Source organism: Kurthia populi (genome assembly GCF_042686175.1).
GTDB lineage: Bacteria > Bacillota > Bacilli > Bacillales_A > Planococcaceae > Kurthia > Kurthia populi.
On sequence record NZ_JBHUOR010000023.1, the window covers coordinates 115,343 to 157,586 of the forward strand.

Here is a 42,244-nt window from a genome sequence, read left to right on the forward strand (position 1 = left end):
TGGCACCATCTTTTATTGAGGCACAAAAGGATACCGGCATTAACGCGCAGTTTATGTTTGCGCATGCCATTTTAGAAACAGGCTGGGGAAGCTCGGTCATTGCACAATATAAAAATAACTTCTTTGGCTACCAGGCGTATGATTCATGCCCGGTGACGTGTGCGATGTATTTTCCAAGTGGCACAAAGGGCTTAGATTACTACGCCTATAAAATCCATACGAATTATTTAGCGGAAAATGGCCTTTATTATAACGGTCCGTCTGCGCTCGCGATGAATGTACGCTATGCTTCAGACCGCGCCTGGGCTCAAAAAATCGCCAATCTTATGGAGCAAATGAAACCGTATAATGCTACTGAATATAAAAAGAAAAAAGCGGTGGCGATGACCCTTGCAGCGCCGAAGAACTATGCGCATATTATACCTGAGAAAAAGGAGCAGCCTGTGCATTTTAAAGCGATGCCAACGAATATGACCGCGACAACGAAGGAAATGACAACTGTCTATGCGCTGCCATACACGTACGCGCGCACACTTGGCACGTATGCGGCGAAAAAGAAAATCAAGCTCACAGCCTATCATAGTGATGTGCGCGATGTGGCGATTAGCACGACGAAAATGGCGCGCTGGTACCGCATTGACTATGACGGGACACAGGGCTGGGTGCGCAGTGATCATCTCACAACCAAAACACTTGGCTTTATTACCGAGACGACGACCGCGCATTCAAATGCTGGCTCAAACTATTCGACCGTCTCGAATGCACTCGCCTATTCACCGATTCAATTTGTGCTAAAGGACAATAAAAAGGTCACTAAAAGCGATAGTGCCAAGGCGAAATGGTATAAAGTGTACTTAACTTCAGCACCGAAAAAAGCGGTGTGGGTGAAATCAAACTATATTAAAACGTATTAATGCGGAGACAAAAAACGTGCGACTAGCACGTTTTTTTGTGCAAAATCGCCCCTCAGAGACCGAAAAACGACCCGAAATTGCGTTTTTTAGGAGGGCTTGCGATTCGTTTCATCGTATATATCATGCATTTTTAGTAATAAGTGACAGCTTTTATCATAGAGTTGTTACATGGCGCATATTATCAAATAAGCGCTGTGTCCAAACCCCACTTTTGGCGTTTTCGTTTTGTAGCGCAAAACGAAAATGTGTAAACAATTCCAATGATTTAACTAATATTGGTACACAAATAAATCATTTAGCATGGTATAGTGAAAGTAGATAAGTAAATGGAAGGTGGAAGTTTGATGAGAAATTATTTAAAACCGGCTGCGGCAACCTGTCTTGCGGCAACACTGATGACAGGTCCGCTAACATCGCCTTTACTGGCACAGGCAGCGACAGAGCAGGCTACAACGACAAAGGTGAGCTTTATCGCGCAGGCAAAATCTGCGAAGACACCAATCTATGACAAGGCTGGTGACAAAAAGGTAAAGACGCTTGCAGGGACAGCCTATACGAATGAAATGTTTTATGTGCGCACAAAAACGGTTGTAGCGGGCACGACGTATTATCAAATTACCCGTAGTGCATCGGATGCGGCGACAGCGATTGGCTGGGTGAAGGAGAAGAGTCTGAAGCTAGCTGCATTTAGCTATATGAAAAATGATGCCACCGCAAAAACATTAAATGGCACAGGCATCGCCTATACGCGACCAGGTGGCCAGGCACGTAATATGATGTTCAAAAATTTAAGTGCCTATAAAAATAAAACCTTTACGCCACAGTCTACCGCAAAAGTGGGCAATGAAATATGGTATTTAGGTAAGGTCGATACATATACAGTATGGATTAAAGCAGCGAGTGTGGGGACTGTCGAAGCATCGAAGCCAGAGGACAAGCCGGCTGTGAAGGCAGAGGCAGTGAGCTATGTGGCCAATGCGAAATCAGCGAAGACACCGATTTATAAAGAAGCGGGCGACAAAAAATCTTTGATGCTTGCGGGTACGACCTATACGAATGAAACGTTTTACGTGTATCAAAAAAAGGTCATCAATGATATGGCCTATTTTGAAATTACACGTAAAAAAGACGGCGAGGCAATTGGCTGGGTGAAGGAAAAGAGCCTGAAGCTACAAACGCTTAAAATCATGCCAAATAGTACGAAAACCTTCTATATAAAGGGTACAGGTAAGGGCTATACACGACCAGCCGGCGCCTCGCGTAATGTGCTGTACAAATCACTAGCAGCTTATAAAGACACATCATTTAAGCCAACCTCAAAGGTGAAAGTTGGTACGAAAAACTGGTATACAGCAAAAATTGGCGGCAATACAGTTTGGCTGAAGTCGAGTGATATCACAACGAAAAAGCCTGTGCCACCTACACCGGAGGAGCCGGATACGGTCGTTATTGTGGAGGAAGCCATTGAGGCAGTCGCAAGCATTACGAAAAGTACCGCAAAGGCCATCCCTTCATTAAAGCAGCCAACGAAAACCGTCGCCATTGATGCGGAAGATATCAATGTGACGCAGTTTATCGACAAAAAGGCGACGATTGATGATGCGGTGTACTATGAATTTGCGGATATTGGCTTTGTGGCAGAAGCGGATGTTAAAGTCGCAAGCTACACGAATGAGCAGAACCTAAACGATACACGCACATTCAAGGGGACAGGGCGTGGCTATTCAGTACCAGGTGCGAGCCGAGCAGGTGAAGCGGTGCTATCCACACTTTCGGCACTTGCCAATACAGACTTTAAAGTTGAGCGTTCGGCACTCGTAGATGGCAAGCTGTGGTATTACGGCAGTACCGTCAATGACGTAGACATCTGGACAGCTGCGACAAATACGACCGAAAAAAAAGCGCCAGAGCCCGTGAAGCCAACGTATACGAATGTAAATTTACAGGCGAGTATCGTTAGTGGCACCGTACCGATTTATGCGGATGTTGAAAATCTTGCGAGCGTACGCAATTTATCAGCCGCAGAAAAGGCACAGCGCTATGCGGCACTACGCAAGGCAGTGACAGCGGACGGGGCCGTATATTATGAACTGAGCTATAATGGCGAGGTGAGCGGCTGGGTTTCGGACAAGTATTTAACACTTGAGGAGGAGCCGACTGCCGAGGTAGCCTCGCTCTTTCTAACAGGACAGGGGAAGGCTTATAGTGAAGCGGATAATAAGGGCACGGTCATCTATAGCTCGCTTGATGCGTACCGTACAGAGGGGTTTATTCCAAAAACGTCCCGCACGATAAATAATGTCATCTATTATAACGGTACACTGGGCGGCAAGGCGGTATGGATTTCTTCTGCTCATTTAGCCAATCCCTTTTACGTCGAAAATCTACGGAAAACATCTACGATTACAAAGGCTGAAATGGAAGCCTATTTAGTAAAGAAAAAAGGGACAGCTATTCAATCGAATGCACTGTATAAAGCCATTCCGACGTTTTTAGCGGTGCAGGAGAAATACGGCATCAATGCGCAGTTTATGCTGGCGCATGCGATTTGGGAGACGGGCTGGGGTAGCTCGGAAATTCTGTATTATAAAAATAATGCCTTTGGCTACCAAGCCTATGACTCATGCGCAAAGACATGCGCCATTTACTTCCCGACGATGAATGACGGCGTCGAATACTATGCCGATCAAATCTATCATAAATATTTAAAAGACGGCGCCATTTACAATAATGGCACAACGCCAGCTGGCATGAACGTCAAATACGCGACCGATAAAAACTGGGGTGGCAGCATCGCGCGCTTAATGAATGAAATGAAGGCCTATGACCGCACGTATTACGACAAAAAGGCCGCGTCAACGAATGAACCGGCGCGCATTACTGCACAGTATGATCATATTATTCCGGCGAGTCAGCCACAGCCCGCATCATTCCGTACGATTACCGGCACAGCAACTGTGACGACAGCAACGAAGCTGTATAATATGCCATATGTCAATTCCACACGTGAAATGGCGACCGCTAAAGTAGGGGATACGCTGAATATCGTCGCGTATCACGAGGATGTGCGTGATACGAATGCATCGCGCTGGTTCCGCATTGATTATAACGGCATGCAGGCGTGGGTGCAGTCAGCAAATCTATCCATTCCGAGCATTGCATCGGCGGTGAAGGACAATACCGTTATTTGGAGCGAAGCGGGTACGCCAGCAGCACTGTCAATTGGTATATTAAGTAAAAATACACATATCAATATCATTTTAGATGAAAATGGCAAGGTGATTAAATCAAAAGATACATCTGGTGCGAGTTATATCAGTGTACAAGTGCCTAATTCTACAAAAGTTGGCTGGATTAAAGAAACAGAGCTACGCCTTTTCTAAAAAAACGCTTAAAAGAGATGTACGAGCAATCGTACATCTCTTTTTTTATTCCTATATCATAAGACTTAAAAAACGAGAATATATAAACTTAAAAGTAAAATTAAGTATAGATATACACTGTATTAGTAAATACCTAAAAATGGTAAAACTCGCTGTAAAGGTCTAAAGATATGCAATGAAGGCGAAGTAAAATAGTTCCTAAGACCTTTTATATTGTCCAATATATGTGATGTCGGGTAGAGCTAAAGTATATATTGATATCAAAAACGGTTCTAATCATCTATGAAACGTAGGACTAAATTAAGTATCAAAATGATATATTAAAACGCAGAGAGAAAAAATAAAGGTGGTAAAGAGAAGATGAAAAAATCTTGGAAGATAGTAGCGGCCATGGGGATGGCTACAACAATCATGACAGCACCAATGACAATAAACGGAACGAAAGACGTGCAGGTGGCGCAGGCAGCGACAAAAACGACAGCGATTACCTACATGGGACAAATTGATAATCCAAAAACGGCTATTTATGACGCGCCTGCCGGCAATAAATTCGATACAGTCGATACATTGTATTCAAAAAACAGCTTTTATGTGCATAAAAAGGCTGTCGTCAATGGCGTGACGTACTACCGTATTTCACGAAATGAGAACCCAACATTCGGTGCCATCGGCTGGGTGAAGGCCTCAACAATTAACGTAAAAAAAATGACGGAGCAAAAAAATGTCGTTAAAGCACACCCAATGAACGGGAAAGGCAATGCCTATTCCCGTCCAGATGGTGGCGAACGGAATAGTTGGCATTCATTAAAAGACTATAAAAATCGTCAATTTTATCCGCAGCGTACAGTAAAAGTAAGCACAGCGATATGGTATTACGGAAAAGTAGGCGCGCGTAATGTATGGATTTCAGCGGATAGCCTATCAGAAAAGGTCGATACAGCTGGTGCCACAACAGAGGCGACGAATGTCAGCTATATGGGGATGCTGCATAGCACAGCAAATGTGATCTACAAAACAGCTGGCGGCGCAAAGCTACAAACGGCCGGTACTCTGTATACAGAAAATAATTTCTACGTACATCAAAAGAAAATCGTCAATGGTGTGACGTATTACCGCATCTCACGTAATGAGCGCGCGAGCAGTGAAGCAGTTGGCTGGGTGAAATCCGCTGCGATTGAGCTTGCTTCATTAAAGGCACATGCGAATGTGACGGAAAACTTCAAGCTAACAGGGAAAGGCAATGCCTATTCACGCCCAGCAGGTGGCGAGCGCAACATCTGGCATTCACTAAAAACTTATAAAAATACAAACTTCCGTGCGAAAGAAACCGTCGAAGTAAACGGTGAGCTTTGGTACTACGGTACAGTTGGCGTACGCAATGTCTGGGTATCTGCAGCTAGTGTGACCGATTCAATCACGCAAACGGGCAATACAGCGACTACTAAAACAACCGCTGTTAGCTATGTAGGACAAGCGAAATCGGCGAAGACACCTATCTTCCGCGTTGCCGGGAAATCAAGTACCAAATTTTTAGCAGGTAAAAGCTATACAAATGAAACGTTCTATATATATAAGAAGAATGTCGTAAAAAATACGACCTATTACGAAATTCGCCGCAGCCAATCAGGTGATATCATTGGCTGGGTAAAAGATAAGAGCCTAACCAAGCAAACGCTGAAGTTCACGATCAATACGAAGGACAGCTTTACAATTGACGGGACAGGGAAGGGCTATACACGACCAAACGGGAAATCACGCAATATCCTGTACACAACGATGAAGCCCTTCGCAGGTGATACGTTCAAGCCAACATCAACAGCCATTATTGGCAACGACACATGGTATGTTGGACAGCTTGGCACAAAAACAGGCTGGGTAAAAGCCTCACAAGTAACAAAAACAAAGTAAGCGATTTAAAAGCATCTCCCTGTGTAAATAGGGGGATGCTTTTTTGTGATTTTAGGTAGCAAGAAAGTCCCTGAATGCGATTTACTAGGTAAATCGCCTGATTCGACAAAATCCGATAGATGCGAATATTCTTATAAATAATGGAATAGGTAGTTGATTAGAATGTAATAATTAGAACATTACACTAGTAATAAATGTTAAAATATGTAAAAGAATGTTGATATTAACCAAAAGAAATTCACTATATAATAGGAAGAAATGCCATATCGATTGGTGGTCATTTATAGATCGATTGTTACAAAATCATAGAAATCACTTAAAATAGACAATTCTGTGACATGAAAGGACTTAAAAACAATACTTTGGAATTAAACAATCATATTTAATATCACTTTTATGATGAAAATAATAAGTATCTATTCTATACAAGGTTTATAAGAGTAAGAATTTGATTTTGTTATTAATATAGTGATATCTTCCTTGTTAAGTAGAATTATTTGGTAGAAAAAAAGGTGGAAATTCTCCTACGATTGGACGATAATTAGGCTAAGCATGATTAGTTGATACACTTTTCGCAGGAAGCGAGATGACTAATCATATCTAATTAAGGGAGGATTTTCATTCATGGGAAAACACAAAATCATTAAATCTGCAGCAGCAGTAGCACTTACTGCATCTGTAGTAGCAACAGCAGCACCAGGCGCATCAGCTGCTTCATACAAAACAAACGCTAAGGATCAACTAGTACACACTTCTACAGGTAAACTAGTGAAAGGCTGGAAAGTATTCGGCGGAAAACTTTACAAAAACGGTAAATTAGCTCCAGCTAAAAAATACAAAATCATCGGTACTGGCGCAGCTCAAAAATTATTCTACGGCCCAACACTGAAAAAAGGCTACAAAACGGCTAGCAGCAAAACTTTACTATTCAAAGATGGTAAATTAGCAGATGGTTGGAAACAAGCTGGTAAAGGCGAACGTCTATACAAAAACGGTAAACTTGATAAAGGTTACACAGTTTACACGAACGTTGAAGGCGACAAATTCCTTTACCAAAACGGTAAACTTAAAAAAGGCCAAAAAACTGCTAACCGCGGTGGCGAAACATTATTATTCGTTGATGGTAAACTTGCAAAAGGCTACGTATTACACGAAGCTTCTAAAACATTATTCAACAACGGTAAAGTTGCTGAAGGTTTAGTAAAATACCCAGAAACAGACGGTAAATTCTACAACGACGGTAAACTTGCAAACGGTGAAATCAACGGTGCTGAGTACAAAGACGGCGTACTTGTAGCGAAAGACATCGCTTCAGTAAAAGCTATTAACGGTACAACTGTTGAAGTAACATTCAAAGAAGCTCAAAAAGCTGACGATGTTAAAGCTGCAGATTACAAAATCGAAGGCTTAGAAGTTAAAAACGCAGCAGTTAAACAAACTGACTCTAAAGTTGTAGTATTAACTACTTCAGCTCAAGAAGCTGCTAAAGAATACACATTAGTGTACAAAGAAGCGGATACAAAAACATTCACTGGCGTATCTGCAGTAATCCCAACAGGTATCGCTCTTACTAAAGCATCTCAACAAGGTGTAATTGGTAAAGAAGTAACTGTAGAAGCACAAGTTAAAGTTGCAGAAGGTCAATCTAAAGCAGGTATCCCTGTAACAATCGTAGTTGATAGCAACAAAGATTCAAACGGTGGTTCTTCTGAGAACAACATCGCAAAAGATTACAAAGTAGAAGTTTACACTGATGAAAACGGTGTAGCTAAATACTCTTACACTCAATACGCTTCAAACTCAGAAGATACTGTTTACGCTTACCCAACTGGTGACGCTTCAGTTAAATCTGTAGCTGGTAAAGTATACTGGGGTCAAGAAGCTCGTTTATCATTAGAACAAGTAACAACTGGTTCTACATTTGCTAACGATTCTAAAGTAGTATATAAAGTTAAAACTACTGAAGATGTTTCTGCTGTATACGTAGCATACAAAGAAAACGTTGATGTAACTCCTGAAAAAGTTGTAAGTGGCGTACAAGTAGTAGATACAAACGTAACAAGCGACTCTTCAAAATATCCTTCACAATTAACAACAGGTGCTGTTAAATTCGTAAAAGTTCTTGTTAACGCTAAAGGTGAAGCAACATTCACTTTACAAGGTACTGAAGCATCAGTTACTCCTATCGTATTCGTAGATGGTACTGACGGCAACCTTAAAGATGGATTAAAGAAATTAGGTGCTACTGAATTACAAGCTACAACTTCAGCTATCACATTCACAAAATCATTCTCTAACCAATTTGCAGTAGTTGGTGAAAAATCTGCAAATGCAGCAACAATCAAAGCTGGTACAGTAGTAGAAAATAAAACTGCTGGTACTGACTTCGGTGGTCGTGACTTCACAGTTACAGTAACTGATAAAGATGGTAATCTTGCTAAAGCTGGTACAGTAGTAAACGTTGGCTTCAAAGATGGTGATTTCTCTACAGAAGCTGGTAAAGCAATCTACGCTCAAAATATTAAAGGCGAATTTGTAAAAGTTACAAAAGCAAATGCTCAAACAGCAGGTACATTCCAAGCAACTGTTGGTAAAGACGGTAAAGCAACATTCCGCATTATCGGTGAAAAAGATGCATTCGCTAAACCAACTGTATTCTTCGACAATGGTCAAGGTAATGCAACTAAAGCTGGTCAATTAGATGATACAGATTTACAAACTACTGTAGCTGAATACACTTACTTCGGTACAGCAGAAGTGACTAATGCGTCATTAAAAACTAATGCAGCAGTAAACGGCAAAGTATCTACAGATGCTACAGCGAAATTCACTTACCAAGCATTAGATCAAAATGATAAACCATACACTACAAATCCTGCACAATACACGGCTACATTCCAAGTAACTGCAACAGATACAGATGTGACAGTTGTAGGTAAAGGTGAAGTAAAAGCTGGTCAAACTCGTTCATTCCAAGTAACAGCTACTACAGCCAGTGAAGCAGTATTAGAAATCACTTCTGTTAAAGCTGGTACAGTAGAAGTTCAAGCTTCAGCATCTCAATCTTCATTACCAAACCAAACAGCTAAAGTAGAGTTCACAAAAGCATTAACTGCTCAGGAACAAGCTGTAGCAACAATCAATGCCCTAAACGGTCAAGCAACTCTTGCTGTATATAATGCTGCAGGTATTATCGGTGTAACATCAACTAACCTTGCAAATGTTCAAGGTGCCGTTCAATTAGCAAAAGCACAAAAAGGTACAGATTTACTTGCTAAAGAAATCCAAGCAGCAGTAACTGCAGCTGTTCCTACTGATGTAAAAGCAGCAGAAGTAGAGACTGCATTAAAAGATGCACAAAAATTAGTAGATGCAATTCCAACATATGTTGCTAACCCATCAAACTTAGAAGCAGTAGAAAAAGCAATTGCAGATGCAGAAGCAGCAATCGCTGATGTAAAAGCACTTGACAATGCTGTAACAGAAGCACCTAGTGCTACAGCATTAAATGTTAAAGCAATCGGTACACAAAAATTAGTTACAGCAAAAACTGCAATCGCAGGAGTTAAAGCAGCGACTGCATTAACAGATGCACAAGCAGCAGTAGATGCAATTCCAGCATTAGCAGGCGATAAATCAAACTTAGCAGCAGTAAAAACAGCAGTAGCAAAAGCAGAAAAAGCAATTGCAGATGCTAAAGCACTTGATAATGCTGTAACAGAAGCACCTGGTGCTACAGCATTAAATGTTAAAGCAATCGGTACACAAAAATTAGCTACAGCAAAAACTGCAATCGCTGATGCAGAAGCAATTGCATTCTTAGAAAACGCAGATGTAAAAGCAGCAGGTTTAATTGCAGTAACATCAGTAATTCCACGTGATGAAGCTACTCAAGCGCTATTAGATAAAGCATTCGCAGAATATAAAAAATTATCTACTGAAGCTAAAGCATCAACTGAAACAGCTACTTGGGATTTAGCAACAGCAACTCCAACAACAGCTCCAACAGTTGCACAAGTATTTGCACACTTAAAAGATTTAAATGATGCTTTAAAATAATCCAACCCATACCTCTCTTATGGATGGAACGGAAATAAAATGACGTAGTCTTTTTCCCCTAATTCTCGTAGTTAGGGGTTTTTCTTTTGTCTTAAACTCGATTTCAAACATATATTATTACTTTGAATACAATCGTAGCCTATTCCTTAACGGGAATGGGCTTTTTACATTGGAAGAGATAGTGTGAGTGTCGTTTAAAGATTGCAGAAGGTGTTGTGTGAGCGTTTGGAAATCTGTGTTACGCAGGAGGAAATCGCAATTGAGAGTGTTCAACTCTACGCTGACGAGATGGATGAAAGACTTGTGCCACCTGAAATGTTGAAAGGAGTGACAGAGCCGATTCAGGCAGAACTGGCGAGTTACAGAAATGAACATGGTGTCGAGTACCTATTCATTCGACTTGAAATCGGCAAGGAAGCACCGTTAGAAATTTTGATGATTGATGATGAAATATTGGACGGAAATATAACATTAATAAATGAAAACTCACCTAAAAAGTAATGGTTTAAAAATTAGTTGAAGTACTTTTGATGGAAGACATCGGAATGTGCTAAAAGGCTAGCGTGACAATATTTAAATAAAGCAACGAACGGAGGAAAAAGTGATGAATAAGAAATTTCACAGAATCATTGTTGATGGTGAGACATATTACAGAGAAATAGATTCACTGAAGTTGTTAGACTGATAATATATGCCATATATTTTACATTGATTTTTTTATTTACATGCTAAAAAACTTCCAAAGTCAATCTCTTTGGAAGTTTTTCTTTTCCTGCTATTACAAATTCATCAAGTCAAAAAAGCTTGATAAGTTCATATCATTCGAAATTTTATCGAAGAAGATGGAGTAGTAGATGACTACGTACACAAGGGTTGTGATAATCGTGATAAGGAAGCTGATGAAGGCGTCTTTTGTTGGATGCTTCATAAAGTAATGGCTTGCTAGGAAAAGTGGTACGAGGTAAACGAATACAAGAGCGATTAGGGCGTAAAGCAAGAATGCGAATGCCACGCTGTTCAGTAGTAATAAAACGAGTGTTACGAGGAATGCGACGTTTAATACATTGTTGAATGCGCCTAATTGTGCAATTCCTTGTTTCATGTTTTCCATTGTACCGAGCTTGCGGCTTAGTAATAAAATAATGGCGATTAATAGGACGTAGAAGATGCCGAGGTATAGGAAAACGCGAATGAATGTACCGATGCCTAATAGGCCAGAGCCGCTAACTGCGCCGTTTGAGAATGCGTTCGCGAAGCCGTAAAGACTGTTAATCATTTTATTCGCAAAGATGACTGGAATAAGTGCGTAAAGAATAAGTGAAATGATGGTTGAGATAAGTCCGAAATTGAAATAACGGATATCGCCCATTTTGCTTGGGTGCTTCAAGGTTTCGACGAAGTAGTGCCAGTAGTTCCCTGAGTGCTGCTTCAAGGATTCCATTGTGATGTTCGGTTTCTTGGATTGCTTTGGCTGTGCGTGATGTACGTTTTCTGTAGTAGGTGGTGGTGTCACCGGCTGTGCTTCAGGCTGCACAGGTTCTTTTTTTACTTCCTTAGCTTGTGCGAGTGGTGCACCACAGCCACCGCAAAAGTTACTGGCGGGTTGTTCTAGCCCGCATTTCGTACAGGTAATCATTACATACACTCCTTAGATTCGCGAAGTCATCATGAGCGATGACTTCGCTGTTTTTTTATGTGCGTGTCATGTGATAGAGAACGATTTACACACACACTACTCTAACTATAAGCTAAAATTTATCCTTTATGTCTATTTTTAACAAAAAAAGAAGAATTTTAATTATAAAAGGTAGGTAATTATTAAATTTTGCTTTTTTATTGAGAAGATGACTTTTCATTATTTAACCTGTTTTTAACCTTTTTGACCTATATTTAATATAAAAAGTGAATCGGAGGATTTATATGAAAAAAAGGTTAATTGCATCTTTGGTAATGTCTATTAGCTTGGGTGGATTAGGTATCGCAAATAATGCTTCTGCTAAGACGCTTGATAAGGATGGGCTGTTAAAGACGAATAAGGGCAAGGTTGTGATGGGGTATCACGTATTTGAGGGCAAGCTTTATAAAAATGGCCGCCTGAGTAAGGGCTATGCGGTAATTGGGAAGGGTGCGAAGGCGAAGCTCTATTATAATGGCTCACTGAAAAAGGGCTATAAGACAGCTCAGAAAAAGACGCTGTTATTTAAAGATGGTGTGCTTGTAAAGGGCTATAAGCAAGCGGGTAAAGGAGCTCGACTGTATAAAAATGGTCGATTAGCTACTGGCTATCGTGTGCATAAGGCAGCAGATGGAACGACGTATTTGTATCAACATGGTGTGTTGAAAAAAGGGTATAAAAAAGCAACTCGAAATGATGAAGTGACTTTATTTTTAGATGGACATGTGGCACAAGGATTCGCTGAATTTCAAAAACGTCTTTATGAGAATGGAAAATTGAATTCAGGGATGAAGGAATATAAGAATATTTTATATAAAGACAGTGAACCTTTTACAGGAATATATAGTTATTTGAAGTACAACAATGGAGAATTAACAACGAATGATGCGCAGGCTATTACATTATCTAAATTATTGGAGCAGGTTGATGTGACATATAACAAGTATAATCAATCGCTCGGTACGATTAGTAGTTATTATACGTTCAATCAACTTTTAAATGAAAAATATAAACCGTATTTACTCCAGGCAAAATTAGACGATGTAAAAATACCAAGAGTGGCTAGTGATGATTATTATGGAGCGTTAAATAAATTCCAAAAGCTTCTTGAAGATAATTTTACGCAGCAGGAATTTAATGTGGCACTCATTGATTATGTGAGTCATTTAGAGGCATTAACTCAACAAGAATTATCGTTATTCAGCCAATTAACAACTGAAGGAGCAACACTTGTAAAAAGCGCTGCATCATCAAAAAATACACTTTCACTAGAGAGTCTCGCAATGGTCTATAAAACAACACAGTCACTAGAGGAAGCTAAAAATGAATATTTAAATCATATTCAAGTTGCTATTTTGAACGATAGTGTGAATTTACCTCAATATACTTTTGAGCCTAAGAAAAAAGGCGCAAAAGCATTGACGCATTTTTTTACAGAAGTAAATCCTATAAATGGTAATAGTTCTATGATAGTTGTAGCAGGAAAAGTTCCTTCTGATCCGAATAATAATTCAGTAACGGGGTCTTATGTATATCCATCTAGTGTACTAATGACAACGAATCAAGACACGACGAATTCAGGCAATAAATTAATACCGGAAAATCAATTATCAAATATAATGTCGCATTTGTCTTCACCAATGCTTACGAATTTAAATATGAGTGAGAGTGGGAATCAAGCAGTTCTCCAAAATTTTGGTATTACTTTTTTAAATAAACAGCAAGCTCTACTACCTGCGCTTTCGGAAAAGATACAGATCCCGATTTCAATTAATGAAGTAAAGACGCATGCTCTTATTGATGCGATACCATCTCTTTTTTATGTGGATAGTGAAGAAAAAGCGATTGAAAAAATCGAAATGGCTTTAAAATCCAATATATTATTTAATGGAGTAAATATTTCTGTTGTAAAGCAAAAAGATGGTGAATATAAGGTATTCGTCTTCCAAAGAACACCGATTTTATTTGTTTTTGAAAAAACTGTAGTGGTACAAGTGGATAAAAAGATGGAGGCGTTAGAAGAGATTGTGAATGCATTACCTACTGCATTTCCAGATTCTAATCCACAAAAAATAGAAGATTCCCTCAAAAAAATGCTTCAGGGAACGCAAGTAGAAGTAAATATAACGGAAATTTTAGACAATAGATTTGCATATCAAGGTCGTTATTCACTAGATGGCAAAGTCACCTACCGAACTTTATCAATACCTCCAAAAGTACCTTTAGCTTTTATTGCAAGTGTAATGAGTCAGAATATGCATGTAGATGTTGAGAATAAGGAGAATTTGGTATCGAAAATTAAAGAAGAACTAACAAATCGACTTAAACCATTTTCTGGCGATTCGTCAGTGGAATATGAAATAATTCAACAAGATGAACATCAGTATAAAATGATTGTATCAAGAGGAGAAGAAAAAGAAGAAAGATTACTCTCTGTCACGTATTCTATTGGTTCAAATGATGGTTCTTCTATAGTGATTGGTGAGAATTCTTTTACTGTCCCTATTCCCAAACTAACTCCAGAACAAATGGAAAAGCTAAGCCGTTTAATGAGAGCAGAAGCTATAAAGGATGCTCTTAATAATATTCCTCATAAGGTGGTTTTAAAAAATAAGGATGGAAAAGAGCAACAGTTAAGAGAAATATTGCAGCCGTATTTGAGAGATTTAGCTTTTTCTATCAATGAAATCAATGAAAATTCATTTAGGATTTCCATAATAGATGACTTACAGATTCACAGAAGAGATGTCGGTGTTGAGTATAATTTGGCATTAGGAATTTTAGAAGAAGCTTCAACTAAAATTAGCGGTCGATATGAAGTTCTAGAAAACACTGATGCAAACTTGATCGTGAAAGATATGATTGAACGAGAAATCCAAAATGAAAAAATAGCAATATCAGTCAATGGACAGTTTGTCACGATTTCTTTAGATGGAGAGCAGATTCAAAAAGAAATTAATATCACAGTTAAGCCAGATGTAGATAAAGTGGCGCTTGAGGCTGCACTTAGTAAGGTGAAGGGGAGCTATTCCTTTGCATATGACACAAGCTCACTAACTGCAGCTGTGAAAAATGCGATTGAGCAGGCGATTTCAGATGCGACAATTAGTGTTTCTGTGGCGAGTGATTACACAGTGACATTAACTCGAAATGGCAAGGCCGTAACAAAAACTGTTTCTGTGACACGTGAGGATAAGCCATATGTGCCAGAAACTGTAACAGCTGGTACGGTTCAGCAGGCGGCATCGCAAATTCAGCTACCAGCAGAAATGGTGCTACCGGCAAATGCTTATACACAAGCACAGCAGCGCGCGTTACTACTTGCGGAGGCGAAAAAGAAATTAGGCAGTAACTATAGTGTTACCATCAAGTCATTTAAATTTGTACAGCCTGTAAGTGCATTAAGTAAGGTAAAGGCGAAGGTGGCAGAAAGCGAAGAGCCACAATATCTGACAGTAGCTGTGACGTTTGATGTTTCGCGTAGTGGCTATACAGCAACAACAAGTGAGCTTCAGACGAAATTTTTAGTGACAGATGAAATGAAGGAAGCGGCATTTGCGGCTATTCAACAAGCCATGAAGCAACCACATACTGACTTTACAAAGGTGCACCCAGGTCTTCAAATGATGCTCGATGTAGCAGGGATTTTTGAGCTAGATTTAGATAGCTATGAGGAAATTCAGTACCCAACTTATATCGGAGAGTTTCGTTTGAATGATTTTATTGGAGCTGGAATTGAAGGATTTACATCACGCTTTAATGAGTTTGCGGTGACTCAAAAGAGTAATGAGGATGCTTTAGTGGAAGGAGTACAGTCTATAGTGGATGGAACGAGTAGCTACTCATTGTATGAAGTGTATGGCTGGTTTGCGAATAATTTTAGCTATTCATTAATGGATGAGAATGCTGATGAACCATTTGCTTTAAGTAATGAAGAAGTAAGTGCCTTAATTATGAAAAAGATTGGACAGAAGGATATCACAATACCGGTGTTAATTGAAGCTTATTTAGCTGCACAGCCAGGCGCTGAGGAAGCATCAGCGTTTATTAAAGAAAAAGAGGCGGCATTCAAGACGCTCACTGATAAATCGCAGCTTATTGATTTCTATAAGCAAATTAATGAATTGTCTTTAGATGCAAAATGGTTACTAAAGGATGAAGCTTTAGATTTACGTTATGATCAAACATTAGCGAATAGCTGGGTACAGATTTGGTTGCATGAATTTTTCTTAAATGATTTAAATGATGTTGAATATGAAGAGGCACTTTTAGACCTTGCGGATGAGAATGGCGGAACAAAGCTACCGGGCCAATATCCGAAGCACATCAATAAGGATATCTATGTACCATTATTACGAGATGCTGTAGCAGCTTTAACACCAGATGAACGTGACATGCTCGAGGTAGAGCTACAACGCACAGGCTATGGCAGTATTGAGTATTATTTAGCATTGTTTGCAGATATTCAGTAATAAAAAGAATCGCTTCGGCGGTTCTTTTTTTATTTCCCCAAAACTACCAATATCTCCCGCATTTCATCCGATATACCTTATAGAAAGAGGTGTTTGTAAATGAATTACAAAGGGATGATGGGGCTTGCTGGAATGCTTATGCTAGCTCCGATTATGGCGAGTGTACCGGCGGAGGCGAAGGTTGTATCAAAGGCGGATGTCGTGACGTCGAAGGCTACGCTCATTGAGGCAATGCGGGCGAAGCTGTTAGCGGGTGAGACGGATTTTACGATTGATTTCCAGCTGACGTTACCGGACGGAGAAATAGAAGCGTTGTTTGACGATATTCTCGCGCAGGATGAATATTTGCATTATGCGGTAGTGAATGAGGCCATTACGGTCGGGGAGCATTCGCTGCATGTAACGCTACAGTTTATTCATTCGATGGAGGACGAGGCGAAGCTTACAGAAGCGGTGCCAGTGCTCGCTAGCCAGATTTTTAGACCGGGGATGTACGATATTGAAAAGCTACAGGCGCTGCAAAATTATATGGCGGCGAATTATACATATGGGGAAAATGCACAGTCACCTTATGCGCTTATAAAGGACAAAAAGGCGGATGATTTGGCGCATGCGCTGCTTGTAAATCGACTGCTTGCAGAGACTGGGATTGAATCAGAGCTACGCCGCGGCTATACGGGCTTTGGCGAGCGACATATTTGGAATGTCGTCCATGTCGGTGGTGCTTGGTATAACCTTGATGTGCTGTACCGCGATGTGGATTACAACTTGAATCAGCGCCAAACGGGTTGGTTCCTTGTGTCAGATGAGACGCTTGAGAAATCGGGTACACGTTCACTTGATGAGGAGCAGCGACCGAGTGCGGCAACGGATTTATATGCGGGGCTACACGCACTGTCCTATACGACGGTGCATGAGTTAGCGGATTTACGGACGGAGCGCTTTGTCGTCGAGCCACTTTATGCGAAGCGCCAGCTATTTTATGTGAATGACGAGCAGGCACTTGTTGTGAGTAATCAGCAGACAGTGAAAAAGCTGTCTGATGGGCCGGCCTTTGAGCTGACTTATGCGGACGGAGCAATGTATTTCTTAAATGATGAACTGCTATTATATCGTTATGATTTGGCGACGAAAACGCTGAAGCAGCTACTCGATAAGCCGGCGAATGACATTGCTATCGAGGGTGCGGAGCTGCTCGCGTATGATCGCTCAAAAATCGTCCTGCGCGTGCCGATTACAGAGCGCGCTGAGCAGATGACGACGCTTGCTAATACGCTGACGGATGATGCGCTGGATGCGGATTTTGTGAAGCTTGCGGACCAGTTTCTAGCAGCGTATGCGCATATGTCATTGACGGAAAAGGCACTGATTTCTGCAGACACAGAGGAGAAAATTGAGCTTGTGAAAAATCAACTGCTGGAGCAATCTGCTTTTGCGGAGCTACTAAGTGAGACACCTGCATATAGCGCGCAAAAGGTGACGGCGAATGCACTGAAGACGTGGACAGTGACGCTGTCAGCAAGGCTTGAGGAGAGCGCTATGAATGAATCGAAGGTTGTTATTTACGATATGTTAGGCAATGAGGTCGAGTCACAGGTGTCGATTGATGGGAAGAAAATTCGTGTGACACCGCTTCAGCCCTACAGCGAGGATATTCCGTATACGTTATACACCAAAAAAGAACTGAAAAGCGTGAGTGGCAAGGAACTAAAAAATGACCTCTATGTGTCCTTTAGATTGGAGCTGTAATGCGTATGAAAAAATGGATCATGGGTGTGGTGCTGGCCTCTAGCTTATGCCTATTATCAGAGCCGGCGAGCGCGGCATCATCAGAGTATGTCATCGAAACAACAAAAATGGCGGCGCTGCAAAAGCGTTATTCGTTTAAAAAAATCGATAAAATCACCGGGCAGTCGATTTATAAAATTCGTGTCACAAAAGAGGTCGCGAAAAAGCTTCAGCGAGATAAGCGCGTCCAAGAGCTGACGAAAAATCGCGCAGTAAAGGTTCCGCCGACAGAAGCGGGTGTGACGGTGAAGTCAATCTCGGGTAACTGGGGGCTTGCGGATATGCAGTTTCCAGCGGCCAATCCGTTTTTAGCACAGGTGGAGGTTGCCATTATCGATAGTGGTGTCGATACAGATCATCCACTTATCGCGAGCCAGCTCGTGAACAGCTATGCGACGGATGGCTTTACGTCGGTCGAGGATGAAAACGGGCATGGCACGCATGTGGCGGGCATTGTCGCAGAGGGCACGCCGAATATTCGCATTGTGCCAATTCGCGTGCTCGATAAGTATGGGGATGGTGATATTTACAATGTTGTTGAGGGCATTTATTATGCCATTGAGCAGCAGGTGGATGTTATTAATATGAGCCTCGGTATTGGCGAAGAGCCGGATGATGTGCTGGCGGAGGCACTAACGGACGCGGCGGAGGCCGGAATTATGATGACGGCAGCGGCAGGTAATGACTATGCCGATTATATCGAATATCCGGCATCTGCGCCGGATGTATATGGTGTGGGTGCCTATAATTCATCCGGGCAGCGCGCACGTTTTTCACATACAGGTGAGGGGCTTGATTTCATGGGGCCTGGCTATGCGGTACAAAGTGCAAGGCTTGGCGGCGGCTACCGTACGATGAATGGCACGAGTATGGCGACGCCCTTTATTTCAAAGGCTTTGGCACTCGCAAAATCTGCGAATCCAGCGCTTCAAAAGAAAGAGCTTGAGACTTTGGCACTTGCGGCGGCTGAGCCCATTGCGGGTACGACATTTTTAGAAGCTGGTCATGGCAAAATTAATATGGATAAGCTCATGAAAGGCGCCTATGCGACGGATGCGACGGTGCGCTATATGACACCAAAAACGTCGACCGATGCACAGAAGAAATGGACCATTACCTTGTCAGGAGCCATTGAAAATACTACTTCGAATTTCGCTAAGGTGACCGTTGTAAGTGATACTGGAGTAGCGCAAAACGTGACCGTGCAGGCGGGATCGAATGCGAAAAAAATCGACGTTCTAGCACCGGCTAGTGGCTATGCGAATGGCATCTATTATTTACATGTGGCGAGTGGCCTAAAAGCGCAGTCAGGGAAGGTATTAAAGCAATCGACCATTAATCAATTTACGATTAACTAAGAAACTTACTAAGTGTCGTATTTGTTCTTTAAGGAATTCGGCGCTTTTTTGATACTTTTTGTGATGACTATTTGATAAAAATAATAATAATTTATTTACTTTTTATGTAATTGTTCTATTCCATTTATACTTATTTTTTATTTTGTTATACTAGCAACATACCGGAATTTGGAAGGTGGAAACGATGAAAAAAGTATTTTATGGCACAGCACTTGCTGCGGTATTATTACTAGGCGCTTGCTCAAGTGACGATGCAGCAGAGGATGCAAAAACAGAGGCTACAGATAAAGCGAAAGATAAAGATAAAGACACTGAAGCGGTAACGAAAGAAACGAATAAAAAGGTAGAAGAAAAAATCGCGAAGAAAAACGAGGGTGCTGTTGAGAAGAAGGCAGATTTCAAAACAGATGAAGACGTGAAAAAAGCGATTGAAAAAGAAAAAGGCGTGGATTCAGCGAATGTTCTTGTGACAGAGGCGAATGGCAAGGACTATGTCATGGTAGACATTACGGTATCGAATGATTCAAAAGCGAAGGCGAAAAAGCTCGCGACGAAATATGCGAAATCACTTAAAAAACAGCATGCGAAAAAAATCGTCGATGTACGTGTTATTTTGAATCAGGACGTACTTGCTCAAAAAACATTGAAATAAGCAGGGAGGGATTAGCTTCGGCTAGCCCTTTTTTTGTGCCTTTAGTTCGTTGGATGAACGGCTACACACGCGCTAATGGACGAGATAGCGTACTTTCATTTACATTTTCACGTTAAAAATAGTAAAAAATTGCCGATTTTATAGGTATGAGATAATTTAGGAGGCGAGTAAATGAAAAAGTATAAACAGCTCATGGCTGTGGCGGCAATTGCTCTAGCAGCTACTACCGTTTATAGCGCTGATGTGTCAGCCACTCAGACACCTACAATGATTGCGCCAGCAGAGGCGAATGTAGCAGGCTTTAAGGAGCCAGTTGTCACAGGTAAGCTTGTAACGTCAAAGAAAGCATCTGCGAAAAATACGGTGACTGTCGAGACCGTACAGGATCTTCAGGAGCATATAACAAAGGAATTGTTAGCCTTTAATTCGAATTTTACGGTGAATGTGAATGAAAATTTAACAATGGACGAGCTAAAAAAATTGATTGATGACGCGTATCAAAGCAATGGCTATACGCGTGGTACGGTAGATGAAATTGAGTTTTCATTATTAAATAAAAATGGGCAGGCCGTTATTGAAGTTAATGCAACCTATCGTCATACGAAGGCACAGGAAGCGATGGTTACAAAGAAAATCGAAGCGATTTCAACGGATATTATAAAGGCGAATATGTCGGATATTGAAAAGCTAAAGGCTATTTATGACTACGTGGCGCTTCAGAGCACCTATACGGAAGATACGACGAATAGTCCGTATTCACCGTATACATTACTGACGGAGAAGGCGGGCGTTTGCCAGGCCTATGCACTACTGGCGTATCGTTTGCTTGAGAAGGCGGGATTTGAGAATTACTTTATTACCGGAGAGGCAAATGGCATTCCACACGCATGGAACCTTATAAAGCTTGATGGGGCCTGGTATCACTATGATACGACGTGGGCAGACCCGGTATTTTCGGAGTCTGGCGGCGTGTATGATGACTATGTGACGTATAATTATTTTTTAGTATCTGAGCAAACGATTTTAAAGGATCACAGCATTGATAGTGGATTTCCGGCAGCAGCAGACGCAGATTATGTGAAAGGTTTAACGGCATTAAACAGTGCGGTATTAAACTATACAATTGGTGGTCAAACGTCGACGCTGATCAATATACCGACCTACCATGACGGCGCCTGGTATTACACGAATGCGGAATATGGCCTTTCGATGCTGAAAAATGGTGTGACGACGAATCTGACATCAGGGGAACGTGCATTTTCGACCGTATATGCGAATGAGCAAATCTTCTTCTTAAACAATTCACTGCAGGTGTCAGCGTATCATTTAGCGACGAAGACCGTCGAGCAAAAGACGACAGAGTTGGCGACACGTTTACGAATTGAAGATAATCAATTGGTGGCCTACAATGGTGCGAAAATCGTCTATACGGAGCCATTACCAACCGCCTCTGACAACGTCATTTCGCAGGTGACAACGCTAATAGAGAATGTATTTGTGCCAAATTTCGAGCAGCAAACAACAGCATTATTAGCAAATTTTAATGCCTTAACAGCGGAGCAGCAGGCCTTATTACCGGTAGAGCAACAGGCAGCGATTGCATCAGTACAGCAGAAGCTAATGGCCCTTCAAACATTTAATCAATCACTTGAAGCAAAGGATGCTTGGGCTACGAAGAAAACGACCGATGCACGAAAGCCATGGACCGTAACCTTATCAAAGGAGCTTGAAAATATAGCGGCAAATAAGACGGCTATTCAGGTGCATGATATGTTTGGCGAAAAGCTTGAGGTAACAGCGGAAATTAACGGCAAGAAATTAATGATTACACCAGCGGGCGACTATAAGCCGGGGGTACCCTATACATTATTAATTAATAAGTCGTTAAAAAGCACAGATGGTAAGACACTCAAGAAGGATTTATATATGACATTCACATTTGAACAATAATGAAAGAGGTGACGGGGATAAAACACGTCATTTTCCTTTTTTAGCGTTCGCAACGAAAAACCGGAACCGCGCTACAGCGCGTTTCCGGTTTTTCTTATGCTCATAGGAGACACGTATGTCCCAGCCTTTTTTAATTAACCAATAGAATGTATGCTATAAGTAACATGTCTTGTTAGGTATATAAACTTAATGTAAACAGTTTATTAAATAAAATTTACAAAATAAATAGTTTAAAAGTTTTAAATTTTTAAATAAAGGAAGTATAATAAAAGAAAACGTTACGAGAGGATGAGGAAGATGGAAAAGCACACACTCGATTCATATGTAGAAGTATTAACGCATACAAAGCAGGTAGCGGAGAATATGCATGAGACGGTAGCGGGCTATACGAAGATGGCACAAATGCTCGAGGCAGCGGTAGATGGCCTGGAGTCAACAGCTAGTCGCGTACAACAGGAAGTGGCATTTATTCTGTCTTCCTTTATTCGAGAGGCCGAGCAAATGGTGAATTGCTATACTGATGTGTCGTGGGCACAATATATGGCGGCGCTAGCACAGGCGAAAAAGGTACAGCATGAGCGCAAGTCTCGGCTTGTTGAATTATTAAAGGTAAAAAATGAGTTACGCGATGCAAAGTGTGAGCTTGTGTACGACAAAAATAAGATGTCGATGTAAGGCTGTAGCTGCAGCCTTTTTTTTAATGGCCGATAACAGAGAAAAGGAGGTTATAGGATGAAGAAATGGTTCATGGGTAGTTTAGTAGCAACGATTGCCATCTCGTCATTGCCGGGAGACGCAGATGCGCGTGAAATTATTCGTTCTGCGACGAAGCAGGCAACGACGTTTTATAAGCACGCAGGGAAAGTGGAATTACGTGTTATAGAAGCGGAGGAAATTGTGCTCATTCGAAAGCGCGGTGCGGTGTGGACAAAAATTGAATATGCGAATAAATTCGGCTATGTGGCGACGAAGGATTTACGTTTTCCTGAGACGGATCAGGAGAAAGAGGCAAAGCTTAAGGTACAGGGAGAGGCACTGAAAAAGAAAACCGCTGCATACAATCGTCTTGTAGAGAAGGGGTTATTTGACCGCTTGATTGGTCAGGAGGATTTGAGTTATCGTCTGGCACTGGCACAGTTTGAATCCCATATTCAATCAGTGGGCGTCAGTAAGAAAGCAGCAAAGCGTCTTACAACAAGCTATGTGAATCCAGGGAAGCGTGCGATAAAGCGCGTGAAATATGAGCTTGTCGCCTGGCAGTTAATGGAGCTTGCACAGACGCAGGTGCGAAATATGGCATATGATGAGGCAACGGTGACGTATAAAAAAATACAAAAGGAGCTGAAGTCAGGTAAGGCACTGCGTAAAAAAATGAAGTCCCCGGCACTACCGAAAACATTTCAGCAGAAAATAACGAAGCGCGTAGCCTCTATTCAAAAGCGGCTGAAGACATCGACATTTAACGATTTATTACAGGAGGGGCATGTGCACTGGATGAGTGAGATTCAGTTTGAGCCTATTACAGCAGCTACCCCGTATATTGATTCGAATAATAAAAAGCATACGAATGGCTTTGTGCTAAAGCAGTCGGCGGACCGAGCGGCGGTAATGATCAGTCTGCATTTGCCGGACAGTAATATTTTTAATCAGCAGCAGGTTATTTTTAAAAAGGTGCGGTACACATTATCGCGTAGTCCGGGCATGAATGAGGAATTATTGGAGGCTCCCATCACGATGGTGCTTCGCGGAGATAAGGTATTGAAAACGGCGACGACGCTTGAGCCTTTAAACGAACCAATTGAAAAGGAAGCGGTTATTTCAGCGGATAGTGCGATTTTTTTTGAATTCGAGCATGTGCCAAAAGGTATAGCTGTGACAGATATTGTGTTTTACCGATAGTAATCAAAAAAGGAGGTTGCTTATGAAAAAATCAATGGCGATTGTAACGACGGTAGCGCTTGTGATGTCGATGGCGGGCGAGGCAGAGGCAGCGATTAAAAAGGTCGGGGCGAGTGTCGAATTAAAATCAGGAAAGCTCGTATCGAAAAAAACAGGCAAGGTTGTCAAGGGGCATGTACGCTACAAAGCAAAGGTCTATTACAATGGCAAGCTTTTTACGGGTGTAAAGGATCGCACCTATTACAAAAAAGGTAGTACAGCGAGCGGTACATATAAGGCAAAAATCTACCGAAAAGGCGCTCCTTATACCGGGGTGATTCGGGATGTGTACTACAAAAAAGGTGTAGCGAGTAACGGTACCTATAAAGGGAAGGTGTATACGAATGGCGCGCTTTATTCTGGGCTAAAAGATGAGGTATTATATGCGGACGGTGAGAAGGTAAGTGGCTTAGTAGGGGGCGTTTATTACGAGGAAGGCGCGCCATATTCTGGTGAGCAGGATGGCCTTTATTTAGAAGAAGGCAAGGTGTTTTCAGGTGTGGTTGACCAGTCACTGTATGTGGATGGTAAAAAACCAGCGGGCTATAAGCTGTATGAGGGGATCCTTTATTGTGACGGGGATATCGAAACGGCAACGGTGCAAGTCAATGATGTTTGGTATGCGGGCGGCAAGCTTGCGAATGGCTCGATTACGACAGAAGCGGGTGAGCAGTTCCATGTGGTGAATGGGCTTGAGGTGTCAGATTCTGAGCCGGAGACACCAGATGACACAACGGCGCCTGACTCAGAGACTGATGATGAAGTTTCTGAAGCTCCGGAGGCTCCAGAAATAGAGGCTCCGGAACAACCGCAACTACGTGGTTATGAGCTGATTTCAGGGAAGCTTTATTATAATGGCGTGATTGCGACGGGGACGCAGCTTTATAATGAAAACCTGTATAGTAACGGAGTCCTTTCAGTAGGGATTGCGTCGTATCGTGATCGCTATTATGAAAATGGGACGCTCGCAAATGGCTTAATCACAGTCGGCAATCAGCAGCTACTCGTGTCACAGGGACGCCTGGCGAGTGGTGTGAAGGACTATGTGGAGTATGTGAATGGCGAGGCGGTGAGCGATTTTTATTACACGAATGGTATGCTTTATTTTAAAGGGCAGCCCAATGTCGGTGTCGTGTTATTTCGAGATAAATGGTTTAACGGCGCAACGCTAGCGAATGGGCTAACGGTCATTCACGGGATAGAGCGAATGCTATCGCAGGGTGTCAATGTGACGGGTCTCGTAGGTGACATTTACTATAAGCACGGTGTGCGCTTTACTGGTGTGGCACAAAAGATTCTGTATACAAATGGGGTACGTGAGACTGGACGTAAGTGGCATGGTGGACTCTTTTTCGTCGATGGGCTGCAGGTCGAGGGAATTTTCCTAGATAACGGCATTTATTACGTCAACGGGGCGCTTGCGACTGGGCGCTTTGATGTGCCGGGGCTTGGTGTGCGCTATTTAGTAAAGGGTGTGCTCGCAAATGGGCTTGTGCAGGGGATTTATTACAAGGACGGCGAGCGAATGCGTGGGCTTATGCTCATTGGTGGCAAGCTCTACTATGATGGTATGCCAAATACTGGTGTAAAGCGCTTTGAGGACAACTGGTATTACAATGAGTATCCGGCAACGGGCATTCTTTTTACGGCTGCTGGGGAGGAATATGCGGTAGAAAATGGAAAAGGTGTTACAGGTTTTTATCAATCTGCCTATTATGTGAATGGGAAGCTAGAAGAAGGGTATGTATTACGAAGCGGCGAATTGTACTTTAATGGTCGCCCACACAATCATATAGTCGAGTATGAAGGAATTTGGTATGCACGTACAAAGCCGGCACATGGCGTTTACACGATAAATAATGTGACGTATTGCTTTGACAATGGTGTGAAATTCACAGGATTTTATCATGAGCGCTACTTTTCGGAGGGTGCTCTTGCGCAGGGGAACCACAACGGGAAGAACTATGTAGACGGGATAGAACAACCATAATATGGGTATTCTGCTTGTGGTCAGCTGATTGAAATGCAGTCCGTTCCGCTCATTTTAGCGAGGGAACGGGCTTTTTTTAGTACATATCCGTTATAATAAAAGTAATGAAATTTCGAGGGAATATAGGGGGCTAACGAGTGAAGGAACGATTTTATTTTTTTACAGAACACTTAGCTGATGGCCGTACGAATTTGGAACAAGTTATTTTATTACGCTCACAATTATTTGAGCGTAAACTGCATGTCTCACCAACAATTGTGACGGTTGAATATGAGCCACAATTAGCGAAGGCACGCCGCACTTTAATTGAGCGCGGTGTGTTGGACAGTGAGACACAGTTTTTAAATTTATATGCCGACCTTCAAGAGACGAATATGGAGATGGGACAGCCGAAAGAATGGCCGCTCAATCCGCTATGGTCCTATGAAAAGGTACCAGATTCAAATGATGTTGGCGTGCTAGATAGTGAAGGTAAGCCCGTTCAATATCGAAATTATAGTGAGGAAGGCCGCTTAGAAATGGTCGTGCATTATGATACGCATGGTCGCATTATTCGTAGTGATATTTATGATTCGAATGGCTTTTTAAGTAAAGTACAGGTCATTCAACGTGATGAAGTAACATGTGAGATTTTTTACCGCACAGATGGCCGCGTTTGTATGTATCATTTCTTTGAACAGGATGAGTTAGCATTAATTCAATTAGTGGATGAAGATGGCTCGATTTTATATCAATGTGAGACGGAAACGGAGCTTGCGGGCTTTTGGCTGAAAATGGTGCTAGAGGAGACGGAGACGAATTACTGCTTCGTCGATTCACAAAAACCGTATGCGGCGATTTTAGAGGATTTAGGTCCCCGAGCAAAAATCGTGACAATGATTCATGAGCCGCATATTGATTTCCCGAATAATCCAATTGATGGCTCATTAAATGAGGAATACCGTCATGTGTTCCAGCAGTTTGATAAGTCGGCGGCTGTCGTCTATGACTCAAACGAGCAGTATGACCATGTGCAGGAGCGCTTTGGTGATGTGAAAAATCAATTTGCGATTCCGACGGGGCTTGTCGAAGTGCCACAGCGTGTGAATTTCAAAGACCGTCAGCCATATGCATTATTATTTGTGGCACCATTTGAGCCGCGCTATAATCCACTGGCGGCAGTACGTGTTTTCAACCGCATCGTACAGCAGCTACCAGAGGCGACACTGTATATGTGCGGCGAAGGCTCGGAGCGAGAAGCGGTCGAGGCGTTGATTCAGGAGCTTGGGCTCGACGACAAGATTGGCATTATTCCAGAGCTTGACGCAAATGTGTACCATCATGTGCAGATGGCGATTTCGACGAGCATCGATAGTGAGGTGCCATTGCCGATTTTATACAATCTAGCGTACGGCGTGCCAACTGCAAGCTACAATTATTTATACGGTCCTGGTGATTTGATTTTACATAAGATTAGCGGGTTGCTTGCGAGTCGTAATAATGAGGAAGAGCTTGCGGCGTTAATTGTAGAGCGATTATCAGATCAAAAGGAAACCGAAGCGATGAGTAATCATGCGTACGGTGAGGCACTGCGCTTCAATGCGAACAATACGAAAATTTATTGGATTCAATTGATTCAACGACTACGAGAAAATATTTGGAAAAAATATTAAGACGACGAGACTCTTCAACTGAAGGGTCTCTTTTTTGTTGGTATAACAGTGTTTTAGCAGTCTATTGCTTTAGCAAACTACTACGCTGACTGTTTTTTTGAAATAGCACACAAGCCAAAATGAGTATGATATGATGGCGTCAGTATTTTAATCGAAAGGACGGCGTATGATGGAAAATATCGGCGTATTTTTATTAATGTCCCTACTACTTATTTTAGTACCGGGACCAGATTCTGGACTTGTCATTCAAAACTCGATTGTTCATGGCAAAAAGGCGGGCATGAAAACGGTGATCGGCTCGGTGTCAGGGCTATTCATTCATACTGCAGCGGCAGTGCTTGGGTTGTCTGCACTGATCGTCAAATCAGCATGGCTCTTTACTATACTAAAATGGGTCGGGGCCGCGTATTTAATTTATATCGGTATTTCATCCCTACGCACAGTGCTTCGTAAAGAGGAGCCAGCTGCGATGACGAAAGCAAAAAAACAAAAATCATTCTACCTACAGGGATTCATCACCTGTGCATCGAACCCAAAGGTAGCAGTGTTTTTCCTCACATTTTTACCACAGTTCGTGACGGATAATCTAAATCATATGCTGCAGTTTTCATTAATGGGGCTGGCATATGGCGTCATGACGATTATGGTCTTTACGTTGTATGTGCTATTAATCGAAGCGTTCTCACGTTGGCTGAAAAGACCAATTGTGCAAAAGGCATTGCAAGGTACAACGGGTGCGGTATTAGTCACATTTGGTGTGCGTCTAGCACTTGAACGTCAGCCATAGCTATTCGTTCCTCGTTTGTTTAGAAATTGGTATAATAAGACGAAAGAGAGGGTGAAGTGATTATGGAAGACTACAAAAATATTATCGTGGCAGTAGATGGCTCTGAATCATCAAAGGCAGCCCTGCAGCGCGCAATTCAAGTGGCACAGCGTAACAAAGCGGTGTTAAATATTGTCAATGTGATTGATACGCGTGTATGGGCGAGCCTAGAAGCACGTAATCGCGATAAATTAGAGGCCGATGCGCAGCAATTTGCGACAAGTCTTGTGGATAGCTATGACGATGCGGAGAAAGCGGGCATTGAGCAAATTGAAATCATTACAGAGGCTGGCTCACCGCGTACCGTTATTACGCAGGAGGTAGCACCTCGTATTGGCGCTGATCTGATTATTTGCGGTGCGACCGGTGTAACCGCAGCAGAACGCATTTTCTTAGGTAGTGTATCAGAAGCCATCGTGCGCACAGCACCTTGTGATACGCTTGTTGTACGATAAAGAACAGAGAGCTGTTAGACGAACTGATCTAAAAATCTGTGACAACATAAGAAGAAAAAGACACTTTCAAGGATATACACTCTTTGAAGGTGTTTTTTGATGGGCAAAAAAACAAACGGATTCCTATTAAATAAAAATGAAAGTCACTCGAGATAAAGGCCTCAAATGTGCCAGTGAATGAAATGATGAAGGCATATAAGATTAAAAATAATACGCAGGTTTTGGTAACGTTAAACCTAGTTGCGTACCGGAAAAAGATGGCGAAACAAGAATTTGACGGCGACTCCTAGGGGAGCCCTAGCCCTTAGCATGAGTAGAAGACCCCACAGTGAGCTTGTGAGCGAGGAGGCTTCCGCCATGCCCCAGGAAAGCGTCCGTCAAATTCATTTAGAATATATTGTCTCACTTTCGTGGGTCAGTTTCAGAGGCGGCTCTTTTTTAATGGAACAACTCTCCTTTTTCATCGTCAGTGAAGTAGCGTATAATAGGGTGAATGTAAGGAGTTTTTAAAATGAAAAAAATCAGTTTTGTAATAGCCTCGGTGCTACTAATGCTTGTCCTCGGCGCCTGTAGTGAAGAGAAAAAGTCGGACAAGGCGGCGAAGAATGTTGATACGCAGTATGTGGGAAGCTATACACTTATGAGTATGGGCCAAGCAGATGGCAATCAACTAAAGAACTATCGTACGGTGCCGCTGAGTGAGGATTTAGCGTACGCAGAAAAAATTGAGCTGAAAAAAAACGGTGACTACGTCAATATAATCCAGTTTTATGATGATCAGTCTCAGGAGAAAATGTACCAGGAAATCATTCAGTATGATGGCTATACAAATGACGGAAAAAACGTTCATTTAACGACAACAACGGATGATAACACGTATGAGCTCAAAGCCTATAAAAATGAAGATGGCTCACTCATGATGAATTATGATGGTTTAAAGCAGCTACAAGATAACGGCGCAACGCTTACCAATTCGACAGCAACGTATGATGCGTATAATGTGACGGAATGGTACAACAAAAACAATGCCTCACAAAAATCGACGCAAAAGCTATTCTTCACAGATGAAGGGCATTTAATGAGCGTAACGTATTCAAAGGCAGACAATACAACTAGTGTACTTGTGTACGAAAAATAGAAGAAGCACATTCGAAGATCATCTTTGAATGTGTTTTTTTATGGGGATGATAGCTTCTTCGCTACTAGGATTGCTTTTTTCGTTAAGGCGAAACGTAAAAGTCCGATATAGAGAAAGAGGTGATCGACATGAAGAAGCAATTACTGATGCTAACAATGGTGACGACACTCGGCTTTTCGACGGTGCAAACGATCGAGGCCGAAGCGGCGACCATTAAATATCCAGAATCTTATCAAGTTTACCTAAAGGGGAGTAAGCTGCATGACCGTATGACGAAGCGTCCGCTGAAAAAATATGCACAATACAAGGGCTTTATGTATAAGAATGGTGTTCGCTTAACGGGAACGGTAAATGGTGTCTATTTTAAAAAAGGGAAGCTGGGCACCGGTATTTATAAGAAGAAATTTTACCGCAGTGGCCAGCTTGCGTCTGGTTTATATGAAGGGAAGCTGTATCGCTCAGGTGTTTTAAATAAGGAATATTACGTCTACAACGACCAGCTCTATCATAAAGAAAAACGGAATGTAGGAATTGCTTTATATAACAAAAAATTGTATTTGGATGATTCATTATATGCGGGTTATTATGTATATGAAGGGGTACTCTATAAAGATGGCCGTAAAAATACAACCGTCGTGAATGTAGAGGGTGCATGGTATACGGGCGCAACCACTCAGCCGGGGTGGATTCGAACAAAGCAGCTTGGCTGGATTAAAATTGATGACTTTGGCTTTCAAATTAAGGATGCCGTACCACCGCCAAATTTAGAAACTGGGTCTGAATCAAACATCGAAAACCCAGGAGGAAATGAAGGCAATGATATGGAGCCTCCAGCAGTGAATGGCTGGGAGAATGATATGGAGCCTCCTGACTATCCTTCATCATCAACTGCACCACCACAAAATGATGCAGAGCCACCATCCACTACATTGCCACCGCAAAACGATTTAGAGCCACCAACAATGAATGGCTGGGAGAATGACATGGAGCCTCCTGATTTTCCTGAATCATCACCAAATGACTTAGAGCCACCACCAACGAATGACTGGGAGAATGATATGGAGCCTCCTTCTAGTTGGGGGCCAGATGATTGGATATAGTGAAAAACTGTGACACAATAGCCTGATTTCAAACATATTTCACCAATAAAAGGGTATAAAAAAAGTAAGGAATAAGGGGGTATGACCTATGGCGGCGCAACAAGATTGGTTTACACAAAATTTATCGTATGAAGATTACAAAGATTTTCAAAATGCTTTACATTATTATACGTTGACGCATACGGAGTTTGTAGGTCATCGTTTATTATATGGCGTTCAAATATTAGAGCAAGGCCTCAAAAATTTCGATTACTCGACTTTATCCTATGCCGATACAATTTCAAAATTAATCGAGTTTTGTACAGAATTTGAGCAACTTATGATGTCGTCATATCGAGCGTTCTTTTCTTTTTATCGCAGTATGTATCGCTTTCATGGTGTAGATATCGAAATTGAAGTCGAGGAAATTTTACGTAACACAGATTCACGATTTTCTGAATTAAGTGGGGCATTGTTTACCGAGAAAAATTTAAATGCGCATTCACAGAAATTAATTGACTTATTATTGCAGGAGCAGGAAGCCATTCGAGAGCGTTTGTTAATGACGGTGAATCAGCTACAAGTGCTGGAGAAAGTTTTTCTCGCGGAGCTAGAGCATAATCCAGCTACACAGATGCCAACGATTGAAGAATTGATAGCAGAAATTCTTCAATTGCTTGCGACGGATAGCTATAAAGAGATTTATGACAATACCGTCGAAGTAATGGAGATGATTATCCCAACAATCCCAATGCCTTCTGAGAAAACATCGATTAGTATACTGAGTGCGCGTATTATTAATCATGCAGATTACTTAGCGATGCTCCTTGACCATATCGGTACGAATTATCAGGCGCCGGGGTCAACAGAATGCATTATAGGACGCTGGATTGTCGCGAATAAAGATCAATTTTTGCATATTGAGGCATTTCGTAAATTCATTGAGCAGCACGAGGCTTTTCATGATGCAGCACAAGATTTATTACAAAAAGATTCATTCGAAAATTCGCGTAGGATGCTACAGGAGTCAATGGCATTTCTTTCCGCATCCATCGCCTTAATTATCGAAATCAAAGCACGAGAGGGTTAGGGGGAAGTGATGTGTGGAGATTAACAAGTGCAGCAGTAGCTTTAACGCTTTTAGTGCCTTTTGCGACAGCAGAGGCGAAAGAATTAGGAACTGGAATGCTAGCAGATGCACAACTTAAGCAACATGAAAACATTGAGATGAAGACATTAGAGACGATTCAATATACAGTGGCCTTAGCGAAAGATGCGAAAGCAGGCGATACGATTACGATTGCGCTCCCAGCGGATGTGATGCTTTATAGCAATCAGACAAGTGATGTCAAAAACACTGAAGGCAAGGTTGCCGGAAATGTCGCCTTTAATAAGGAGAAAAATGAGGCGATTGTGACGCTAAATGATGTCGCAGCGGCGAGCAAGTATAGTCAGCTAATTGTCGATATTCCGGTGACTTTTCAAGATACAACAGCAGGGAAGCATACACTAGAATTGCCACTGAAAAACGGTATGAAGAACGTTGATTATACAGTTGTAGCATCAGCGGCCCCTGCAACGGTTGAGGGAGATGGCACAGTGAGTGGCTCGACGATTTCATGGACGGTGACCATTGATGCGTCAGGCGCAACCTTAACAAACGCGCAACTAGAAAACGCTTTTGGGGATTCCTATGATTTAGATGGTCCAGTTGTTGTAAGCTATAAAAATGCGGACGGCACGACATCAGAGAAGAAATTTAATTCACGCTTGTTGGCAGACCGTACGTTAAAGCTAAATTTAGGAACAATTAAAGAGCAAGTAGTGACGATTTCTTACGATACAACGGTGACCGATATCGAGAAAAAATATACGAATAATTTTATGATTCATTCGTTAAATAGCGACGATATTGTAGCGAAGGCAGTAGTGAATGGTAAGGGTGCTAAGGTGATTGCACCTGAACCTGAGAAAGAAATCCAAAAACAGCCCATTACACAATCTACTGGGCAAGAGCCACTGTCTGCAAAAGCACCGATTGCGCAGCAATCAAATACATCCTCTTATAATGGTGTTAAAACAACGGGTGATGTCATTACAAAGCATTCCCAAAATGAAGATAGCGGCAATACATTAACAGAGCTACCACAGACAGGTATAAGTAACCCAGCTTGGATTGGCGCAGGTTTACTTGGCGCTGCTTATATGATATTCCGTCGTAAAAAATAAAAGTGGCTCGTATAAAAAAAGTAGAAGAAAGAGGCCGGGACATACGTATAAAAACAACTGCTCCTATGAGCATAAGAAAAACCGGAATCGTGCGGTAGCGCGGTTCCGGTTTTTTGTTGCGAACACTAAAAAAGGAAAATAAAGTGTTTTGTCCCAGCCTTTTTTGTTATGAACTTCTAATCAAATGGAGAGAAGTTCGGCGTTTTATCATTTCTTCGCAGAATCCCCCTCCCTCAAGGAACGTAGTGAGTAGGGAGGGGATGAATGCGAACCCAATTATTTGAGCTGTGTATTTTTCGTAATAGATATTAATTCACGAACTTTAATTTTTCCGCGGTATTCCTGAATAACACCAGCACCTGGCGCGATGTAAATGATATTTTGGTTTGAATATGTCACCTTCATCACATTTTTAAATGTACCGGCCTTTACTTTTTTTGTAGCGAGCAACTGCATTTTCGCGGTTATTGCACGGCGCTCTGCATTGGACTTTGGAATGTCCCAGAAGCGGGCGTTTGGAATCGCCGCAAAAGCTAGCAATTGATAGCTACGCAAAAAGCGTCCATTCATCGATGGATATAAAATAAGCTCATATTGGTTTTGCACGAGCTTATATTGATCGAGTGGCTCCTGATGATATTTAATTGGGTCGAGCTGCCAAGCACCTGCAGCCGCGTCGTACCAAGCATAGCTCGTATATGGATACTTTGTGCTATCTGCTGGACGTGAATTAGTTGGCGTGTGAATGCGCTCAAACATAGAGTTTGCCATAACCTTGTATTTATAAAGTTTCGTTTGGTCAACGGCATAGGTGGCAGCAGAAGCACCCTTGTCATCAATTTCTAAATAGGCTGTCAGAATATAGCCCTTTTTACCATTGTATGTGACGCGTCCCCAGCTATCGCTCGCGGTGTAATGAAATGTCACATGCGCCCCCTTTGGTACAGCCGTAATACGCCCTGAACCTGGATGCTTTTTATAAAGGAAAGTCGGTACCTTTGTCGTTGCTGCGTAATTAAAATCTTCTGCCGCATGTGCTTCATTTGAGACACTTAGACAGCAAATGATAGCGAATACGCCTGCTAAAAATAATTTATACATCAAAAAATCCCCCTCTCATCAGTCATATCGTAAAAAATTGCGTTTTTTACAGTAGGAAAGCCGAACTTTCCTAGAAAATTCTTAGCTTTAGCACATAGTCACTTCTCTTAATTAACGGTATAATTAAGAACAAATACAAGTAGAAACGGAGACAACTATGAACTATAAATCAATTGCTGCAGCCTGTTTAGCAGGATTATTTTTGACGTCAGGAACACTACAGGCAACCGCTGCTGAGCCACTTGCGGATGTGAAACAATACGTCAATGACTATTATTATCCAGGTATTTCAAAGACAGAGGTGAATAAATCAACATCGATTAAACAGCTAATGAAAAAGCTAGATGACTACTCAAACTATATGACACCAGCAGAGTTTGACGAGTTTTACAACGCGGTTGAAAATCAGCTTGTCGGCATTGGTGTCGGCATTGTTGAGCATAAAAAAGGCATTAAAATTTTACAAGTATATGATGGCAGTCCAGCGAAAAAGGCGGGCATGAAAGCGAGTGACATTATTACCGCTGTGAATGGCAAATCCATTGCGGGTTTGTCGATTGAGGAGAGTAGCAATCGTTTAAAAGGTGACGAGGGAACTTCCGTAACGGTGAAATTTTATCGTCCATCAACAGGAAAATCGTATACGAAAAAAATGACGCGTGCGCTTGTGAATCTGCCAAATGTTGAAACATCCGTGCTTGCGGGCCATGTCGCATACATTCGACTCAACTCATTTTCAGAGGATAGCGGTGCCGCAGTAGCGAAGGCTATTCGCAATATGCCAGCGTCTACACAGGGCTATATTTTTGATTTACGTGATAATGGTGGCGGTGATGTAGAGGCGGCTGAGAAAATTATTGGCTTAGCGAAGAAAAATAAAATCGCCTATTTATTAAAAACACGCGAGGGCAATTATAAAGTACAGCCGGCAAAAATGACGACACATTTTGATAAGTCAGTGGCGATGCTCGTAAACGGTAACTCAGCAAGTGCCTCAGAAATGACGGCAGCATCTTATAAAGACCAAAAGGCCGCAACGATTTACGGTCAAAAAACGTACGGTAAAGGGGTTATGCAGTCGATTGTACAAGTGAAGAATAAAGGCTACTTGAAGCTAACGATTGCAGAATTTAGAGGATCGAAAAATGCAGTCATTCAAAATAAAGGCGTCACACCGAATGTCGTGACACCTAAAAATAAAGAGCTGTATACGAGTCACCAAGCCTTTTTGAAAAAGCAATTGAAGAAATTTGATAAAGAGGCAACGATCAAACGGACAGCGACAAATCCAAAAATGCTTGTAAAACCGACGAAGGATATGGACTGGAAAACGTTAAAAACAGCGAAGGTCTCGTTATTACAAATCGGTGGGAAAGAGAAGGATGTAACCGTTAAGCTACAAGGGAAATCACTCGTTGTGACACCAAAAACGAAGTTGAAAGCTGGAACAAATTATTATTTACGTGTTAAAAACGCCAAAAATTCGACAGACGGTACGTATCGTTATGTCATGATGAAATAGAGAAAGTGAAAGCGTCAGCAAAAATGCTGGGGCTTTTTTAATGAAATGGCTACTATTTCCCTTGAAAAGATACAAATATAATAGAAGAAACTCCATATTCTTTGAAACAATTTTGCAACATTTGACGTATTCAGTAAGTATTCTAGATGTATATTATTTTTCACCATCAATTAGAGATGGTAGAATGAAGACAAGCACATATTTTCAGGAGGGTTTTAATTGAAAAAATTAGTAGCGGCAGCATTTGCTGCAACGTTATCGTTTGCAACGGTTGCTCCAGTAGTAATTGACAATCCAACGACAGCATCAGCAAAGTCGTACAAGTCAGGTAAAAGTGGATTTAGTAATTCTAAATCAAATACCAACAATCAAAATGGTGTAACAAACAACAAAACGAACCAAAATCAAAACCAAACAAATAACTCAAAAGCAACAAACTCATCAGCAGCTCAAAAATCAAATAAAGGCGGCTTAATGAAAGGTTTAATGCTTGGTGGTTTAGCAGGTCTATTACTAGGTGGTATGCTTGGTAATATGGGTGCCATGGGTGAAATTCTTGGTTTACTTATTAACGTTATCGGTATTTTAGTTGTTATCATGTTAGTCGTTAGCCTAATCAACATGATCCGTAACAATAAAAACCGCAACAAACGTGACGACAAGGATGACAAACAATGGAACAACTAATTTTAGACGAACAAGAAGTAATCAATGCGCTTTGCACGTATCATGCACGCCAAAAAAACTTAATTCCAGAAGATGTGATGATCGAGCTTATGTACGATGATCATGATGGTCGTGAACCAGAGGAATTTGGTGCTGAGGCGGAGGTAGACAATGAAGTTGTCACATACCAAAAAGGTGATATGATTCAAGCAATTCGTAATTGGGTGAACTTTGAATATAATATTGATCAGTTTTCAGCTATCGTAAAACTAGCGTTCAATGAAGAACAAGGTATTTACGCGATCGTTGAATAATAGAGTAGGTAAAAGCAGTAATCATACGAAAATATGGTTGCTGTTTTTTTAATTATTTGAAGTTATTTAAGAAGAATGAATCCAACTAAAGACGCTTTTTTTACAATATTTTACGATAAAAATAATAACTTTATGATAATTTTCAATAAATTAAATCAAAAAAACATTTAATTTAAAAAACAATTAGAGATAAAGGTCATTTTGCGACATGGTTCGACAATCTCTAATAAATGTCATATTTATACTTTTAAAGTTTAAATATGGTATATTTATTAGGGTTCTAGACAGGGATAAAAAGATTCAATAAAATGCTTTAAATTGAAAATAGTCGATTGAGTCCTTGAATATTGGAAATAAAAAGATTTTTTTAGTTCTAAAAAACTAATAAAGGTCTTCTTTTTATTCCAAATAATTGAAAAATGTTAGTCTCAATATATTATTATTACAATATTTATTAAAAAAACCTTAAATTTATTAAAAAAATGTTTCATTATGTGGTAATATAGTCGATAAGGATTACAGAGAGGGTAATAAGGTGAGATATTGTTTAGTATGATGATATCCCCGTTCCTCGGTGATTCATTACAAAATTATAATATGTAACTCAAAAGGAGATTGAATTTCACATGGCAAATGCAAAATTCGTTAAAACAGCAGCAGCAGTAGCACTAGGTGCTTCAGTAGTAACAACAGCGGTAGCTCCAGGTGTAGCTTCAGCAGCGACTAAATACAAAGTAAACTCAAAAGGTAACTTAGTATTAAAATCAACAGGTTCATTAGTAAAGGGTTGGGTAGAGTTTGGCGGTAAACTTTACAAAAACGGCAAACCAGCTCCTGCTAAAAAATATAAAATCATGGGCACTGGCGCTTCAATGAAACTTTACTTCGGCCCAACACTTAAAAAAGGCTACAAAACGGCGAACAGCAAATCATTATTATTCAAAGACGGTAAATTATTAAAAGGTAACAAACAAACGGCAGATCGTACTCGTTACTATGAAAACGGTAAATTAGCAACTGGTTGGGATGTTGTAGCGGCAGATGAAACAAAATACATCTACAAATCAGGTAAATTATTCAAAGAACAAAAAACAGCTACACGTGACGGCGTTCTTAACTACTTCGAAAACGGTAAATTAGCAGAAGGTACTAAAGCATTCCAAGATACTTTATTCACTGACGGTACTGTTGATGAAAAAGATCAAGTATTTAAAGACGTATTATACGTTGGCGGTAAAAAAGCTGAAGGTACTGTAACATTTGAAGATGTAGTATACGTTGATGGTGTTAAAGACACTGAAAAACCAGAAATCACTGCAGAAGATAAAACTGTAGAATACGGTTCAGAAGCTGTAGACGTTGCAACTTTAGCAACTGTTAAAGATAACTCTGGCGAAGAAATCAAAGCAGAAGCTAAAATTTCATTCGACGGCAAAGCAGTAGAAAAAATCGATACTAAAACTCCTGGTGTTTACACTGTAACTTTCACAGCTAAAGACAAAAACGGTAACGAAGCTGAAGCGAAAGAAGTTAAAGTAACAGTAGCAGAAGCTGCTAAAGCTGAAGTTGAGTCTGTAACTGCGATTAACGGTACTCAAATTAAAGTTACTTTCAACAAATCAATTGATGCTTCAACTGTAATTGGTACTTCTGATGCACTTAAAAACATCACAGTTGCTAAAGTTGGTTCATCTGCTGAAACTGGCTTAAAAGCTACATTATCTGATGACAAAAAATCAGTAACAATTACTTCAACAGGTGCTTTAAATGGTGAATATAATGTTGCTGTAACAGATGCAGTAAAAACAACAGCAGGCGATAAAGTAGAAGCTTCTACAAAACTTATTAAAATTGAAGATAAAGTAGCACCAACATATGTTGGATTTACTAAAGAAAATGCTTCAACATTCTTATTCAATTTCTCTGAACCAATTAACGATCTTGGCTCTGTAGTAGTTAAAAAAGCTGACGGAACAGTTTTAACTACACCAAATGCAACAGTATCTAAAGATGGTTCAACAATTAAAGTAGTATTAGGAGCAGATGTAGAAGCTGGTAAAGATATTACAGTATCATTCGCTGGTCAAACAGATGCAACTACTAATGTTCTTGAGACACCATTCTCAGTAACTATTCAAAAAGGCGCTAAAGATGGTGTAGCTCCAGAAGTTACTAGTGTAACCCCTGTTAATACTAAGAAATTTGAAATCAAATTATCTGAAGAAGTTCAAGGATTTGGTCTTTCAAATGTAACTGTAAATGGTGGAGCAGTTAAATCTGTAACACAAGATAAAGCAGATAAAACAAAATATATTGTTGAGCTTAATTCTGCAGTTTCAGGTTTAACAACAGTAGCTGTAACAGATGCTTATGCAGATTTATCTGGTGAACAAGGTAAAGCATTCAGCCAAATCGTAAACTTTGCTGCTGACACTGTAAAACCAACTGCAACTGCTGCTCTTTCTGTAAATAAAGACGGTAACCAAGTGTTAACATTTACTACAAGCGAAGATACTACTTTAGCTAAAACGGGTACTATTACTCTTCCAGCTAAAGCTGTTAAAAATTACGTAACAACTTCTGGAGACATCACTTTAGATGCAACTGATTTAAAAGCTGTAGAAGGTTCTTCAACTCAATACACAGTTGAATTATCTAAAGTTAAATTTGCAAATAATCCATTAGTTAAAGACACTACTTACACAGTAGACTTAGTTGCTGACGTATTTGCTGATGTAGCTGGTAACAAAAATGAAGCTAAAAAAGATGCATTTACATTCACTCGTGGTGCGGATAAAGATGCAGCTAAACCAGCTGTAGTTTCTGTATCTGATAATAATTTAGATTCATTTACAGTAGACTTTGGAAAAACTGTAGAACTTGATAACTCTACTGTTGTAAACAAAGCTAATTACTATGTTGCAGGTGCTACTATTGATTCAGTAACTTTAGATGCTAACAATGTAGCAACTGTTAAACTTGTATCTGGTTCAAACAATTACACTGGTAAACGTACTGTTAAAGTAACTGGTATTAAAGCTGCAAACGGTAACGTTATGGATGATTTCACTACAACTAAATCATTCAATGAAAACGTAAAACCAACTGTATTATCAGCAAAAGTTGATGATGTAGTAAAAGCTACAGCAGAAGTAAAAGCTAAAAATGCTGATGTTGAAGTTGATAATAAGAAAGCTACTGCTTCATACACTGGAACTCAAAATGGTACTGCAACATTTACTTATTCTGAATCGACTAGTACTTGGAAACAAACTTCTGGTGATACATTCACTGGATTAACAGTATCAACAGCTGCTCAAGCAACTCCTACAGATAGTGAAAAAGCAATTGTAACTACAACTAATGGAGTAAAAGCAGTAGCAGCTACTACAGGTAAAACTACTGTTAAAGTAACTTTAAGCGAAGAAGTAAAAGCTGTAACTACTGATTATGTTGTAAATGTTGACGGTAAAAAAGTAGAGGGCGTTAAAGCTACTGTAACTCCAACAACTGCTAACTCTAAAGAAGTAACAATTGTTATCGATAAAGAGTTAACTGCTGATGACTTTGCTAAAGGTGTTACTCTAACTGCTGCTGATTACGAATTAACTGATGGTGCTGGCAACAAAGCTGACATCCCTGCAGCAGGTATTAAAGTTTCACTTTAATAGTTAAGTAATAAATCCAAACTTCCCTTACCTTATTGGGCGAACGGATTCAAAGACTCTTATCTTCTTCGGAAGATAGGAGTCTTTTTGTATTTCAATCACATACTTTAATGAGATTTTTAGAATTTGATCAGCTGCTCTCTACGCTTGTATTTGCCATTTAAACAGTGATTTTTCATTAGGCTGTTCTTTCATCGTTTCGTTTCTTACATCCTGCATTTTAGGGGAATCTGCTGCTTGTGTGTTCCTTCTTTCCTTTCCGCCATTTAAGAACCGTATCTACTTCCTTTTTTAAATAGATATTATTTCTTTGATGTTTCAGCTCTTCTTTTTGAAAAAGCTGTACATCTAATGTGATGAGTGCATTTGGTTGTTTATTTATTCTCGTATTGTACGAAACATCTACTTTTAAACGAGTAGGTGTTTTTCTATGGAAGAAATAGCTGTAAACGCGGTATTAGGCAATTATTCAAGGATATTTAAAAAAGCCTCTACTTTATACCTTCCTTTCAAATGATAAGGGATTAACCACCAATCTGCTCGTTCTAGGGGGATTATAAAATGGTTCGACCAATTATTTATGCATTTGTTTTAAAACGTATTCATCAAAGCTTTTACAAGACCACACCTATTGTAGAAGTAACGGTAAATACATTACCTGTTCATTATCCAGATGTAGCACGCTATAAATATCTTTTACCATCTATCGCTACATTAGCGAATTGTACACATGCTTATCATTGCCATTTAAAGAATGAAAGTGGTGAAGTGTAGACGATTCATTTTATATTGGAGGAGGTCGTGTGAGTGAATAAAAGAAGACAATTACATTGGTGGATGTCGTGCTAGAACGCAAAGGTTCAATGATGTTTGAAGGACGTATATAAATGTCAACATGGTTAGGTACATTTTTGCGCATCTAAGTATGTACAATCATGATCATAATGGCTATCACTATTCAAATTACTGCATAATTACAACTTGACATAGAGCCGCTATTCATATGATTTTTGAGCCAAAAACGCAGCCATGATAAGGCTGGCTCATCCGCAAAGGCTATCATATTCATTTCTCTATATAAAGTTGTAATATACATTGGAAATCAAAAATGTACATGGTTAAATGAACGTTTTTGTACATGCCCAAACGCGTATTTATAGACGTAAGATGAACATTCCAAATGATGCGGCTAATATCATTAGAGATTTCATAGGGGATTCGGATCGTGAGAAGTTTGTTGTGCTTTGTCTGAATGTAAAGAATAAATGCACAGTCATGCAAGTAGTATACACAGGCTCGTTAAACGGTGTGTTTAAGGTAGCATTATTTTCATGCAAGTGTCGTTGTGGCGTACAACCATCTATCAGGAACCCCCAGGACGAATGAAAAAGCGATTAGTTAAAATAGGAGCATTCCTGTTAGAAGGATTTTCAGAGACTTGAAAACAAAAAAGCCCTCCTGTATGATGCTTGAGTGTCAACTGGCATTGACGCGCATAATATACAGA

The 42,244-nt window shown here is 40.7% G+C and carries 28 protein-coding genes (1 of these 28 only partly in view); 26 read left to right on the forward strand and 2 right to left on the reverse strand.

Going from position 1 to position 42,244, the window contains the following annotated elements; genetic code table 11:
- The 5 genes from ACFSY7_RS04515 to ACFSY7_RS04535 all read left to right on the forward strand — a co-directional run.
- On the forward strand, positions 1-914 hold the 3' portion of the coding sequence (locus tag ACFSY7_RS04515; protein ID WP_380146994.1) for a glucosaminidase domain-containing protein. Its footprint begins 613 nt before the window's first position; 914 of the gene's 1,527 nt are visible here — the last part of the coding sequence; its start codon lies off the left edge, out of view; its stop codon occupies positions 912-914.
- A 344-nt stretch (positions 915-1,258) separates the two neighbouring features.
- Complete coding sequence (locus ACFSY7_RS04520; RefSeq protein WP_380146995.1) at positions 1,259-4,297, forward strand: glucosaminidase domain-containing protein; 3,039 nt, start codon at positions 1,259-1,261, stop codon at positions 4,295-4,297.
- A gap of 360 nt (positions 4,298-4,657) precedes the next feature.
- Positions 4,658-6,205, forward strand: a complete 1,548-nt coding sequence (locus ACFSY7_RS04525; RefSeq protein ID WP_380146996.1) for a GW dipeptide domain-containing protein — start codon at positions 4,658-4,660, stop codon at positions 6,203-6,205.
- Between the two features lie 624 nt (positions 6,206-6,829).
- Positions 6,830-10,264, forward strand: coding sequence for a hypothetical protein (locus ACFSY7_RS04530; protein ID WP_380146997.1), 3,435 nt, complete (start codon positions 6,830-6,832; stop codon positions 10,262-10,264).
- 225 nt (positions 10,265-10,489) lie between these two features.
- Positions 10,490-10,765, forward strand: a complete 276-nt coding sequence (locus tag ACFSY7_RS04535; RefSeq protein WP_380146998.1) for a hypothetical protein — start codon at positions 10,490-10,492, stop codon at positions 10,763-10,765.
- A gap of 277 nt (positions 10,766-11,042) precedes the next feature.
- Here ACFSY7_RS04535 and ACFSY7_RS04540 read toward each other — a convergent pair whose 3' ends face one another.
- Positions 11,043-11,900: a hypothetical protein gene (locus tag ACFSY7_RS04540; protein ID WP_380146999.1), complete on the reverse strand. Its 858-nt coding sequence runs from the start codon at positions 11,898-11,900 to the stop codon at positions 11,043-11,045.
- 314 nt (positions 11,901-12,214) lie between these two features.
- Between ACFSY7_RS04540 and ACFSY7_RS04545 the strand changes: the two genes are divergently transcribed.
- From ACFSY7_RS04545 to ACFSY7_RS04615, 15 genes are all read left to right on the forward strand, one after another.
- The gene (locus tag ACFSY7_RS04545) at positions 12,215-16,411 is read left to right on the forward strand and encodes a hypothetical protein (protein ID WP_380147000.1); all 4,197 of its coding nucleotides are present in this window, start codon (positions 12,215-12,217) and stop codon (positions 16,409-16,411) included.
- Between the two features lie 99 nt (positions 16,412-16,510).
- The gene (locus ACFSY7_RS04550) at positions 16,511-18,160 is read left to right on the forward strand and encodes an Ig-like domain-containing protein (protein ID WP_380147001.1); all 1,650 of its coding nucleotides are present in this window, start codon (positions 16,511-16,513) and stop codon (positions 18,158-18,160) included.
- Between the two features lie 5 nt (positions 18,161-18,165).
- Entirely contained in the window at positions 18,166-19,557 is a 1,392-nt protein-coding gene (locus ACFSY7_RS04555) for a S8 family peptidase (RefSeq protein ID WP_380147003.1), read from the forward strand.
- Positions 19,558-19,741: 184 nt separating this feature from the next.
- Positions 19,742-20,209 carry a hypothetical protein gene (locus ACFSY7_RS04560; protein ID WP_380147004.1) on the forward strand — a complete coding sequence of 156 codons (468 nt, stop codon included), beginning with the start codon at positions 19,742-19,744 and terminating at the stop codon, positions 20,207-20,209.
- Positions 20,210-20,380: 171 nt separating this feature from the next.
- Entirely contained in the window at positions 20,381-22,159 is a 1,779-nt protein-coding gene (locus tag ACFSY7_RS04565) for a transglutaminase domain-containing protein (protein WP_380147005.1), read from the forward strand.
- 297 nt (positions 22,160-22,456) lie between these two features.
- On the forward strand, positions 22,457-22,834 hold the full coding sequence (locus ACFSY7_RS04570) for a hypothetical protein (RefSeq protein ID WP_380147006.1): 378 nt from the start codon (positions 22,457-22,459) through the stop codon (positions 22,832-22,834).
- A 57-nt stretch (positions 22,835-22,891) separates the two neighbouring features.
- On the forward strand, positions 22,892-24,058 hold the full coding sequence (locus tag ACFSY7_RS04575; protein ID WP_380147007.1) for a hypothetical protein: 1,167 nt from the start codon (positions 22,892-22,894) through the stop codon (positions 24,056-24,058).
- A gap of 22 nt (positions 24,059-24,080) precedes the next feature.
- Entirely contained in the window at positions 24,081-26,087 is a 2,007-nt protein-coding gene (locus tag ACFSY7_RS04580) for a hypothetical protein (protein WP_380147009.1), read from the forward strand.
- A 137-nt stretch (positions 26,088-26,224) separates the two neighbouring features.
- Entirely contained in the window at positions 26,225-27,739 is a 1,515-nt protein-coding gene (locus ACFSY7_RS04585) for a glycosyltransferase (protein ID WP_380147010.1), read from the forward strand.
- Positions 27,740-27,908: 169 nt separating this feature from the next.
- Positions 27,909-28,526, forward strand: coding sequence for a LysE family translocator (locus ACFSY7_RS04590; RefSeq protein ID WP_380147011.1), 618 nt, complete (start codon positions 27,909-27,911; stop codon positions 28,524-28,526).
- Positions 28,527-28,588: 62 nt separating this feature from the next.
- A complete protein-coding gene (locus ACFSY7_RS04595) occupies positions 28,589-29,020 on the forward strand; it encodes a universal stress protein (RefSeq protein WP_380147012.1) in 432 nt (143 codons plus the stop codon).
- 511 nt (positions 29,021-29,531) lie between these two features.
- Positions 29,532-30,158 carry a hypothetical protein gene (locus ACFSY7_RS04600; RefSeq protein WP_380147013.1) on the forward strand — a complete coding sequence of 209 codons (627 nt, stop codon included), beginning with the start codon at positions 29,532-29,534 and terminating at the stop codon, positions 30,156-30,158.
- 128 nt (positions 30,159-30,286) lie between these two features.
- Positions 30,287-31,258: a hypothetical protein gene (locus ACFSY7_RS04605; RefSeq protein WP_380147015.1), complete on the forward strand. Its 972-nt coding sequence runs from the start codon at positions 30,287-30,289 to the stop codon at positions 31,256-31,258.
- Positions 31,259-31,346: 88 nt separating this feature from the next.
- Positions 31,347-32,327, forward strand: coding sequence for a CZB domain-containing protein (locus tag ACFSY7_RS04610; protein WP_380147017.1), 981 nt, complete (start codon positions 31,347-31,349; stop codon positions 32,325-32,327).
- A gap of 11 nt (positions 32,328-32,338) precedes the next feature.
- Positions 32,339-33,466, forward strand: a complete 1,128-nt coding sequence (locus ACFSY7_RS04615) for an Ig-like domain-containing protein (protein ID WP_380147019.1) — start codon at positions 32,339-32,341, stop codon at positions 33,464-33,466.
- 276 nt (positions 33,467-33,742) lie between these two features.
- Here ACFSY7_RS04615 and ACFSY7_RS04620 read toward each other — a convergent pair whose 3' ends face one another.
- Positions 33,743-34,567 (reverse strand): SH3 domain-containing protein, encoded by an 825-nt coding sequence (locus ACFSY7_RS04620; RefSeq protein ID WP_380147020.1) that lies wholly within the window; start codon positions 34,565-34,567, stop codon positions 33,743-33,745.
- Between the two features lie 157 nt (positions 34,568-34,724).
- Here ACFSY7_RS04620 and ACFSY7_RS04625 point away from each other — a divergent pair, with 157 nt between their 5' ends.
- The 6 genes from ACFSY7_RS04625 (at position 34,725) to ACFSY7_RS04650 (ending at position 42,123) form a co-directional block, all read left to right on the forward strand.
- On the forward strand, positions 34,725-36,089 hold the full coding sequence (locus tag ACFSY7_RS04625) for a S41 family peptidase (RefSeq protein ID WP_380147021.1): 1,365 nt from the start codon (positions 34,725-34,727) through the stop codon (positions 36,087-36,089).
- 219 nt (positions 36,090-36,308) lie between these two features.
- Positions 36,309-36,776: a hypothetical protein gene (locus tag ACFSY7_RS04630; protein WP_380147022.1), complete on the forward strand. Its 468-nt coding sequence runs from the start codon at positions 36,309-36,311 to the stop codon at positions 36,774-36,776.
- Entirely contained in the window at positions 36,764-37,069 is a 306-nt protein-coding gene (locus ACFSY7_RS04635; RefSeq protein ID WP_020189162.1) for a DUF2653 family protein, read from the forward strand. The genes ACFSY7_RS04630 and ACFSY7_RS04635 overlap by 13 nt, the downstream gene beginning before the upstream one ends.
- A 626-nt stretch (positions 37,070-37,695) precedes the next feature.
- On the forward strand, positions 37,696-40,737 hold the full coding sequence (locus tag ACFSY7_RS04640; protein ID WP_380147023.1) for a hypothetical protein: 3,042 nt from the start codon (positions 37,696-37,698) through the stop codon (positions 40,735-40,737).
- A 561-nt stretch (positions 40,738-41,298) separates the two neighbouring features.
- The gene (locus ACFSY7_RS04645) at positions 41,299-41,511 is read left to right on the forward strand and encodes a hypothetical protein (RefSeq protein ID WP_380147024.1); all 213 of its coding nucleotides are present in this window, start codon (positions 41,299-41,301) and stop codon (positions 41,509-41,511) included.
- Between the two features lie 393 nt (positions 41,512-41,904).
- Positions 41,905-42,123 (forward strand): JAB domain-containing protein, encoded by a 219-nt coding sequence (locus ACFSY7_RS04650; protein ID WP_380147025.1) that lies wholly within the window; start codon positions 41,905-41,907, stop codon positions 42,121-42,123.
- Positions 42,124-42,244: the final 121 nt, after the last annotated feature.

What these genes read in the sequence shown, in the direction of transcription:
- ACFSY7_RS04520 (WP_380146995.1), top strand. Translation starts at nt 1,259, where the DNA reads ATGAGAAATTATTTAAAACCGGCTGCGGCAACCTGTCTTGCGGCAACA.
- ACFSY7_RS04575 (WP_380147007.1), top strand. Translation starts at nt 22,892, where the DNA reads ATGAAGAAATGGTTCATGGGTAGTTTAGTAGCAACGATTGCCATCTCG.
- ACFSY7_RS04645 (WP_380147024.1), top strand. Translation starts at nt 41,299, where the DNA reads ATGGTTCGACCAATTATTTATGCATTTGTTTTAAAACGTATTCATCAA.
- ACFSY7_RS04605 (WP_380147015.1), top strand. Translation starts at nt 30,287, where the DNA reads ATGAAGAAGCAATTACTGATGCTAACAATGGTGACGACACTCGGCTTT.
- ACFSY7_RS04590 (WP_380147011.1), top strand. Translation starts at nt 27,909, where the DNA reads ATGGAAAATATCGGCGTATTTTTATTAATGTCCCTACTACTTATTTTA.
- ACFSY7_RS04595 (WP_380147012.1), top strand. Translation starts at nt 28,589, where the DNA reads ATGGAAGACTACAAAAATATTATCGTGGCAGTAGATGGCTCTGAATCA.
- ACFSY7_RS04570 (WP_380147006.1), top strand. Translation starts at nt 22,457, where the DNA reads ATGGAAAAGCACACACTCGATTCATATGTAGAAGTATTAACGCATACA.
- ACFSY7_RS04550 (WP_380147001.1), top strand. Translation starts at nt 16,511, where the DNA reads ATGAATTACAAAGGGATGATGGGGCTTGCTGGAATGCTTATGCTAGCT.
- ACFSY7_RS04625 (WP_380147021.1), top strand. Translation starts at nt 34,725, where the DNA reads ATGAACTATAAATCAATTGCTGCAGCCTGTTTAGCAGGATTATTTTTG.
- ACFSY7_RS04650 (WP_380147025.1), top strand. Translation starts at nt 41,905, where the DNA reads ATGAACATTCCAAATGATGCGGCTAATATCATTAGAGATTTCATAGGG.
- ACFSY7_RS04610 (WP_380147017.1), top strand. Translation starts at nt 31,347, where the DNA reads ATGGCGGCGCAACAAGATTGGTTTACACAAAATTTATCGTATGAAGAT.
- ACFSY7_RS04530 (WP_380146997.1), top strand. Translation starts at nt 6,830, where the DNA reads ATGGGAAAACACAAAATCATTAAATCTGCAGCAGCAGTAGCACTTACT.
- ACFSY7_RS04600 (WP_380147013.1), top strand. Translation starts at nt 29,532, where the DNA reads ATGAAAAAAATCAGTTTTGTAATAGCCTCGGTGCTACTAATGCTTGTC.
- ACFSY7_RS04545 (WP_380147000.1), top strand. Translation starts at nt 12,215, where the DNA reads ATGTCTATTAGCTTGGGTGGATTAGGTATCGCAAATAATGCTTCTGCT.
- ACFSY7_RS04635 (WP_020189162.1), top strand. Translation starts at nt 36,764, where the DNA reads ATGGAACAACTAATTTTAGACGAACAAGAAGTAATCAATGCGCTTTGC.
- ACFSY7_RS04620 (WP_380147020.1), bottom strand. Translation starts at nt 34,567, where the DNA reads ATGTATAAATTATTTTTAGCAGGCGTATTCGCTATCATTTGCTGTCTA.
- ACFSY7_RS04640 (WP_380147023.1), top strand. Translation starts at nt 37,696, where the DNA reads ATGGCAAATGCAAAATTCGTTAAAACAGCAGCAGCAGTAGCACTAGGT.
- ACFSY7_RS04580 (WP_380147009.1), top strand. Translation starts at nt 24,081, where the DNA reads ATGAAAAAATCAATGGCGATTGTAACGACGGTAGCGCTTGTGATGTCG.
- ACFSY7_RS04540 (WP_380146999.1), bottom strand. Translation starts at nt 11,900, where the DNA reads ATGATTACCTGTACGAAATGCGGGCTAGAACAACCCGCCAGTAACTTT.
- ACFSY7_RS04565 (WP_380147005.1), top strand. Translation starts at nt 20,381, where the DNA reads ATGAAAAAGTATAAACAGCTCATGGCTGTGGCGGCAATTGCTCTAGCA.
- ACFSY7_RS04555 (WP_380147003.1), top strand. Translation starts at nt 18,166, where the DNA reads ATGAAAAAATGGATCATGGGTGTGGTGCTGGCCTCTAGCTTATGCCTA.
- ACFSY7_RS04525 (WP_380146996.1), top strand. Translation starts at nt 4,658, where the DNA reads ATGAAAAAATCTTGGAAGATAGTAGCGGCCATGGGGATGGCTACAACA.
- ACFSY7_RS04560 (WP_380147004.1), top strand. Translation starts at nt 19,742, where the DNA reads ATGAAAAAAGTATTTTATGGCACAGCACTTGCTGCGGTATTATTACTA.